The sequence below is a fragment of the Coleofasciculus sp. G2-EDA-02 genome (assembly GCF_040226375.1).
In the GTDB taxonomy this organism is placed as follows: domain Bacteria; phylum Cyanobacteriota; class Cyanobacteriia; order Cyanobacteriales; family Coleofasciculaceae; genus Coleofasciculus.
In genome coordinates this window covers 1-57671 of sequence record NZ_JAVKEW010000112.1, presented here as the reverse complement: position 1 = coordinate 57671, position 57671 = coordinate 1, and the positions used below count along the sequence as shown (strand labels likewise).

General features: G+C 46.1%; 44 protein-coding genes and 1 pseudogene (1 of these 45 running past the window's edge). 29 read left to right on the top strand and 16 right to left on the bottom strand.

Translation table 11 applies throughout. The annotated features are described in order from the left end of the window. The 5 genes from RLO19_RS12775 to RLO19_RS12755 all read right to left on the bottom strand — a co-directional run. Nucleotides 1–206 carry the 5' portion of a hypothetical protein gene (locus RLO19_RS12775; protein WP_446335614.1) on the bottom strand. 148 nt of this gene lie to the left of the window's left edge, so the window shows 206 of its 354 coding nt (coding positions 1–206); it begins with the start codon at nt 204–206; the stop codon falls past the left edge of the window. A 312-nt stretch (nt 207–518) separates the two neighbouring features. Further along, nucleotides 519–3002 carry an ATP-dependent Clp protease ATP-binding subunit gene (locus tag RLO19_RS12770; protein WP_446356889.1) on the bottom strand — a complete coding sequence of 828 codons (2484 nt, stop codon included), beginning with the start codon at nt 3000–3002 and terminating at the stop codon, nt 519–521. Nucleotides 3003–3420: 418 nt separating this feature from the next. Beyond that, entirely contained in the window at nt 3421–3942 is a 522-nt protein-coding gene (locus RLO19_RS12765) for a hypothetical protein (RefSeq protein ID WP_446356887.1), read from the bottom strand. Between the two features lie 218 nt (nt 3943–4160). After that, nucleotides 4161–5438: a precorrin-6y C5,15-methyltransferase (decarboxylating) subunit CbiE gene (gene cbiE, locus RLO19_RS12760; protein ID WP_446356886.1), complete on the bottom strand. Its 1278-nt coding sequence runs from the start codon at nt 5436–5438 to the stop codon at nt 4161–4163. Nucleotides 5439–5541: 103 nt separating this feature from the next. Next, nucleotides 5542–6162, bottom strand: coding sequence for a cobalt-precorrin-8X methylmutase (locus tag RLO19_RS12755; protein ID WP_446356884.1), 621 nt, complete (start codon nt 6160–6162; stop codon nt 5542–5544). 284 nt (nt 6163–6446) lie between these two features. Between RLO19_RS12755 and RLO19_RS12750 the strand changes: the two genes are divergently transcribed. From RLO19_RS12750 to RLO19_RS12725, 6 genes are all read left to right on the top strand, one after another. Next, nucleotides 6447–6602 (top strand): hypothetical protein, encoded by a 156-nt coding sequence (locus RLO19_RS12750; RefSeq protein WP_446356883.1) that lies wholly within the window; start codon nt 6447–6449, stop codon nt 6600–6602. A 2-nt stretch (nt 6603–6604) separates the two neighbouring features. After that, entirely contained in the window at nt 6605–7609 is a 1005-nt protein-coding gene (locus RLO19_RS12745; protein ID WP_446356881.1) for a glycerophosphodiester phosphodiesterase, read from the top strand. 765 nt (nt 7610–8374) lie between these two features. Then, the gene (locus tag RLO19_RS12740) at nt 8375–8572 is read left to right on the top strand and encodes a hypothetical protein (protein WP_446356879.1); all 198 of its coding nucleotides are present in this window, start codon (nt 8375–8377) and stop codon (nt 8570–8572) included. A 107-nt stretch (nt 8573–8679) separates the two neighbouring features. Beyond that, nucleotides 8680–11181 (top strand): two-partner secretion domain-containing protein, encoded by a 2502-nt coding sequence (locus RLO19_RS12735; RefSeq protein ID WP_446356877.1) that lies wholly within the window; start codon nt 8680–8682, stop codon nt 11179–11181. 291 nt (nt 11182–11472) lie between these two features. Continuing rightward, nucleotides 11473–13404, top strand: coding sequence for a CHASE2 domain-containing protein (locus tag RLO19_RS12730; RefSeq protein WP_446356875.1), 1932 nt, complete (start codon nt 11473–11475; stop codon nt 13402–13404). Between the two features lie 156 nt (nt 13405–13560). Further along, a complete protein-coding gene (locus RLO19_RS12725) occupies nt 13561–14415 on the top strand; it encodes a DUF928 domain-containing protein (protein ID WP_446356873.1) in 855 nt (284 codons plus the stop codon). 144 nt (nt 14416–14559) lie between these two features. Here the strand turns inward: RLO19_RS12725 and RLO19_RS12720 are convergent, their stop codons facing one another. Continuing rightward, complete coding sequence (locus tag RLO19_RS12720; protein WP_446356871.1) at nt 14560–17154, bottom strand: CHAT domain-containing protein; 2595 nt, start codon at nt 17152–17154, stop codon at nt 14560–14562. Nucleotides 17155–17487: 333 nt separating this feature from the next. On the opposite strand from RLO19_RS12720, the gene RLO19_RS12715 reads away from it, so the two are divergent. Then, nucleotides 17488–19173 carry a ShlB/FhaC/HecB family hemolysin secretion/activation protein gene (locus RLO19_RS12715; RefSeq protein WP_446356869.1) on the top strand — a complete coding sequence of 562 codons (1686 nt, stop codon included), beginning with the start codon at nt 17488–17490 and terminating at the stop codon, nt 19171–19173. 264 nt (nt 19174–19437) lie between these two features. Here RLO19_RS12715 and RLO19_RS12710 read toward each other — a convergent pair whose 3' ends face one another. After that, complete coding sequence (locus RLO19_RS12710) at nt 19438–20121, bottom strand: class I SAM-dependent methyltransferase (RefSeq protein WP_446356867.1); 684 nt, start codon at nt 20119–20121, stop codon at nt 19438–19440. A 77-nt stretch (nt 20122–20198) separates the two neighbouring features. Then, nucleotides 20199–20351, bottom strand: a pseudogene (locus RLO19_RS12705) (carbohydrate ABC transporter substrate-binding protein); the annotation flags it as partial. 81 nt (nt 20352–20432) lie between these two features. Between RLO19_RS12705 and RLO19_RS12700 the strand changes: the two are divergent. After that, nucleotides 20433–21497 carry a potassium channel family protein gene (locus RLO19_RS12700; RefSeq protein WP_446356901.1) on the top strand — a complete coding sequence of 355 codons (1065 nt, stop codon included), beginning with the start codon at nt 20433–20435 and terminating at the stop codon, nt 21495–21497. A 291-nt stretch (nt 21498–21788) separates the two neighbouring features. Here the strand turns inward: RLO19_RS12700 and dcm are convergent, their stop codons facing one another. Beyond that, nucleotides 21789–23099, bottom strand: a complete 1311-nt coding sequence (dcm, locus tag RLO19_RS12695) for a DNA (cytosine-5-)-methyltransferase (RefSeq protein ID WP_446356865.1) — start codon at nt 23097–23099, stop codon at nt 21789–21791. Nucleotides 23100–23324: 225 nt separating this feature from the next. Continuing rightward, nucleotides 23325–23876 (bottom strand): pentapeptide repeat-containing protein, encoded by a 552-nt coding sequence (locus tag RLO19_RS12690; protein WP_446356863.1) that lies wholly within the window; start codon nt 23874–23876, stop codon nt 23325–23327. 626 nt (nt 23877–24502) lie between these two features. On the opposite strand from RLO19_RS12690, the gene RLO19_RS12685 reads away from it, so the two are divergent. From RLO19_RS12685 to tkt, 7 genes are all read left to right on the top strand, one after another. Continuing rightward, on the top strand, nt 24503–26062 hold the full coding sequence (locus tag RLO19_RS12685) for a SagB/ThcOx family dehydrogenase (RefSeq protein WP_446356862.1): 1560 nt from the start codon (nt 24503–24505) through the stop codon (nt 26060–26062). Between the two features lie 45 nt (nt 26063–26107). Then, nucleotides 26108–27169 carry an adenosine deaminase gene (locus RLO19_RS12680; RefSeq protein WP_446356860.1) on the top strand — a complete coding sequence of 354 codons (1062 nt, stop codon included), beginning with the start codon at nt 26108–26110 and terminating at the stop codon, nt 27167–27169. 469 nt (nt 27170–27638) lie between these two features. After that, complete coding sequence (gene acpP, locus RLO19_RS12675) at nt 27639–27887, top strand: acyl carrier protein (protein WP_446356858.1); 249 nt, start codon at nt 27639–27641, stop codon at nt 27885–27887. A gap of 64 nt (nt 27888–27951) precedes the next feature. Continuing rightward, nucleotides 27952–29208: a beta-ketoacyl-ACP synthase II gene (fabF, locus tag RLO19_RS12670; RefSeq protein ID WP_446356856.1), complete on the top strand. Its 1257-nt coding sequence runs from the start codon at nt 27952–27954 to the stop codon at nt 29206–29208. Between the two features lie 9 nt (nt 29209–29217). Next, a complete protein-coding gene (locus tag RLO19_RS12665) occupies nt 29218–29400 on the top strand; it encodes a hypothetical protein (protein ID WP_446356854.1) in 183 nt (60 codons plus the stop codon). Nucleotides 29401–30842: 1442 nt separating this feature from the next. Beyond that, nucleotides 30843–33791 carry a beta strand repeat-containing protein gene (locus RLO19_RS12660; protein WP_446356853.1) on the top strand — a complete coding sequence of 983 codons (2949 nt, stop codon included), beginning with the start codon at nt 30843–30845 and terminating at the stop codon, nt 33789–33791. Nucleotides 33792–34060: 269 nt separating this feature from the next. Continuing rightward, on the top strand, nt 34061–36079 hold the full coding sequence (gene tkt, locus RLO19_RS12655; RefSeq protein WP_446356851.1) for a transketolase: 2019 nt from the start codon (nt 34061–34063) through the stop codon (nt 36077–36079). Nucleotides 36080–36160: 81 nt separating this feature from the next. On the opposite strand, the gene RLO19_RS12650 is transcribed toward tkt, so the two are convergent. Continuing rightward, nucleotides 36161–37942 carry an autotransporter domain-containing protein gene (locus RLO19_RS12650; RefSeq protein WP_446356849.1) on the bottom strand — a complete coding sequence of 594 codons (1782 nt, stop codon included), beginning with the start codon at nt 37940–37942 and terminating at the stop codon, nt 36161–36163. A 254-nt stretch (nt 37943–38196) separates the two neighbouring features. Between RLO19_RS12650 and RLO19_RS12645 the strand changes: the two genes are divergently transcribed. Then, the gene (locus tag RLO19_RS12645) at nt 38197–38418 is read left to right on the top strand and encodes a hypothetical protein (protein WP_446356847.1); all 222 of its coding nucleotides are present in this window, start codon (nt 38197–38199) and stop codon (nt 38416–38418) included. Between the two features lie 106 nt (nt 38419–38524). Here the strand turns inward: RLO19_RS12645 and RLO19_RS12640 are convergent, their stop codons facing one another. Both RLO19_RS12640 and RLO19_RS12635 read right to left on the bottom strand, forming a co-directional pair. Continuing rightward, the gene (locus RLO19_RS12640; RefSeq protein ID WP_446356845.1) at nt 38525–38746 is read right to left on the bottom strand and encodes a ferredoxin-thioredoxin reductase variable chain; all 222 of its coding nucleotides are present in this window, start codon (nt 38744–38746) and stop codon (nt 38525–38527) included. Nucleotides 38747–38931: 185 nt separating this feature from the next. Beyond that, nucleotides 38932–40011, bottom strand: a complete 1080-nt coding sequence (locus RLO19_RS12635) for a PIN domain-containing protein (RefSeq protein ID WP_446356843.1) — start codon at nt 40009–40011, stop codon at nt 38932–38934. A gap of 525 nt (nt 40012–40536) precedes the next feature. Between RLO19_RS12635 and hemW the strand changes: the two genes are divergently transcribed. The 6 genes from hemW (at nt 40537) to RLO19_RS12605 (ending at nt 48050) form a co-directional block, all read left to right on the top strand. Continuing rightward, nucleotides 40537–41760, top strand: coding sequence for a radical SAM family heme chaperone HemW (gene hemW, locus RLO19_RS12630; RefSeq protein ID WP_446356841.1), 1224 nt, complete (start codon nt 40537–40539; stop codon nt 41758–41760). A 61-nt stretch (nt 41761–41821) separates the two neighbouring features. Then, nucleotides 41822–42469, top strand: coding sequence for a TIGR02921 family PEP-CTERM protein (locus tag RLO19_RS12625; RefSeq protein WP_446356899.1), 648 nt, complete (start codon nt 41822–41824; stop codon nt 42467–42469). Between the two features lie 161 nt (nt 42470–42630). Beyond that, the gene (locus tag RLO19_RS12620; RefSeq protein WP_446356897.1) at nt 42631–43026 is read left to right on the top strand and encodes a hypothetical protein; all 396 of its coding nucleotides are present in this window, start codon (nt 42631–42633) and stop codon (nt 43024–43026) included. A 103-nt stretch (nt 43027–43129) separates the two neighbouring features. Further along, on the top strand, nt 43130–44086 hold the full coding sequence (locus RLO19_RS12615; protein WP_446356839.1) for a fused MFS/spermidine synthase: 957 nt from the start codon (nt 43130–43132) through the stop codon (nt 44084–44086). A 352-nt stretch (nt 44087–44438) separates the two neighbouring features. Beyond that, nucleotides 44439–46691 (top strand): CBS domain-containing protein, encoded by a 2253-nt coding sequence (locus RLO19_RS12610; protein ID WP_446356837.1) that lies wholly within the window; start codon nt 44439–44441, stop codon nt 46689–46691. Nucleotides 46692–46847: 156 nt separating this feature from the next. Then, on the top strand, nt 46848–48050 hold the full coding sequence (locus RLO19_RS12605) for an HhoA/HhoB/HtrA family serine endopeptidase (protein WP_446356835.1): 1203 nt from the start codon (nt 46848–46850) through the stop codon (nt 48048–48050). A gap of 92 nt (nt 48051–48142) precedes the next feature. Here the strand turns inward: RLO19_RS12605 and RLO19_RS12600 are convergent, their stop codons facing one another. Continuing rightward, nucleotides 48143–48718, bottom strand: a complete 576-nt coding sequence (locus tag RLO19_RS12600; RefSeq protein ID WP_446356833.1) for a hypothetical protein — start codon at nt 48716–48718, stop codon at nt 48143–48145. Nucleotides 48719–48920: 202 nt separating this feature from the next. Between RLO19_RS12600 and RLO19_RS12595 the strand changes: the two genes are divergently transcribed. From RLO19_RS12595 to atpC, 3 genes are all read left to right on the top strand, one after another. Further along, a complete protein-coding gene (locus RLO19_RS12595) occupies nt 48921–49949 on the top strand; it encodes a choice-of-anchor L domain-containing protein (protein ID WP_446356832.1) in 1029 nt (342 codons plus the stop codon). A gap of 244 nt (nt 49950–50193) precedes the next feature. Then, on the top strand, nt 50194–51642 hold the full coding sequence (gene atpD / locus RLO19_RS12590) for a F0F1 ATP synthase subunit beta (RefSeq protein WP_446356831.1): 1449 nt from the start codon (nt 50194–50196) through the stop codon (nt 51640–51642). 162 nt (nt 51643–51804) lie between these two features. After that, nucleotides 51805–52215, top strand: coding sequence for an ATP synthase F1 subunit epsilon (gene atpC, locus RLO19_RS12585; protein ID WP_446356829.1), 411 nt, complete (start codon nt 51805–51807; stop codon nt 52213–52215). Nucleotides 52216–52378: 163 nt separating this feature from the next. Here the strand turns inward: atpC and RLO19_RS12580 are convergent, their stop codons facing one another. Beyond that, complete coding sequence (locus tag RLO19_RS12580; RefSeq protein WP_446338302.1) at nt 52379–52678, bottom strand: 30S ribosomal protein PSRP-3; 300 nt, start codon at nt 52676–52678, stop codon at nt 52379–52381. 81 nt (nt 52679–52759) lie between these two features. Here RLO19_RS12580 and RLO19_RS12575 point away from each other — a divergent pair, with 81 nt between their 5' ends. The 3 genes from RLO19_RS12575 to RLO19_RS12565 all read left to right on the top strand — a co-directional run bounded on the left by RLO19_RS12575 (nt 52760) and on the right by RLO19_RS12565 (nt 55606). Next, a complete protein-coding gene (locus RLO19_RS12575; protein ID WP_446356827.1) occupies nt 52760–53575 on the top strand; it encodes a TIGR01548 family HAD-type hydrolase in 816 nt (271 codons plus the stop codon). Nucleotides 53576–54000: 425 nt separating this feature from the next. Further along, entirely contained in the window at nt 54001–54156 is a 156-nt protein-coding gene (locus RLO19_RS12570) for a hypothetical protein (RefSeq protein WP_006103253.1), read from the top strand. A gap of 256 nt (nt 54157–54412) precedes the next feature. Further along, nucleotides 54413–55606 (top strand): D-Ala-D-Ala carboxypeptidase family metallohydrolase, encoded by a 1194-nt coding sequence (locus tag RLO19_RS12565; protein WP_446356825.1) that lies wholly within the window; start codon nt 54413–54415, stop codon nt 55604–55606. A 218-nt stretch (nt 55607–55824) separates the two neighbouring features. On the opposite strand, the gene RLO19_RS12560 is transcribed toward RLO19_RS12565, so the two are convergent. Continuing rightward, a complete protein-coding gene (locus tag RLO19_RS12560) occupies nt 55825–56430 on the bottom strand; it encodes a DUF1802 family protein (RefSeq protein ID WP_446356823.1) in 606 nt (201 codons plus the stop codon). Nucleotides 56431–56498: 68 nt separating this feature from the next. On the opposite strand from RLO19_RS12560, the gene RLO19_RS12555 reads away from it, so the two are divergent. Continuing rightward, nucleotides 56499–57398, top strand: a complete 900-nt coding sequence (locus tag RLO19_RS12555) for a sugar phosphate nucleotidyltransferase (RefSeq protein WP_446356821.1) — start codon at nt 56499–56501, stop codon at nt 57396–57398. Nucleotides 57399–57671: the final 273 nt, after the last annotated feature.

The window sequence follows — 57671 nt, the reverse complement described above, 5'->3', positions numbered from 1 at the left end:
GGAATAAGGTTTTCAACAGCCCAAATAACTGAGTCTGGCTCAAACCAAATCACACGTTCAATACTGACAACCAACACAGCAGCAATATATTCAAGGGTCAGTTTGGTCGTTAAATCGGCAATCAGGGCTGCCCCAATTTGGCTGTTGCGAGTCATGATTGCTCTCGCCATCCGGTCAGCTTCTCGGTCGAATTCCAAAGAGTTCATACTTGGCTTTTGCTTTTTCTGCCTAGGATTTTCTGGTCTGGAGTCTGCACCAGAAAGTTACTGTTTTGCCAAGTATACCCAAAGATAGATGTCGGTTGGTATAAATTGTGTATCTTATTTTAAGAAAATCTTAAATATATATGGGGATGTGGGTAATGCATAGCAATCTTGGGAGAGGGGTTGGGGGGTGATATGATGTCCGCCTAAAGGAGGCAGAGCCTCCCAAAAGCATTCCCAGGCTCTGCCTGGGAACGAGACGACAGGAGGCAGAGCCTCCCTAAAAGCATTCCCAGGCTCTGCCTGGGAACGAGACTAGCCTACAGGTTGTAGCAACCGCGCTGGCGATTCACCCGGTAAAACCTTCACCTTACCATTCTCATCTACATCAACCACAGCGGTTTCTCCCTCAATGATCTGACTTGCTAACATGGCTTCGGCTAAACTATCTTCTAATAGCCGCATAATTGTCCGACGTAGCGGTCGCGCTCCATAACTGGGATCATACCCTTCTTCGACTAAACGCTCTTTGAACCGTTCCGTCACTTCTAGGTTAATTCCCTGTTCAACTAGGCGATTTGAAACTTCCACAAGTAGGAGATCGGCAATTTGCTTAATCTCGTCTCGCGTTAACTGACGGAAGACGATAATATCGTCAAGGCGATTGAGGAACTCTGGACGGAAATAGTCCTTGAGTTCATCATTCACTCGGCTGCGAATCCGGTTGTATTGAGATTCCGCCAGATTATCTGAGTCTTCAAACCCGAAACCACCGCCACCTTTTTCAATCACCCGCGAACCGATGTTCGAGGTCATGATAATCAGGGTGTTCTTGAAGTCTACGGTACGACCCTTAGCATCCGTCAAACGACCATCATCCAACAGTTGCAGGAGGCTATTGAAGACATCGGGGTGTGCTTTCTCGATTTCGTCAAACAGGAGTACCGTGTAGGGTTGACGCCGGACGGCTTCTGTGAGTTGACCGCCTTCGTCATAGCCGACAAATCCGGGAGGCGAACCGATTAGCTTGGAGACAGTGTGCCGGTCCATGTACTCGGACATATCCAAGCGAATCATCGCATCTTCTGACCCGAAGAAGTAAGCCGCCAGCGCTTTCGCCAGTTCTGTCTTACCAACTCCCGTAGGTCCTGAGAAGATAAAGCTAGCAATGGGTCGATTCGGGTCTTTTAACCCCACCCGCGCCCGTCGAATCGCTTTGGAGACGGCTGTAACGGCTTCTTCTTGACCAATTAATCGTTGGTGTAAGGTATCTTCCATGTGCAGCAGCAGGGCTGATTCGGATTCGGTCAGCTTGTTAACGGGTACACCTGTCCAGGAGGAGACAATGTGGGCAATATCTTGCTCATTCACCAGAGGCGTCTGTACGGGGGTATCTGCATCGGTTTCTTGTTGCAGAATCGCCTGTAGCTCCCCTTCTAGTTCCTGTTCGCGATCGCGCAATTGGGCGGCTTTCTCAAAGTCTTGGAGACGAACGGCTTCTTCTTTTTCTTTGGTCACCTGACGCAATTGACGCTTGATGTCTCGCGTGGCTGGGGAGGGCTGACAATGGATTAAATGCACACGACTTCCGGCTTCATCAATTAGGTCAATGGCTTTGTCCGGTAAGAAACGATCACTGATATAACGATCTGAGAGTTTCGCCGCCGCATCCAAAGCACTATCGGAGATTTCTACCCGGTGATGCTGTTCATAAGCATCCCGTAACCCCTGCAAAATTTCAATGGTTTCCTCAACCGAGGGTTCACCAACCATAATCGGTTGGAAACGGCGTTCTAGGGCGGCGTCTCGCTCAATATGCTTACGATATTCATCCAAGGTAGTCGCCCCTACACACTGGAGTTCACCCCGGGATAAAGCAGGTTTGAGGATATTTGCCGCATCTAATCCGCCTTCTATCGCCCCAGCACCGACTAAGGTATGGATTTCGTCAATCACCAGGATAATATTCCCCGCTTGACGAACTTCCGCCATTATATTCTTGATGCGTTCTTCAAAGTCACCCCGGAAACGGGTACCGGAAATCAGTGATCCGATATCCAAGCTGATGACCTGCTTATTTTCCAACAGTTCCGGCACATTTTTATCCGTAATCCGTTGTGCCAACCCTTCTGCGATCGCGGTTTTGCCAACCCCCGGTTCTCCCAATAATACGGGGTTATTCTTGGTTCGGCGTCCTAAAATCTGAATAATCCGTTCGATTTCCTTGACACGACCCACCATAGGGTCTAACTTACCTTCTGCGGCTAACTGGGTGAGATTCCTGCCAAACTCTTCCAAGGTGGCGGACTTTGATGTGCCGCCCATCATCGAAGTCCCTGGTCCTCTAGCGCTTGCAGCCGCCGCTACTTCGCCGATAGCTTGAATCAGTTTAGTGCGGGCAGTTGCTGAGTTGACGCCTAAACTTTGCAACACTTTACCCGCGACGCTGTCGCTGTCTTGCAGAATGGCGAGTAACAAATGCTCTGGACCGATATAATTATGTCCTAGTTGTCGAGCTTCTTTAAAGGAGAGCTCAAACAGGCGTTTGGCTTTGGGAGTGAAGGGAATTTCAGCCGGAACAAAGCCTGAGCCGCGACCAATAATTCGTTCTACGACTTTCCGGGTCGATTCTAGGGTGATGTCCATCTCTTTGAGGACAATTGCGGCTACACTGGTTCCTTCTCGCAGCAATCCCAAGAGGATTTGCTCTGTTCCCACGAGGTTATGTCCCAGGCGACGGGCTTCCTCTTGGGCGAGCATAATAGATTTGATAGCTCTGTCTGTAAAATGTTCAAACATGATGGGTTTCCTTTACCGAAGGGTTTATGACGTGGTGATAGTGATATACTAATCACCATTTTTGTAAATTTTTATGTACGTTACATTAACACTCTACCTCTGTATGATTTACTCCATCAGTGGGCAGAACCGTAATGGTTGGGTGTAGTTGCCGTCTACAGGGGATTTCAGGGAATTTAAATTAAGTTTTGAAGATGGCGTCCCTTTCTACCCATCTATACTTAGTTTGTTCTATTGGTCAACCGTATTGGGGATTGGGGATTAGGAATTGACGGTTGGGGGTTGGGTGAAGCATTCGCGTTGGGATTTGAGTAGAAAACCGATAAATTGGGGCGCGAATGCTTCACCCCTACGAATGAATTATCTCCCTCATCTCCCAGACGTTCCAGCGCATTTTGAAGCCTAACGGTTACTTGATTTAATCCGACTGTTTAACCACTTGCTTTAACCCTTTCTTCCAGTCGGCGGCTTTCTGGGGGTTGGGATAAGTGCCAATCAGTTCTCTTAATTCGGTTTGCTGTTTCTGTTTGAGTTCAGATTTAGTGCGATTTCCCAGGAGACAGATGGCGCGTTGTAGACTATCTTTATCACCAGGAACTTTTGGTGGTAAGTCTACCGTAAAGGTGGGATGTGGTTTTTGGGACGATGATTTGATGCTGGTTATGGCGGGGAGACTGGCGGGGAGAGGGGAGAGATCAACGGGATTAATGTAACCATAACCGCCTTTTTTGTCGGTGAAACAGAGTCGGGGAATTCCTTTTCTTTGTGTTCCATCCAGTCTGCCAATTCTACCTCTATATTTGTGTTTGTTTGAATTGGCGGGATCAACAATACACATATCACCGGGATACAAGGTATAGTTCTCCGTGGTCATTTTGCCGTTATCGGAGCTTCCGGTACAGTGTTTTCCGTGGTTGAGATAAACTGTAACTCGCTTCATGTGACTGATTACAGACGTAGCATGGCACGTCTCTACATAATCTACGACTTAGGAATCCGGGCTGGTTTTGTGGTTCAGTTGTTAGTAACCCGTTTTAACGTAATCGCGGAAGTGCTCACATAGGAGCGAAGCAAGGTGGGGTACTTCACTATACAGCCCTCACCCCCAGCTTCCCCAGCTTCCTCTGCTTCCCCTGCTCTCTACCCCCACCACAATACTTATTCAGCAACCCCTATTGTATCCGGTGGGATGGCTCTAATAATCGTCACCGGATTCAGGGGGGTAAAACGGGTGAGTTGAGCGACGGGAATGGAACGGGAAAGCTGAACCTGTAACAATCGATATGTCCAACCGCGATCGCTAAACCAATTGAGTGCCTGATTTAGATGTTCTAAGGTTGCCAAGGCTAACACGACTATTCCATTATCCACCAGTTGCGCCTGCGTCCGATCTAAAATTGCTAACAAGTTTCCTCCACTTCCGCCAATAAAAACACGCTGGGGTGTGGGTAGCTGTGACAAAATATCCGGTGCTGTACCATAGATAGAGGTAACATTCGTAACCTGTAAACGACGGCAATTTTGTTCAATTAAAGCCGTTCCCATCGCCGTTTTTTCGATAGCATAGACTTGAGACGTCGGCGATAATCGGGCAATTTCAATAGACACTGAACCTGTTCCGGCACCAATATCCCAGATAATTTGTTCGGGTTGTAGGGATAGTTCTGCTAAAATCAGGGTACGGATTTCCCGCTTGGTCATTAAACCGGGGCGATCGCGAAAACTGGCAAAGCTGTGATCCGATACCCCTAAAATGGGTAATGTGGTGACATCTATAGGGGTATCACTGGGTTCAGGCTGACGCAGGAGAATCACGACATTCAGAGGCGCGATCGCTTCTAAGTGTACCGCATCCACAGGCAAACACCTCACTCGTTCATCGGTTCCACCTAAGTTTTCACACAGCCAAAACTGGTAATCACCAGGTAAATCCAGATCAAATAACAGGTTGGCGATCGCACTCGGCGTATTTATTTTATCCGTAAGCACGGCAATTTTTTCCGTCCCCTGTTGTAGCGCTTGGGTTAACCTTTCTAAAGAACGCCCGTGACTACTAATCGTCACCGCATCCTGCCAAGGGACTTTAACCCGACTAAATGCTAATTGTACCGCACTGACATGGGGATGAAACGTGAGGTGTTCTCGTGGCAATTCGGCTAATAATAAACGTCCCAAGCCAAAAAACAATGGATCACCACTTACTAACACAATGATACAGCAATTTTGGTCATTCTTTGCCAACTGACGACGAATCTCGCGGATCACTGGAGTCAAATCGCCCAAAACCAGGCGGGGTGCGGGATGATCAGGGAAGTAACTCAGGACGCGATCGCTCCCTACTAACAGAGTCGCCCGTTCTACTAATTGTCGCACGGATTCTGTGAGTCCCGCCGCACCATCTAAACCGATTCCGACTACATGAATATCATTGGTCATTGGTTATTTGTTATTAATATTTTATGTAGTTCGTAGTAGGCACGAAGCCTGCCAAAAGCGAAGACAGCGCTTACTACAAACGCTTAATTCAACAACATTCGAGTTAAGTTTCCGAATTTTCCCAGGCTAAGACCATTAAAGCATTAAGAATCGCCGCCACGACAGGAGAACCCCCTTTGCGCCCATTAATCCGAATTTGCGGAACTAGAGTTTTTGCTAAAGCCTCTTTTGCTTCCAAGACAGAAATAAATCCTACAGGTGCGCCAATAACTAAAGCTGGTTTTACCGAAGATTGTTGTAACTCAGCACATAATGCTAAGAGTGCAGTCGGTGCATTACCAAAGACATAAATTGCTTCAGGAAACTGACGATAACAGGTTAATAAACCCGTTTCCGTGCGAGTCTTACCAGGAAGCGCCACAGATGCTTGTTCAACCGCCGCTATTACCGGATTCCTGAAGGTTTTGCCCACCATTCCAGTAATTCCCTGTTTAACCATACCCACATCAGTAATAATCGGGGTTTTATTTTGGATAGCCGTAATTCCGGATGCAATTGCCTCTGGACTAAAATGAATTAGTTTAGCAAATTCAAAATCCGCCGTACTGTGAATCATCCGCCGGACAATAGCATATTCATCAGGAGTAAACTTATGTTTGCCAATTTCTTGGTCAATGATAGCGAAACTTTGCTCTAGAATTGGATGATTTAGCGGATTCCTCATAACTGCATTTAATTAACTTGTTCAATTATCCACTCTGGCTTTGCCCTAGGGCAAGTCGTTCAGTTATTCACAGTTCTTTAAGTCAATCAATCTCTCTATTCTTAGTCAAATTAAGTAGCTTGGTAGAAACAAACTAAACTACATTAATTTCTATAAATAGAGGAGGGTCAATTGCTAAAACTATTACGGAGTGGGGCTTCATGCTTCATATAGTACATTTGCACAGGGGAAACTTCACTCCAATATCTGGCACAATAGCGTAGGGATGAAATTTATGGGTGAATATGGCGACTTATTTAGTGACAGGTGCGAACCGAGGTATCGGCTTAGAGTTTTGCCGACAGCTAACCGAACGAGGAGAAACGGCGATCGGGGTTTGTCGCCAAACGTCTGAAGCTCTGTTGAGTTGGATAATTAATATAATAACGGACATAATATAAGGATGCGATCGCGTGACAACATTTCCCGTCCTTTGGTGATTGCTCACCGAGGCGCAAGTGGCTATCGTCCCGAACATACCCTCGCTGCTTATGAATTAGCGATGCAGATGGGGGCGGATTACATTGAGCCCGATTTGGTGATGACACAGGATGGGGTATTGGTAGCGCGTCACGAGAACGAAATCTCTAGTACCACAGATGTGGCGACTCGTCCAGAATTTCGCGATCGCCAAACCACTAAAATGATTGATGGGCAAACTATCAACGGTTGGTTTACTGAAGACTTTACTCTCGCTGAACTAAAAACCCTACGAGTCAAAGAACGATTACCTCACCTGCGTTCGACAGAATTTGATGGCTTGTTTGATATTCCTACCCTGGTAGAAATTCTGGAACTCCTCCAACGCCAAAATGCTGCAACTGGACACAGGATTGGCATTTATCCGGAAACTAAGCATCCCACCTACTTTAACGCGATCGGACTCTCGCTAGAAGAACCATTGGTAAATATCCTCAACCAGTACGGTTGGTGCGATCGCAACTCTCCTGTGTTCATTCAATCCTTTGAAACGGCGAACTTGAAAGCGCTCAAGCAGATGACGGATGTATCTTTAGTCCAGTTAGTGAATGACATCGGTCAACCCTACGATTTTATCGCTCATCCTCAACAGTGTGACAATAGCAGTCGGATGTATCGAGATCTAGTAACGCCTCAGGGATTAAGGGAAATTGCTGATTATGCCGATGCGATCGGCGTTAACAAACGTCTGATTGTACCCACAGGAGCGGATGGTTACTTATTACCCCCCACCTCGTTGCTAGATGAGGCTCATGCTCAGGGTTTGCAGGTTCATGGCTGGACATTCCGCAATGAAGAGGTTTTTCTCGCCCCAGACTATCAAGGTAATCCTGAGTTGGAGTATCAGCAATTCTATCGCCTGGGAATTGACGCACTATTCAGTGACTTCCCCGACACAGCGCTTCAGGTTTCTCGATCATCGGTGTAATATCAAGTCCGCCTAAACAAGTAAAAATACTTACCGACGACCCAGCTTTTATGAAATGTGAAGCTAAAGAATGTGAATAACTCTATAGTAACTTTGATGTTACGAATTATTGCGTCACACTTCTTAACATAAGCAAATCTTACATTACAATTCTTAGCATAGACTAACTTGGTTAAAAAACTCTGACGAGAGAATAAAACTCACCCCTTCTATCATCAGGGTTTCACTGTGGCAACTCTCACACAGAGAATCAATAGCACCCACTTTGAGGGAAAGAGAAAGTCGCCCTCCGGATCAACGAATAATTTAACCTGATTCAACTGATAGCCATAACTTAAACACCACTAAACCTAGGACGTATTTCAACTGTATTTCGGTTTAACTACAGTCATAGTCGCTAGTCTACAGTTTTGTGTATTACGTTTAATGTCCTCTAATCTTGAAACTTCGGTGTATCCCTTAACCCGGAACTTCTGTGAAGAAAACTTAAAGCATAAGATGTACTTATTAAGGTGGTATGAACTCTCAATGAAGCTTTGATAAAGATCACCGATTCTGTCTTTTCTCTTGGTATAGTTTAATTATAGGGCAGTGGCAGAAAAAGATTTCTCTCAAACTTCTACTAATCGGGTGCGCCACTAACAGGGTAAATCCAAGAACTGAATAAAAAGTCTCTGATAAGAGCAATTTATCTCTCAAAATTTTAGGGCTAGGTGAAGAAACACCCAGTTCAAAGGCTCGTACATCTACTCGGAGAAAGGAAAAATGAAACTCGTTGCATCTACCGCGATCGCTCTCAGTCTAACATTTTCTACTCAAGTTGGCGCAGCTCCTGTTTCTGCTAATGCCACCATGGAGAATAGGGTCAGGCAAGACCAGCCTGTGAGTCCTCAACAGCAGATAGAGGATACGACTACCTCAGATTTTCTGCGTTGTTGGGGAACCTGGTTCTGTACGTCGTAGATGTGGATAAATTTTTTGTGGTGTTGGTGAAGATAATCAGAGATTATTGAAACCTTAGTAGGGTTTTGAGTTGTTAAACTTTTATTAGTAACCCCTAAGGTACTTGTATGAAACGATACCGCTACCCATTCTGGCTACTTCAAATTTTTCCCTATTGCTTTTTAATTGCAGTCAACTCCGTTCAAGGGCAAATTGCCCCAGATGGGACATTACCCACAAATGTTAATAGTTCTGACAATCTTCAATTCACTATTACTGGAGGTAGCCAAGCCGGAGAAAACCTTTTCCATAGCTTTGATAAGTTTTCAGTGCCGACGGGTGGAGCAGCTTTGTTTGACAACACCTCTACTGTCCAAAACATTATCAGCCGTGTGACCGGGGATTCAATCTCGAACATTGATGGTTTACTCAAAGCGCAAGGTAATGCTAATTTATTTCTCCTCAATCCCAATGGCATTATCTTTGGTGCTGAAGCTGCCCTAGATTTGGGTGGTTCTTTTATTGCCAGCACAGCCGATAGTGTAAAATTTGCCGATGGCACAGAGTTCAGTGCCACTAACCCTTCAGCCTCATCGCTGCTTACCGTCAGTGTTCCTGTAGGGCTGCAATTTGGAAACTCTCTTGGACGGATTATCAACCGCTCTCAAGCAAGTCGGGGTGATCTGCAGGAACAGATTAGTGGTAACGCAACTCCTGCGGGTTTGCGAGTGGATGCAGATAAAAGCTTAGCACTTGTAGGCGGTGAAGTTATCCTAGAAGGTGGAAATCTAACAGCACCAAGTGGGCGGATCGAAGTAGGAAGCGTGGGTAACAAGAGTACAGTTACCTTGAACCCAACGAACCAAGGTTTGACTTTAAGCTATGAGAGCGTTGAGAATTTTCAAGATATTCATCTATCTAAAACAGCTATCATTGATGTAACTGATCTGAGTCCTTTGCCTTTTTTTAATAGTGGAGATATCGGTAGTGGTGATATCCAAATACAAGGCAGACATATAACACTGACTGATGGTTCACAAATTTCTTCTTCCACGTTTGGGTCAATCCCAGCCGGAACAATAGTTGTGACTGCCTCAGAATCAGTAGAACTGAGTGGATTTTCAGATATTCTGGGGTCTACCAGCATAAACACTATCACGGGAAATGACGGCAATGCAGGAGATATAAAAGTTCATACTAGGCGGCTAATCGTCCGGGATGGAGCAGGAATATCTACAAGTTCATTTCCATTAATCAAAGGTTCTGTTAGTACAGGTCGCAGTGGTAACTTAACTATAACTGCTTCGGAGTCAATCCAAATACGCGGTAGTTCTCCAGTTGTTGGCTCAAGTGAATTACAGGTTCAAACTTCCACCAATGGAGATGCGGGAAATTTAGAGATTACTACAGCACGGCTAATTATTGAGGATGGGGGAAAACTAACAGCAGCGACATCTGATGCGGGTCAGGGAGGAACGATAACAATCAATGCCTCGGATTCTGTGGCAATTATGGGTACAGGTATTGGTATGGAAGGTCAGATCAATCCCAGTAGTTTAGAAGCTTCAAGTCAAGGAACAGGCGATGCGGGAAACTTAGCGATTACCACCAATAACTTGAGACTCCGAGATGGAGGAATTGTATCAGCTGCGACCTCCGGTGCAGGTCAGGGTGGAAGGTTGACGGTAAGCGCCTCAGATACTGTAGACGTTATTGGTAATGGTTTAGGAGAAGATGGCCAGGTTATTCCTAGCCGATTGGAAGTTTCCAGTGAAGGAACGGGTGATGCAGGAAATTTAGCTATTACTACCAATAACCTAAGACTCCGAGATGGCGGAGAAATCAGGGCAACCTCAGATCAAGCAGGAGGAGGTGACATCGACATCACGGCTGAAGATATTCATCTACGCAACGGTAGCTTAATCAGTACCAGCGTTTTTGAGAGTATCGGTGGCGGCGGCAATATTACGATTAACTCCGATGTCTTTATCGCTCTAGAAGATAGTGACATTCTGGCAAATGCCTTTGATGGCAGGGGGGGTAATATTGAGATTGTCTCTCCCGTGTTTCTGGCAGACCTTTTCTCCAGTGGTCAAGCAACAGCCGTAGGTCGCAACCCAGGTTCCTTTGAACCATTTCGTGGGAATGATCGAGTGGATATCTCAGTCGAGGCATTAGGTACGAGTTCCACGGCGACATCTGGTAGCTTATCAGTATCTTCTCTGAGCTTGGATCAAAATTCTATCTCGTCCCTGTCCACTAATTTTGTCCCTCCAGAGCAAGTAATTGCCGATAGTTGCCTTACCCACCGCAATAAGGAGCAAGGTAGCTTTATCGTGACGGGTACGGGTGGTTTACCGAATACCCCCTATGATCCACTACAGGGTCGCTATACTGTCACTCAGGTTCAGGGAATTACTGGCGATGGGGGACAACAAGCGACTGCACTAACTGTCAATTCCCCATCCTCAACCCCCAGTTTCTGGAAACCTGGTGACCCAATTCAAGAAGCTCAAGGTATGATGGTAACGTCTGATGGACGTATCATAGTGGGTACTGCTCCTGAACTGGTGGCGATGATTAACGCTGATGATTTAATCTGCTATCAGGCTGCATCACAAGAAGAATAGCGAGTCCCCTAATAGCAGTTCGCTCAGGAATAATTATTCCAAAACAGTATTTATCGAGGGCGAATTTAAAGTTTCAATAATAATTTATTCCTTAAAACCTAATTTTTCGGTTCCCATTACTTCACCCTTGAATAAGGTAAAGTGAAAGAGCTAGTGCAGCGCCGCTTCAAACATCTACCCGTTAACAAGCTTGCGAAAAAGCAGATACCCTAAACAAGTGCAGCCATCTGCCATCTGCCATCTGCCTTTTTGTACTAGCCTTCTAACCATCAAGGAGCGCACGGACATAGGATGTGGAAAGAACTGAGACAAAAAATTTGGGCAGGGCGAGGTGTCTGGACTGTTGCTCCTGGTGTAGCTGGACTCGTTATCTTATTACGGCTGCTCGGCTTTTTACAGGCTTGGGAATGGGCAACTCTTGACCAATACTTTCGCTGGCGTCCACGAGAACCTGTCGATGAACGAATCCTGATTGTGGGAATTAGTGAGACAGATCTAAAAAAGGTCGGACAGTGGCCCATTCCTGATTCTGTCCTGGCTAAACTGCTCAAAACCATAAAAGCTCAAAACCCCAGAGTGATTGGTCTTGACCTTTATCGAGATTTACCTGTTTTGCCCGGTCAGAACGAATTGATCAAAGTTTTGGAAACAACTCCAAATTTAATCGGTATAGAAAAAATTAATCAGCAAGATTCTAGCGCCAGTGTAGCTCCCCCACCGATGTTAGACCAAAAAGGACAAGTGGGGTTTAATAACGTGGTGGTCGATGCGGATGGCAAGCTGCGTCGAGGGTTGCTTTATATGGTTAAAAACGATCAACCCACTGTCTCGTTTAGCATGAGACTGGCGTTAATGTATTTAGAAGCGCAAAATATCATAGCTCAACCGTCACAAACGAATCCCCACATTTTTCATTTAGGGAAGGGAACATTTCAACCTTTTTCAGCCAATGACGGCGGTTATGTTAGCGCAGATGACGGGGGTTACCAGATTTTGCTAAACTATAGGGGTCCGGCGCGTACCTTTTCCAGGGTGTCATTGACAGAGGTACTCGAAGATCGGATACAACCAGACTTAATGCGCGATCGCCTCGTTTTAATTGGGGCAACGGCAACTAGCCTGAATGATTTCTTCTACACCCCTTATAGTGGTGATAAAATTGCCACCCAAGAGCGCACACCTGGGATAGAAGCTCAGGCTAACATAATTAGTCAATTGCTCAGTTCAGCCTTAGACGGACGTTCTGGACTCAAAACTTGGTCCGAACCTATCGAGGTGGTCTGGATTTTCCTCTGGTCTTTAACGGGTGCAACCCTGTGTTGGGTTTTGCGAGATGCTGGAGGTTTGGCTAAATTACTGCCGCGTTGGACACTAATCAGCCTTTTGTTCGCGCTGGCAGGTTTGGTGGGGAGCAGCTACTTAGCCTTTATCATCAGCAGTTGGTGGATTCCTGTAATTCCTCCCGCCTTGGCTTTATTGGGTGCCGCTACAGCAACTACGGGGTACATCGCCAACTTCGAGCGTGAAGAGCGACACACCGTTATGAATTTATTCGGTCGCCATGTAACGAAGCAAATCGCCGAAGCAATTTGGCGCGATCGCGAACAACTTCTCAAAGAAGGACGTCTACGTGGTCAGAAAATGACGGCGACGGTTCTGTTCTCAGACCTCAAAGGGTTTAGTACAGTAGCAGAAAATATGAGTTCGGAAGTGCTTATGGCTTGGCTGAACCAATATATGGATGCTATGGCTGGGACGGTGCTAGACCATGGCGGTGTTGTGGATAAGTTTATCGGAGATGCGGTGATGGCTGTGTTTGGCGTGCCGATTAAACGCACGACATCCGAGGAAATTGCTCAAGATGCTATAGCCGCCGTCAACTGTGCTTTAGCCATGGCACAGAAACTGCAAACCCTCAATCAAGAGTGGCAACGTCAAGGCTATCCCCAAACAGCGATGCGCGTGGGAATTGCTACAGGAGATGTCGTCACAGGTAGCTTGGGAAACTCTCAAAGACTCGACTATACCACCCTAGGAGATAGCGTGAATGTCGCGGCTCGATTAGAAAGTTACGATAAAACTCTAGATGGGGGAATTTGCCGGATTTTAATCAATGAAGAAACCTATCAGCATCTGCAAAATCAATTCCCCACGAAACAAATCGGTCAGGTGAGACTCAAAGGGCGCGAACAGTTAACCGCAATTTATCAAATTTTGCTGTAGTTGTTCAAAATGCCCTGTATAATGATTTAGATTTTGCCAGCAAAGAGCGCTATTGAGTCTAAAATTCTTCAGGCAAAATTTTTCAACAGCTAGAGTAGGTGCATCACATCCAAAACCTTTGTCAAAAGACCCTTATGAAACGAAGGACCTAATCTCATGAACACTACTCGGCAAAAATTAGTAACCATCATTGCCGGGACAGCTTCAATTGTTTCCCTGCAAATGTTCGGCTTTTTAGATCTACCTGAACCCCGGATTTTTCAGTCGTCAAAAAAATTAGAAGTTCTGACCTCGACCTGGAAAGATCTACCCGCCAATGCGGAGTTAAAATCAACGTCAACCAATCGTGCGTCTAAACAATATATACCACCCGTGGCAAGTAATCCACGGCGGACGATTGGGTCGGGTTCACGCGGCTGTAGCCAATCGTTAACCAACGATTTAGTGACGTTATTAATCCCATCGGAGGATTATGCTGGACAAACCACATCGGGTCATCCTACCTTTTTCTGGCACTTATCACAGCCTGTCTCTGTACCCATGCGGTTTGCTCTAGTGGAACCTGGAGTTCCTGAACCGCTATTTGAGAAACAGATTGACTCTCCCCAGATGGGAATGATGCAGTTGCAACTTCCCAAAGACCGACCTGAACTGCAAACCGGACGAACCTATAAATGGTCAGTAACTCTGATCTGTAATACCAAGCGTCCGTCAGCCAATCCCGTATTTATTAGCTGGATTGAGCGTGTACGCACACCAGGGGTTTTAGAACAACAACTGCCATCGACTCCTCCTCTCAAGAGCAATGTGCCAACACAGGTGTGGCGCGATCGCGCTTGGAGCTATGCTGAATCTGGGCTTTGGTACGATGCCTTAGCGGCAATGTCCAACGTGCCAACGGCTAATTCCCATGAGCTAGCCACCAACGATGATTTTCTGGCTCTGCTTGAGCAAGTTGGTTTGACTCAAGTGACCCAGCAAGAACGGCTTAATGTTGCCATAAGACCATAAACATTCAAATGGACAGCCCACTAGCTTCGAGTAGGTCTTATGTAACGGAAAGCGGGTAGAGCGTGAACATTAGTGCAATACCGGGAGTAGGGATAAATGGTGTATCCCTACTCCCTCTTTTGAGTTCAATTGAGCAAGCCCTAACTAATTCCAATTCCCAATCAGAATAAACGGCGACCAAACCGCAGGATGATTATAGTTGACATTAGAGATCATCTGAAGCTGCGCCTGTCTTAACGCTTCTGCCCGGGTGATGTCAGGTTGGCTCAGTTGGCGATAAAATTCGGCAATCAGCGGTACAGTCGCTTCATCATTGATATACCACAGCGTCGCTAAAGCACTCTCGACACCCGCTCGAACAGCGACACCTGCAATTCCTAACGCTGAGCGATTGTTACCCGTCGCCGTTTGGCAAGCACTCAAGGTGAGGAGTTTCACCGCTTCTTGACGACCGCGAGAACGCAATAAATTGTCGAGTTCTTCAATACTAATTTGTTGATCATAACCCAGTAGAAATGTACTCTGGGAATCGACACCAAACTTGCCATGGGTTGCCATGTGAACAACGGGAAAATTTTTGCGTCTTAGTTTTGCTTGCAAGTTCGAGAATGTAAATTCCTGATCAATTAACTCAGTCCCGCCTAATATTTCTTCGACCGCCTTTAGCTCAGCTTTTACATTCGTGAGGGCGGAAAATGGAGGTCTAGCAACCGTTAAACCCATACTCAACACACTTAAGTGATTGTGATCTAGCGGTTGACTCGTAGTCAATGACAGACTCGGGGTAATCGCAATGGGATACTTCTCAATCAAAAACTTTTGACCATCATGCAGCGCACTCATGGGTATCTGACGCAAGACGCCATCGTTGATGAAGACTAAAGTCTTGGGTTGCATGAGAGCTAAATCGGCTTCCAGAGGACGAATCAGCAGATTATAAATTTCTTTCGCTTGGAAGATATATTGCTCTGTGGTTCGCAGTTCGAGAAAGTAGCGTAGCTGCTCAATCTCGGCTTCCATATCTTCTTTACTGATGGGGATAGGATAGTTTTTCAGGGAACCATCAGGCGAGCGCAGGATCATTTCGGTGCGATCATTCAAAATGATCGAGTAGATGACAGCCGCATTAGCATCGGCTAATCCTTTCTCATTTTGGGCTTTGTCTTTCGCTACTTGCACACATTCATCGCCGAAAAAGTTTTCCAACTCTGCTAGTTTAAGCAGTTCGACGATATCGATGACTTTTTTCAGGGGTGAGGCTGCTACCGGGGAATTAGGATCGCTCAAATCGCCACTGGAAGCATTCAGGAGCAAATCAATCAATTCCCGATAAACGGGTTCAACCTGTTCCCGGAAATCCAGTTGTAACTCTTTATTGGTAACTAAATCGCCGCGAATGTTTTGCAGCGTCGCGATTGCTTGTTCATAAGCGGAAATGGCTTGAGTGGTGGCTCCTCTAGCTTTCAGCATCCGCCCTGCTTGCCATTGCCAGCGATACAAACTATCGGATGATTGAATTTGCTGGGCTCTAAATTCCGCTTGGCGAGTCAACTCCATCGCCGTGCTGTAGTCTCCGGCTGATTCATACAATTGTCCTAAGCTCCCTAGGGCGAAGGATTGAGCTTTAGCATCGCCAATCTTTTGAGCAACCATTATGGCTTGGCTCAAAAGCTGGAGCGACTCCTGTGTCGAAGCCTCTGATTCGATACGTTGAAAACTCTGTGCTAGGTTAATCAACGTATAGGCTTTCTGTCGCGAATCGGGTATTCTAACTAGGAGTTCTCTGACTCGTTGCCAATTCGTCTGGAGAAATTCTTGATCAGCACTACTCAATGGTTGGGCTGAATTGTTACCAACATTGACTAGATGACGACTAATCACCCAGCGATTTAAATTCATTAAGGCTTTAATTTCGGTCAAACTCTCTAAGGCTTGAGCCGTTTGTAGACTTTGCTCAAAGAATGTTCTTGCTTGGGTCCAATCCTGAATCGCTTCTTGGGTTAAGCGCGTTGTCTGTTCAATATCTCCTTCTAACTCAGCCACCTGCGCCTGATAACTATACCGGGTGGCTTGGCTCATGTAAACATTCCCCAAGTTATTCAAAGCTGTGGCGATAAAGCTGGTATTATTCAATTCGCGGGCAATTTTTAGGCTACGTTTGTGGGCAGAGAGCGCCTGATCATAGTTTCCCAAACTCCAGTGGGCATTGCCTAAAGCGCCCTGAGCGGCTGCTTCCGTTAAGGGATCTGGGTATTTAGTGGTGAGTTCAATGGCTGACTCTAAGAGAGTAATCGCTCGCGGATGCTGTCCCAAATCATTGTAGGTTTGGGCTTGTTCGGTTAATAGTCCCGCGATCTGTTTGCGGTTTTCTGCATCGGGGAAAGCCTGGTAAATTTGGATCGCCTTTTCCCAGTGCGCGATCGCCTGAGCTAGTTCCCCCATTTGCCGATAAGCTAAAGCTAGGTTATTGTGAACAATTGCTCTATCTTTTTCGTCGGTGATTTGAGGTAGGGCTTGTTCCCAAAAGGTAATGGCTTGGGCAAATTCTCCGATTTGATAGGATTCAATTCCCTTGGACACGAGCTGTTTTTCAGCAGTCGGTGTGAGCAATTGCTGCTGTTGAATTTCTGTTGCGGATTCGGCTTGCCCAGTAAACCAGGGATGAAAGCTGATACAAAAGACAAGGCTGGCTAAGGATAATCCAATAAATCGACGCCAAAGCTGCCAACCGTGGGACATTTTTCGGAACAACGATAACGATTAACTCTATTTTAGGAAATTTCCACCGGAACTGGGTGGTCTAAATTTGAGGAGCTCAGGGTTTCTCAACGTGCAAAAACAGGGGACAATTAGTCTCCGCAAGCTGCTACTATATTGTATTTCTTCCGGTAAGTGATGATAAAACCAGAACAAGAAATAAAAGAATATTACTTAGCATGAAGGCAATGGGGTATGAATTATTTTTTTTTGCAACTAGACGCTTTAAACAGTCCGGGGTTTCTCTGCATCCTTGTCAACCGATGACCTTTGCGCTACGGTTTCATGTTTAAACGGTTTCTTTGGGCTTTAAATATGGTTTACTTGAGCTGGAGTTGTACCGCCCTAGCTCAAGACTTGCCATGGATGAGTCAAACTAATCCGGATATTCCACCGGGTATCCTGGAACCCACTCGTCCCAATCTGCCTTCTTTACCGACGACGTCCCCATCACTTCCCCCATCACTTCCCCCACTCACACCCACTCCGGAAATTAACCCGACATCCATACCAAATTTAGATGTAAATGTCAAAATAAAACGAGTGGAGGTATTGGGGAGTACGGTTTTTTCTGGGACTCAATTACAAGCCGTTGTTGCGCCTTTTATTGGTCAAAATGCTTCCTTTGAAGAATTATTAGCGATTCGCACGGCGATTACCGGGTTATATACGGATAATGGCTACACCACCTCTGGTGCTTTTTTGCCGTCTCAGGATATTACTAATGGTGTGGTGAGTATTCAGGTGGTTGAAGGTAGTATTGAACGGATTGATATTCAAGGATTGGAACGTTTGCAGGAGGATTATGTGCGATCGCGGATTCAGTTGGCGGCTCAAACCCCGGTGAATCTTCGTCGTTTAGAAGAAGCACTGCAACTGCTGCAACTTGATCCGGTACTCGATCAAATTCAAGCGGAGTTATCGGCGGGAACGATAGCAGGTACGAGTGTCTTAACCCTACAGCTAGAAGAGGCAAAACCTTGGACGAGTGCTGTGACTATAGAAAATCGAGACTCTCCCAGTGTCGGTTCCCTAGGGGGGACAGTGAGAGTAGAGAATCAGAATCTGTTGGGATTAGGCGATCGCTTGAGTGCAGACTATAGCATAACTGAAGGTGTTGATCAGTATGGTCTTAGCTATGAAATCCCCTTAAATCCCAGGGATGGTAAGTTAAGGCTCAGCTATAACCATAGCGATAGTGAAATTGTCGAAGATCCGTTTTCAGTCTTAGACATTAACTCCCACTCGGAAACCTTTTCAGTTGGGTTTCGCCAACCGATTGTCCACAAGCCGACGAGTGACTTTGCCCTTTCCTTGTCCCTGGATTTACGCCAAAGTCAAACCTTTGTCCTTGAGGATATCCCATTTTCCTTTTCCCTCGGACCTGAAGATGGGGAATCGAAAGTAACCGTATTGCGGTTTAGCCAAGACTGGGTAAATCGTTCAACGGATCGCGTCTTAGCCGCGCGATCGCAGTTTAGTTTTGGTTTAGATGCTTTTGATGCCACAATCAATGATACGGGAATTGATGGGCGCTTTATGAGTTGGGTGGGACAGTTTCAGTGGGTGCAGGCTTTAGGCGCTGATAGTATCATTATTGCTCGTGCTGGAGCGCAATTATCGAATGATTCTCTCTTACCTCTCGAACAGTTCAGTATTGGTGGAATTGATACCGTGCGCGGCTATCGCCAAAATCAACGTGTGGCTGACAATGGGATTATCGGTTCCGTGGAAATTCGTTTACCGATTATCCGCCAACCTGAGGGGATTGGGACTGTCCAAATCGCTCCTTTTTTTGATATTGGCACGGTTTGGAACCACGAAGATGAGGTTACCAGTCCTAACACCTTAACCAGTATTGGGTTAGGACTTTTGTGGCAACGAGATCCGTCTTGGTCCGCGCAACTGTATTGGGGGATTCCCCTGAATAATGTTGAGGATGAAGGAGGTTCTCTGCAAGATCATGGGATTACCTTTTCCATTCTTTTTCAGCCTTTTTAACCGTTTATCAATGGATAATTAATAATTGATAATTGACAATTGATTAATTGGGTCTAAGATCTCTTCGTTTACGAAGAAATTAAAAAAGATTTTCCTTAATTTCAATCCTCTTCTTTTAAGGAGAGGTCATTATCCATTGTTCATTATCCATTGTCAATTTTTGAACTGATTGAAATAGTAAGTCGAATGACACTGGCTGGTATGCTGGTGGACAATGCCCACCCTACAGTATATTAAGGGTTTCGCTATTAAGTCGGCTTACCTCTACTGTCTTGATCGCCTATATTCAATCCGAAGCTGTTGTACAGAAGGGTTCTCGGCTTCAATAAAGCTATCCCGATGAACTTCCTCTAATCCTAACTCCTGAAATTGGGCAAGTTCCCTGTCAGAAAGCGCCCAAGGTGGACCATCGGGTTCAGCATCTGTCTGGCGAAATCGGGTGATTACTAATAGAGTTCCCCCTGTAGCGACTAAAGACGCGATCGCATCAATCACAGTTGCTCGTACATTTAACGGTAACGCTTGGATATTCCGACATTCTAATACCAAGTCAAACTGATGACGCCAAGCCGGATCTAAGGCGAACAAATTAGCCACAACGTAGGTAACCGGGGAGTTGGGGAATCGTTGCTGACACCATGCGATCGCAGTTGGGGAAATATCAAAGGCTGTCACGTTGAAACCTAATCTAGCCAATGCTTCTGCATCATCGCCTAATCCGCAGCCAATGACTAAAGCTGAGGGATTATTTCCTTTTGGCTTATTTTTATCTAGCCAATCTTGGAAATAGGGATGGGTTTGCAAACGCGCCCACGGTACTTGTTGGGGATCACCATTGGCTTGGGAATAAAGAATTTCAAACCATCCTGATGGATCAGATTTTTCTAGAGCTTGTGTTGCTAAAAAATCCACCTTCTGTCGTAGCTGTTTTGGTTGTTGTTCAAACATCTTTTTCTAATATAAAGACTTCTTGGATTTTCTCAGATTTATGGTGATAAGCAAACCTTATTACAGGCTTAAACGAACACCCATTGGTCATCAACCTGGGGTGCCACGGTTCGTAGCATGATATCCTCGATCCAGTCTGTCCCCACCCAACCCGTTGCATCACCACTGGCGAAACTAATACACCAAGGAACTCCCCCATCTGCCATAATTTGGTCAGATAATGCCATCATTACTCCAGGGACGCAATGTGAAAATTTTATCCTAAAGTGAAAGTAGCCGATTATGGGAATAGTTATCAATCATTCGTCTCCTTGTACTCAACCCTGGAAGAGAAATATCAACGTTTGCGGAAAGAACTGATTGGTGGTGGACTTGCCCTCTTGGGAGTCGCTCTAATTGGTACGTTATGGTACAAACTGGTGGAGGGGTGGTCATGGTCGGATGCTGCCTACATGACGATCATTACTCTGGCGACGGTTGGCTATGGAGAGACAAATCCTCTGGACGATCGCGGACGCCTGTTCACCATTTCCCTGATTTTAATGGGTCTTGTCGCCATTGGTTATATTGTCAATCGCTTTACAGAAGCCCTAATTCAAGGCTACTTTCAACAAGGAATTCGACTGAGGCAAAGACGACGCTTGATTGATACCTTAGATAACCACTACATCCTCTGCGGCTTTGGACGTACAGGGCGTCAGATTGCCCTAGAATTTAAGGCTGAGGGGATTGAGTTTGTCACGATCGACTCTCAAGTTGATCAGGTAGAGGAGGCGCGGGAGTTGGGTTATATTGTTGCCCAAGGGGATGCGACTTTAGATAGTACCCTGCAGGCGGTGGGTATCGAAAAGGCGATTTGTTTAGTCGCCGCGTTACCGTCTGATGCCGAAAATCTCTATACCATCCTCTCCGCCAAAACCCTCAACCCAAAAATTCGGGCGATCGCGCGGGCAAGTTCTGAAGAAGCCCTGAAAAAGCTTCAGCGTGCGGGTGCAGATGCTGTTGTATCCCCCTACATCACCGGGGGTAAGCGCATGGCATCGGCTGCCCTAAGACCCCAAGTAATGGACTTTGTGGATGGGATTCTCACTGGGGCTGATCGTTCATTTTACATGGAAGAGTTTCTGATTGACGCCGAAACCTGTCCCTTTATCGGAAAAACACTGCGGGAAGCCAATTTGCGATCGCAAACGGGGGCATTAGTTTTGGCAATTCGCCGCGCTGATGGCAATTTGATCGCTGGACCTAATGGTGAAACCCCGCTACTATCTGGGGATGTACTCATCTGCATGGGAACAGCCGAACAAATTCGCCTACTCAATCGCATCCTCAGTCCCCTACGTTCTCACTGGCTACGACAACCTAAGCATAGTTGATTGAATCGGGAATAAGCTGTTCGGCATTTAAACCTTAATATCAATAATGGTGAAATCCTTGTAGTGCGAGCATCTTGCTCGCTACTAATACCCAATTTAAATGCATGACAGCTTAAGGAACAGTTTTCATAACTTCAACTCCTCAAGTTGAGTTTGTCTGTCAGAAACTGTATTCGTTTTGATCCTATCTAGGCTTAGGTCGGGAATTTTATTAAATTTCAACTATCATCAAGATTAGGGTTTTAATTGTAATCTGAATGTCTGTAACTTTTAACGCGATCGCACCGATAATTACCCTCCAGATAGAGAGTTGAGCGGTATCAAACTTTTGTTGGCGCTTTCACCTGATAATGTATTCAAAATAACGTCACTGGCGACAGCTTTCACAACATTGATACTGACTGAATTACCTAACTGATAGTACGCTTTATCATCATTAAAATGCAAAATAAAATCATCGGTAAATCCTTGGAGACGTGCGGCTTCTCGCGGTGTGATTCTCCGGACTCGATGATTGTGATAAATTCCTAATCGATTGGCATCGCTAGCCACCAACGTGACTGATATTTTACGGGGATCTAAAAATTTATAAACCTCAAAAGAGAAGTTCCCCGATACAGGCTTGTATTTGCAATCAACAACTTGTAAATATTTTTTGGCTACGAGTGAGTCAAGAATCTGGTCAAGATGGAGATGCTCAAAAAAGCTGGCTATTTGCTCTCGACTAAGCAATTTACCATCTTGATGACGACCAAATACTTTATTCCGACGCTTTAAAATAAAACAGTTCATTAACTCAATTTCTTCCGGACTACATTTTCCCCGTAAACCCAGTTCCCATGAGTGCAGAGAATTTCCCCCTCTATAATCAATAAGTCGCCGACCATGCAATTGAGTTAAATTGTTGTTTAACCGGGTTTTTAGAGCTTCAACAAACTCAGATGAACAATCATATTTTGAATCAGGATTATCTTCTAATATATCAGCCACAGCAACAGGTTTACTTAATGGATTAAATAAAGATAGCTGCTGACAATTATAAGAATGGGAATCGGGCGAACCCACATCAGAAATCAACTCGAATTTTGGCGAAACCCCTAAAATACCAACCATATACAGGCGAACCCGGTTTTGTGGTAATCCAAAATTAGAACTGTTTAATAGAAATGTATCGAAGCTATATCCTCGATTTTTAATTTCATGCTTGATTGTTGCTAAAGTTTTACCCTGATCATGACTATAAAGACCGCGAACATTTTCAAAAATTAAGGCTTGAGGTTTACAGGTATCTATTAATCTCAATATTTCAAAAAACAATGTTCCTCTCGTGTCTCCAAATCCTGCCTTCTTCCCCGCGTAGGAAAAAGACTGACAAGGAAAACCTGCTAATAAAACGTCATGGGGCGGTAATTGGTTAATTGCCCGGATATCTCCTAAGACCTCATGGTTAAAATTATTTTGGTAAACCCATTGACAATCTGCACTGATTTCACTCGCTAAAACACATTCAGTTTTGCAGTTTAAGGAATCAGCAGCTTGTTCAAAGCCTAGGCGCATCCCACCTATGCCTGCAAATAAATCAATAAACCGGATTTTGATCATACTCTATCTAGATAATTGTAATCATTATTTTTGGGAAAATTGCTGATAATTTGCTTGATTAAAAAAACTACTAAAAAACAATAAAAAATAATTTTGTGATGCTTCTCCTTCTCCCTCCCCCCTTTCAAAGGGGGGCTGGGGGGGATGGAGAAGAGGTTAGGGGATGAGGGTGAAGCAGTTTTCTTCCAGAGAGGACACACCTCAAAGGTTTGCCCGTATTGATTTTCAGCTTAAGCCAGATTCCTCACAATCAAATCGATGTCCGTCTGGATAAATGGTTGAAAAATCGACATAAGCATTGGAAAAATTAACATTATGACTACGAAAAAAGTTCGTCCCCTTTAAGTTAGCTTGACTTAGGTTTGCCTTGGTTAAATTAGCCCCGCTTAAATTAGCATAATTCAAGTTGGCATCTGTTAGATCAGCATTGCCTAAATCAGCCCCTTGCAAATTGGTATACGCTAAGTTAGCGCCTCGCAAATTGGCACGACGTAATGTCGCTCTTGAGAGATTCGCTTGTTGTAAATTTGCCTGAGATAGATTGGTTTGGTATAGTTTAGTATCGCTCAACTCAGCAGATTGCAGTTGGGCTTGTTGGAGTTGGGCTTGACTGAGGTTAGAATAAGGCAGATAACTCTTTTGTAAGGAAGATCCATTCAAATTAATGCCTTGTAAATCAGCTTCAAATAAGTCGGCTTCACTGATATCAATCACACTAAAATCGCGTCTACCTCTAGCATATTGATCCAGTAACTGTTTTCCACCAATCTTCTCCATTTGTTTTGTGACTCTTGAAGCTTGTGCCTCAACCCCATTTAATCTGCCTGATCAGGTCACTATAGATTTATAGCTCAAAGTATGTATAAATATTAAATCATTGTAGCTAAAACTACATTTTTTCTAACTTTTTTTTAATAATTATCAAAATTAATATTCCCTGCTTAGGTGGATTGACAAATGAGATTGTTTGTGATAATTATGTCTTTAATGCAGGGCAAAATCAGGACTAATCAACTGGATTTCTCGGTATCCAAACGACGATATTTTTTCATCCTATAATCAAGAAAGTCAGTTTAGGGGATGACAGCGACTCTTCATCTAGCCATTAGGCATCACAGAAGACCATTTCTTCACGCTGAAGAAGATAAAATCCGGTTGTCGCCCCTAAAATTGAACAACTCAATTTTGTATTCTATCCAGGGATGTTTTATTATCTAAGTTGGAAATGATTCACCCCTATACGGCTCCAAGTCCACGCCCATCAACCCTTAACTTTTGACCCATTCCACTAGGGTAAAACTAAGAGCGATGAAGGTTGAGTGGGTTTCTGTTTTGACGAGCCGAAAGGAAACTATTAAAAACTTCTAGATAAAAGCCAGAGCAAAAACCAACCGGAAAAAACGATGTCCAACCCACAATTATCGATCGCGCAACATTATCACGAGCGTACCAAATACGATCCGGAGACGATCTCGTCCAAAAATAAGCGACTAGACTGGGACAATCAACCAATACCCTTTAAAGAGTATAAACTGGGGACGAATATTGACCTGAAGCCCTATCTCAAAGAAGATCCCCAAGGGTTCACCCAAGAACCGGGGAAACGTTGGTGGCGGTTGTCACGGTTGCTCTTGTGCAGCTATGGCTTAACCGCTAAGATGGAAACGATGATTGGACCTCCCGTTTATTTAAGGGCGGCGCCGTCGGCGGGGGGATTGTATCCGGCGGAAGTCTATTTAATTTCTCGCGGTACTTCTATCTTACCGCCAGGACTCTATAACTATCAGTGTCCGAACCATTCTCTGGTGCATTTTTGGGATAGCGAGGTTTGGTTGGCGCTACAAGATGCCTGTTTCCAGCATCCTAGCTTAGAGACAACGGAACTGGCGATAATCACCACAGCTATATTTTATCGTTCGGCTTGGCGCTATGAAGACCGCGCCTATCGCCGGATATTTCTGGATACGGGTCATTTGTTGGGTAATATTGAACTAGCTGGTGCGTTAACGGGGTATCGCCCTTATCTGATTGGTGGCTTTGTCGATCAAAAGGTGAATGATCTGCTTTATCTTAACCCTGAACAAGAGGGCGCGATCGCAGTTGTTCCCCTCGCTGATCAACTCCAGGGACAAAATAGCCTCTCTCAACCCACTGTCTTACCGTCAGCGACACAGTTTGACTATCCCAAACTTCCTGATGGGGAGTTGCTAGCTTACCTACACCAAGCAACGCAAATTGAACCGACGGATAAGGAAAAAATCGAATCGCCATCATCCGATGACTCAGAGTCGGAAAACTTAGGAGAAGACAAGTATAATTTTCCCTTCTGCACCAAAGTCTCCACCGCTACACCGCCGATTCAATGGGGAAGTATTACCAGGGAAGGATATGCGCCTCAAGCTTTAGAAAATACGATTCTTAAACGGCGATCAACTCGCGCTTATAATGGTGCAACCCTAACCTTAGATGAACTTAAATTGCTGCTTGATTTTACCTACCAACCGCAACATTACAGCCAGCAAGGATTTGAGAGTTATCCTGATTATTTTGATCTTAGCTTAATTGAAACCTTTGTGGCAATTTCTGGGGTAACAGGTTTAGAGGAAGGCTGCTATTATTATGCACCGAAAGCCCAAGAATTAAGGCAAATTCGCTTTAAGAACTTCCGCCGGGAATTACACTATTTGTGCTTGGGACAAGAGTTAGGGCGGGATGCGAGTGTGGTTCTCTTTCACACAGCCGACTTGCAGGAAGCTGTGGCGAAGTATGGCGATCGCGCTTATCGTTACCTGCATCTGGATGCGGGACACCTGGGACAACGGCTCAATTTAGCGGCGATTTATTTACAATTGGGTGTAAGTGGTATTGGTGGGTTCTTTGATGATCAAGTGAATGAAGTTTTAGGGATTCCTCCTGATGAGGCGGTTCTTTATATTACTACCCTGGGGCGTCCGAGAAGTTAATGGTTATTTGTCATTCGTCATTTGTCACATTTACTAGGAGATTGTATGCCATTATACGCTGAGTTACACCGTCATCTGGGGGGTTCAGTGGTTCCTCGGATTCTCTGGCGATATTTTCAACGCCAAAGTGATCCGTTAACCCAGAAATTTGCTGACTATGAGGAGTTTGAGGAATTTTACACGCGATCGCGCAATACGTTGGATGAGTATTTGGAACTGCACACGTTGGTGGAACATGTCCAAACAGCGCCAAGCTTACCCTATTTTATCTATCGCTTAATTCGCGGCGCGTATATCTTTGAGAATTTAGCCTATTTAGAACTTCGCTATACGCCTTATTTACGCACGCCGGAACAGTTAAGTCAATCGGAACGGATTGATCAGATGGCGCAGATTGTGGAGATTGTCGGAAAAGCCAGTCAGGTAAATGATTATCCGATGGTGACGAGTCAGATTCTCTGTATGCATTCACGGCTTCCTTATGAGGTGAATAAGGCAATTGTTGATTTAGCTGCCCAAAGGAAGGACTATGTATGTGGGGTTGATTTGGCGGGAGGAGATGCTCATTATGGTGAACGATTAGAGGAATTTGTGGGACTCTATCAGTATGCGCGATCGCTCGGTCTTAATACAACCGGTCATCTCTACGAAACCACCGACGGTTGTTATCCAGAACTCTTGCCATATTTAATGAGAATTGGTCATGGCATTCATATTCCTTTAAAATATCCAGAGTTGTTAAAAGAGGTTGCCCAGCGACAGCAATGTTTAGAAATATGTCCCACGACTTACTTAAAAACAGGTACACTCGATGATATTCATCAATTGAAAGTGGTATTTGATTCCTGTTTTGATGCGGGGGTTGATATTGCCATTTGTACCGATAACGCGGGATTAAATAATGTGCGGTTACCCTTTGAGTACGAAAACCTATTAACCCAAGATGTGATTGATTTTGAACAAATGCAAGCCTGTCAAGATGCCGCCTTTCGCCACGCCTTTGCTTGGCCCCATAAACAGCATCCCACCTCTATATTAACCGGATTGCTGGAAAATTCGAGAGATGAGGTTGTTGCCGCCAATGGTACACCCAGAACCAAAAATTAGGGGCAGAACCGATGGCATCAAACTGACCAGAATGAAAATCGTCAGAATGGGATAAGTGGAGACATTCAGGGGGACTAGGGCAATATTGCTCTCAAACTTCCGAAAAATGGAGCGTAGCCCATAAAATAAGAAGATGTAGAGCAGACAAGCTCCTAGGGAAGCTCGCGATCGCTTCCCCAGAATCAAACCAACTGTCCGTAAGGGAATGACCCTAAGCGCGGTTAACATGATCAGCTTGTTGATTGGTGATTGTTGATGGCTACATAGCTGGCTCAAAGGAGCAGAAGTATCCTATAGCTGGCTCAAAGGAGTAGGAGTACCATGAACATGATATGATGAGTAGCCCAACTGGATGCCAGTTGGAGAAGCGGCTACCGATGGGTTTGATGATCCCCCTTTCGGATAAGATGAGAAAATGCAAACGAACCAATTGATCACGTTCTAGCAACTCGGTTGAGGTATAGAGTAGATGAACCAAGCAATTTTCGATAGAGTCAAAAAAATAGTTACGGAACAATTGGAAGTTGACCCCGATGACGTAAAGCCTAACGCCAACTTTGCCAATGATCTCAACGCCGACTCCCTGGACGTGGTGGAATTGGTCATGGCTTTGGAGGAAGAGTTCGATATCGAGATTCCAGACGAAGCCGCCGAAAATATTGCCACAGTCAAAGCGGCGGTAGACTATATCAGCGAAAAAACAGAAGCGGCGGCGTAATTAGCGGTTGTCTTTTTGAAAAAAGTTCTGCGTTCTCGGGCAGTTGCCCGGTTTTATTGGCATCATGACAAACATTGAACTCAAGCGCGTTGTTGTTACAGGATTGGGCGCGATCACTCCCATCGGTAATACTGTGGCAGAGTATTGGGATGGACTCTTGAGTGGGCGTAATGGGATTAGTACAATTACCCGGTTTGACCCCTCCCGCCATGCCTGTCGTATTGCTGGCGAAGTCAAGGGATTTAATCCCCATGACTATATGGATCGCAAAGAAGCCAAGCGGATGGATCGCTTTGCCCAATTTGGAGTCGCGGCTAGCAAACAAGCGATCGCAGATGCGAAGTTTGTCATCAATGAATTGAACGCAGAACAGGTGGGTGTTGTCATTGGCACCGGGGTTGGCGGGCTCAAAGTCCTGGAAGACCAACAAGAGGTCTACTTGACTCGTGGTCCGGATCGCTGTAGCCCGTTTATGATTCCGATGATGATTGCTAATATGGCAGCCGGACTCACGGCAATTCATACCGGGGCAAAAGGACCCAATACCTCTACCGTCAGTGCCTGTGCTTCTGGCGCCCATGGGGTGGGGGATGCCTTTCGTTTGATTCAACGGGGTTATGCCCAAGCGATGATTTGTGGAGGAACAGAAGCCGCCGTGACACCTTTATCCGTGGCGGGATTTGCCTCGGCAAAAGCCCTGTCTACCCGCAATGATGACCCCGAACATGCCTGTCGTCCCTTTGATCGCGATCGCGACGGCTTTGTTATGGGTGAAGGTGCGGGTATCCTACTGTTGGAAGAATTGGAACATGCCCTCAGTCGGGGTGCCCATATTTATGCCGAAATGGTTGGCTATGGCATGACCTGTGATGCCTACCACATGACCTCACCCGTACCCGGTGGGGAAGGGGCAATCCGGGCAATGCAGTTGGCACTCAAGGATGCTGGATTGTCGCCAGAAGCCGTTAGCTATATTAATGCCCACGGGACGAGTACACCCGTTAACGATCCCACAGAAACGACGGCGATTAAAAAAGTTTTGGGCGATTATGCCTACAAGATTGCCGTGAGTTCCACCAAATCGATGACAGGTCATCTGTTAGGCGGTTCTGGGGGCATCGAATCCGTGGCATCAGTCTTAGCCGTAGCCCATGACCAAATTCCGCCGACGATTAATTTAGAAAATCCTGATCCAGACTGCGATCTAGATTATGTGCCCAATCAAAGCCGTCAGCAGGTAGTCGATGTGGCGCTATCGAATTCCTTTGGCTTTGGCGGCCATAATGTCACATTGGTGTTCAAGAAGTACAGATCAGCTTAAGGTTCTCAGTTGCGCTGTCTTCGCGATCAAGCGATCGCGATTTCAACGCCTCCATTAATTTGGACAGGTTCCGAAGGGGTACGGCACTGCCGTGCCCCTTCAGGGTTTTTACTCCCTGCCATTGCCTTTGGCACCACGACAACATCGGCAATCACCCTACGCGATCGCGCCGTTGTGCTGATTCGGGAATGAGCAACCCCCTACTCCCCCATATCCTTATCTCTCTATCTCCCTCCTATCACCGATCTTCGCCACATCCCCCTCTCCCCCATAGTTCTTCAGTTCTCGAAAAAGATATTGTGCGATCGCCTCCTTTAGATATATACTAATGTTTATCATCACAAATCTCTATCCACGGAGGTTTGTGGCACAACTGTCAAGCTCAGGGAGACGTAGATACATGGAAAACTGATGCAAGCTCATGGCTCAAAACGCGCAAGCGCTCAAAGCCATCAAAAAACCGGACACCCGTTTTTCATCTCTGTTCTTTCTGCACTGAACCTTTCTCGACCTCAGCGTGCTAGGTAATAATTTGTCTTCCTATATGTGATACCAAAACACTTGATACCGAACTGTCCATGCATCGTCTCTGCGTGAAAGACAGTCGTAATACACTATTCCCAGGCTTGTTTCCTTAGTCGTATCATTTAGGTATTATTTCCATTACTTTCCTTTCCCGGTAAAAAGATTTAGCTCGTTGGGGCTTTGCTCTATCGTCTGTAGTCAGTGGCAACGGGCAATAGAGAGAGTATCCCTATGTATAACGTGCTGATAAAACGCACAACAACTGAGTATGGCTATAGTCTTTTTATCGGCTGTAGCCAACAGAATAGTTATGGAAAATTGGCTCAATTCAAATCCGAAAAAAATTTTTCCAATCTTCACCATGTTTTCACCTTTAAGGTTCAATATGTTAGGTAAGTCAGAGAAAAACTCATGATCGCTATCGCCCGTCTAAATGATGTGTGAAAACAAGGAGGCTGAAACGCTTATCTAGAAAGGATTGCGATTTCACCACTTGTAAAACTGATTGACGACAGACTGGATTGACTGCCTTTATCGTTAGTTTCCCAGGTTATCGTCAAATCTTTAAGCATCTGAGCATAGCAAACCGAATTAAAAACTCGGAGGTAAAATCTAGGGGACACTAGAAACAATCAAATTAAAAAGATTTAATCTAAAAAAGGTTGCCAAAAAAATGGATTTGGGTTTAAGATAAATCGAGTAGGTTTAACAAAACTTTACAAATCCAGCTTATCGGGTTGTCGTCTATTGTCTTTAGCCCAAATAATGCAGTCGTAGAACGTACCAGGTTCCACGACGACAAAAGCAAAAGCAGAATATCTCAAAATTAGCCGATTCTGAGAAACTTGCTAAATATAATGCTAAAGAAATAGACACCTTTAAACCCAACATTAGTTTGTATTTACTATTAAGTACAGGTTGGCTTTTTGCCTTGACCAACCTGGATTGAGGGTCTTTGTATCTTTTCTTGAGATCTATCTTAGCACAACCCATAGATCTCAGAATGTATAAGCCTTGACCATTTTCCCAATAATCTGGCTTTCGCAAGACTCGCGAAACCAGTCAGTTCGTCACGACATTATTCACAGACTAACGGAGAAGAAGCGTCAATGGGAATCTTTACAACTCAATTCACAACACAACTTGGTGCATCGAACGAGCTCATCAATGTCACAATTGAATATGGTCAAGACTTTGATAACGATGGTTTTAACGATCTTAAAGTTACACTCAGCTTAGATCCCAGCTCCAATTCAGGTACAGAGGATCTGATTGGTGTTGCGTTTGATATCAATAGCATTTACAACGCTGATGCTTTAAACTTACAGATCTTAAACATCCAACGATCTGAGCAGAGTAATACTCAGTCTCTCAGCACCTTTGCCCCAACCTATGTTATCGGTGAAGAACAGGTAACGGATAATAACTTAGATCCTGGCTTCGTTGTTGATGGCGCAGAACCCTTTGATATTGGCATCAAGTTTAGCGACCAAGGATCGGGAGAAGGAATCGTTCAAACCGCCAGTTTCGTGATTAGCAGTTCCACTCAGGATCTTGATGAAACCCTGCTCGAAAATACGGAGTGGTATGTACGTCTCCAGTCCACAGATGGTGGTCAAGAGAGTGCCAAAACAGGCGGCGTTATTGGCGATATCACCGATAATGGAGGTCCGACAAACCCAGCGATTGACGTAGAGAAATACGTCTCCGTTGATGGCGGTGCAACCTGGGAAGATGCCGATAGTGTCACCGGACCAGAAGTCCTAGAGGGCACAAATCCCCTCTTCAAATTTGTCGTCACGAATACGGGTGACGTTGACCTAACCAACGTTAACTTAACCGATAGCGACTTTAACCTGGATGGACTCACCGGAGACTTAACCAGTGGTAATAATCAATACGACATTGGCACATTAGCCGCCGGTGCATCCACAGAAGTTATCTTCAATGGCGCCACCTGGCAATTGGGTCAGCACGCCAACACAGCAACGACTTCAGGAACTGATGGTCAAACAACCGTCAGTGACATGGATGAGGCGCACTACTTCGGTGCTAATCCCGCCATCGCCATCGATAAAGTCACCAATGGTGCAGATGGTCAAGAAATTCTAGCAGGCACAGATGTCACCTGGACATACAGCGTTAGCAATGCCGGAAATGTTGGCATCTCCAATGTCAGTGTCACGGATGACAATGGCACAGTAAATGATACATCTGACGACTTTACTCCCACCTATGTCAGTGGTGATACCGATGGAGATAATCTTCTCGATGTCGGTGAAACCTGGACTTACCAAGCCAATGGAACTGCTCAAGCTGGTGATTACAGCAACTTGGGAACAGTTACAGGAAATTACACCGATGATTTAAATAACACTGAGCAAGTCACCGCTAATGACCCCAGTAACTACTTCGGTGCTGACCCCGCCATTGCCATCGATAAAGTCACCAATGGTGCAGATGGTCAAGAAATTCTAGCAGGCACAGATGTCACCTGGACATACAGTGTTAGCAATGCCGGAAATGTTGGCATCTCCAATGTCAGTGTCACGGATGATAATGGCACAGTAAATGATACGTCTGACGACTTTACTCCCACCTATGTCAGTGGTGATACCGATGGAGATAATCTTCTTGATGTCGGTGAAACCTGGACTTACCAAGCCAATGGAACTGCTCAAGCTGGTGATTACAGCAACTTGGGAACAGTTACAGGAAATTACACCGATGATTTAGGGAACACGGAGAACGTTACGGATGATGACCCCAGTAACTACTTCGGTGCTGACCCCAGCATTGACGTAGAGAAATACGTCTCCGTTGATGGTGGTAACACCTTTGTTGATGCGGATAACCCAACCGGTCCTTTACTAACCGAAGGTAACGGTGATCCCATCTTCAAGTTCGTAGTCCAGAACACGGGTAATGTGGCTTTGACTGGAGTCACCCTATCCGATAGCGACTTTGCTCTGAATCTCGCACCCTTTGACCTCGCCGCCAATGATGGTGTTGCAGGCGGTGCTGACGAATTTGTGTACACCTTCAACGGCGCCACCTGGGAAGCTGGACAGCACACCAACACAGCGACAGTCAATGCTACCTACACCGATGATCTGGGTAACCAGGCTCCTCTAACCGACAGCGATGATGCCAACTACTACGGCGATGCTCTCCCAGAAATTAGTGTCATCAAGACGGCTAGCACGACGAGTATCCGCGAGGATGTGGGTGCTGATGTCACCTACACGGTTACAATCACCAACAACAGTGACCCCAATAGCGCTGACTACGACCCAGTTACAATTACGTCCCTACCAGACACGCTCTGGATCGATAATAACGGCGATGGTATCCAGCAAACCACTGAAATCCAAACCCTTGATCGGCTTAATGATGCCTTAGCCGACTGGCAAGCTGCAGGAAACACAGGAGATATCGTTCTCGACCCTGGTGAAGCCTTCACCTTCGACTATACGATATCCTATGGGGCAGGTGAATTAAATCCTTGGGAAGATCCCAAAAATACCATCATTGCCAACGGTACGGATGATGAAGGGAATGAAACCTCTGATGAGGACGATGCTGTAGTCGATGTTTTCCAACAGAATCAGCGCAGTATCGAGATTGATTCCCTCACCGGAATCCGTAATGGAGATATTCTCTCTGGCAACTTCCGCATGGTCAATGCTAGCGGTGATCCGGTTAATGTCAAGGTTGATTCCTTGAATATGGGTTACGAGGAACAAGTCCAAGGGAGCAAGGGTAATAAGAAGAGCTGGCTACCCACTGAATTGGGCTACAGTAACCAGTTCTGGCTAGACAATAATCAAAATGGTCTGCTGGATTCTGGTGAAACGGAGCTAACAGACCTCGATTCTAGCACCACTGATATCTTCGAGACCGCCATTGTCTTCGGTTCGCAAGTCTACATCGGCTACAAGTCTACCTTTGATAGTGCTGTCCCTGACCCAATTCGGGCGACCGCAGAAGCGACAATTGATGGACGTTTTGACCGATTTGGCGAGAAAGTTACATTCCATTACACCGAAGTATTGTAATTTGTTCTAGGTTCTCAACCCAATAAATTATCCCAGTGGGGGTGCATGGCTATGCGCCCCTAAATTTATACTGTGTAAACATATACAGAACAACTTGTCCTGCTTATTCAACCCAATCCTCAAATTTTAGTCCAGCTTATACCAGAGACTCTTGATCATCGATCCCCCTAATGGGATGATGAGAGTATCCTTGGGGAAAGAGTAACCTTTGCTTTACGGAAGTAATTTTGCGTTAAACCCTAGTTTCCTGGAGTCATTACATAACACCTATGGTCGTTGCAACCCAATCTGTCGAAGAACTTTGTATTAATTCCATCCGCTTTCTGGCGATAGACGCCGTAGAGAAAGCAAACTCCGGTCATCCCGGATTGCCAATGGGCGCAGCACCGATGGCGTTTGTGCTGTGGGATCGCCTGATGCGGTACAACCCAAAAAATCCCAACTGGTTAAACCGCGATCGCTTTGTTTTGTCTGCGGGTCATGGCTGTATGTTACAGTATGCCTTGCTCTATCTAACAGGTTACGATAGCGTCAGCCTCGATGATATCAAGCACTTCCGCCAGTTGGACTCCAAAACTCCTGGTCACCCGGAAAACTTCATGACTGAAGGGGTAGAAGTTACCACCGGACCATTAGGACAAGGGATTGCCAATGGTGTCGGTTTAGCGATGGCAGAGGCACATTTAGCCGCCAAGTTTAATAAACCCGATTGCCAAATTATCGACCACTACACCTACGTCATCTTAGGTGATGGTTGCAATATGGAGGGTGTCTCAGGAGAAGCCTGTTCTCTGGCAGGACACTTAGGACTGGGCAAACTGATTGCCCTCTACGATGATAACCATATCTCCATTGACGGTTCCACCGACCTTGCCTTTACGGAAGATGTGGGCAAGCGCTTTGAAGCCTATGGTTGGCACGTCCAGCATGTTCCCGATGGTAACACCAACTTGGACGCGATTCATAAGGCAATTGAAGCGGCTAAAGCGGTAACCGATAAACCATCTTTAATTAAAGTCACCACAACCATTGGTTTCGGCTCCCCCAATAAAGCCAATACCCATGACGTACACGGTGCAGCCTTGGGTGCTGATGAAGTACAAGCCACTCGTGAACATATGGGTTGGAACTATCCCGCCTTCGAGGTACCCGAAGACGCCCTGAAGCATTTCCGCAAAGCAGTTGATCGCGGTGCCCAATATGAAGAAGAATGGAACAAACTCTTCACCCGTTATAAAGCCGAATACGGTGAGGAAGCCGCTTTATTAGAACGGATGGTCAGTGGTAAGCTGCCCGAAGGTTGGGAGAAAGTCCTACCCTCCTATACACCTGAGGATAAGAAAGATGCCACTCGGAATCTATCTGGCACAATCCTCAACGTCATGGCTGGGGTATTACCGGAACTGATTGGCGGTTCGGCTGATTTAGCCCCTTCCAACAAAACCTTGCTCAAATCATCAAAGGATTTCCAAAAAGGTGCCTATGAAAATCGCAACCTCCGCTTTGGGGTTCGCGAACATGGCATGGGAGCAATTTGTAATGGGATTGCCCTGCATAAGTCTGGGTTGATTCCCTATGGTGCCACATTCTTAGTCTTCACCGACTACATGCGGGGAGCGATTCGCCTGTCTGCCCTATCCCATGCCGGGGTAATCTGGGTAATGACTCATGACTCTGTAGCATTAGGGGAAGATGGTCCGACGCACCAACCGATTGAGCATATTCCCACCCTGCGAGCGATCCCCGACTTAATCGTGCTTCGTCCGGCGGATGGCAATGAAACCTCTGGTGCATACAAGATAGCCATTGAGAAGGCAAAACCTGCTAATGGAATGCCAACACCGAGTCTGTTAGCATTGTCCCGGCAAGGGCTACCTAATTTAGCTGGAAGTTCAGTTGATGCTGTCGCCCAAGGTGCTTACATCCTATCTGATAGCGATGGCACACCCGACATCATCTTAATTGCCACAGGTTCAGAAGTTCACATCTGTGTTGATGCGGCGGAAAAACTCCGGGGTGAAGGAAAGAAAGTCCGCGTGGTTTCCATGCCAAGCTGGGAACTGTTTGAGGAACAGGATGAAAGCTATCGGGAATCTGTACTACCGAAAGCCGTAACCAAGCGACTAGCAGTGGAAGCTGGTTCTAGCTTTGGCTGGTGTCGCTATGTTGGCTCTGAAGGTGACACGATTAGTATTGATCGCTTTGGCGTATCGGCTCCCGGTGAGGTTGCTTTAGAGAAGTTTGGCTACACGGTAGATAATATCGTGGCTAAGGCTAAGGCGCTTTAAGGATAGCGACGGTAGGGGTTTGGTCACCAAACCCCTACTCAGATTGGCAATTATAAAACATTTGTGTTGTTTAGGTGTTGTTTAGAATTGGTAGCGCAGTTGTGCTCTAACCGTATGGTCGGTGTAGTCTTCGCGCCCGACGACACTTTCGTAATCGATCGCGCCGGAAAAATTCTGGGAAAACTGCACGTCCACTCCAGCGGCTAATCTCACGTAATCGCGATCGGGGTCGTCTGTAGTCGCCCGTATCGGGATACCGGGTTGGGTGAGGAGTTCCGTCTCGATTTCGCGGCTGTCGTTGGCGAACTGGTGTTCGTAACTTGCCCGGATATTGGGTGTCACTGTAGTGTTGCCAGCTTTGAACACATAAGCCGCCTGAACGCCCGCACTGAGAACCAGCGATTCCACTTCTTGGTCTTGGACTTTCATGTTGAGGCTAAGAGCACCTTCCTCAGTGTAATCATCAATTTCGACGCGATCATAGCCAACTCCTAGGGTTGGTCCATAAGAAAAGTTGCCCAATCTGGTATTGTAACCACCATTGACTTTGACCGATAGCTGGTTCCCGTCCGTGTCAGCAGTAGCCCTGCGGTTGTCGAATTCGATTTGGCGGGTTATCTCATAGTCATTCCAACCATAACTGACAACGGCATCCGTATAAAAGTTACCCCGAACATAGTTGCCATAGATAGAAACGGCATAACCATCAACTTCAACCTCGCCAAGGTCATCATCAAGTTCGGTGTCATTGCTGAGGTGACCGACAGCAACTCCCATCGCTAGGTCGCCCGTGACGCGATAGTCAATGCCAGCAGTAATGCCTGTCGTTGTCAAATCATAACCCGGTTCGCTATTGCTGGTATCTTTATCGCCGAAGTTGATGTCACCGTTCACGAAGGCACCGACCCGTTGTTCGGGGGGAGTTTCGCGGACACCTCGCAGGGATCGGAGCCGAGCGTCAATCGTTTGAGTCTGCCGGCGAGCAACGCTTAAGGCAATGTCGGCTTGGGGGATAACTGTTTGAGGACTAATCAGCACTGCCAAAGCCGCTTCTCCAAGCAGCTCATGAACGGCAGCAGTCGGATGAATTTCATCCCAAAAAAAATACTCGTCGGGGTTGGGACAAACCGTATCTGTTGCATCATTTAAGCAAGGTTCGGTCACGTTTGTTATGCCGTATCTGGCTGGCTCGGCGAGAACTTCATTAACCAGAGCATTGACATCGAGTGGTATGATCTGAACTTCACGGTTTTGAGCTAAAATTTGCATAGCTGCATTTAAGTTGCGGTTGTATTGATTTACTGCGGCGGTGATAGCGTCGGCAGGAAAGGCAGAGGCTAATCTTAGAGGCGTCCTTCCCAAATCTGGCAGGTTGACTACTATAATCGTTTCAGCACCGTTTGCAATCAGCGTTGTCACCGCATTAGATAGGGTGTTGACCGTGGTTGTCGTGTCTATATCTGTTGGGTTTGTGCCTGGAGCTATGTCGAGGTAGTCGTTGGCTCCGCCCCAAACGGTATAAAGACCATTGGAATCGAGTGGTTGCCTTGTTGTGGTCAACTCAATAACCTGCTCCAGCACATCCTCTGAGGTTGCACCACCAAGGGCAAAGTTATTAGCTCGATTGTGATCAATTCCTAACTCTAATCCGAGAACTTCCACCCAGACCAAACCGTTAGTAAAACGTCCCTCAAAATAGGGAGGGCTAGGAGGGAAGAGACCTTCAGAGCTTTCAAATCTGTTGCCAACGTCTGAGAGACTATCGCCAAAGATGTAAAACTCCTCAAATTTCTGTGCCGAAGCATTGAGCGGCAACAGGGTAGATAATAAAACAGATGCGATCGCTAGAGCTTGTTTTTGCATGAATATTACCCTAAGCTAAGTAGCGCTGACTTAACCACTAATGTGCTACTGAAACTTGAGTAATGAGAATGACCTGCTCCCCTAATCATCTTTGCAGTTACTCTAAGTTTTTCTAGTCTAACTTTAACTGGATTTCCATACAGATAAACAATAAATTCGCTAAATCTATCAGCATAGTGAACATATCCTGACTGAGCCTGTTACACTAAACATCCTGGTCTTTGACTTGTGCTAAACCCAATAGTCCTTAATCCATGTCAGAGGAATTCCGCCAAATTTTACCCACCCCTCCGCCTGCTGCGGATATTTTTGCCACCTACAAACTCGCTCAAGAGTTCCACCGAGAAACGCAGTATCGCCAAGAATTCCAGTCCTACTGCCAATGGTATCGCCAAACCGCCAAACGCCACCAACAAGAACTCCAAAAAATGCAAGGCGACATCAACCTGTTTGGGTGGTTCTGTCGCCGGAGCTAATGATTCAAATGAATAATAATACGCCGTTAACCGTCAACAAAAAAGCTGACGAGGATAGGTATTTTCACCGAACAACTGACTGATTTTGTTGAGAAGAACTGAACATTCACAACGCTTCTAACTCATCTTCCCGGAAGTGACCGCGAAACTTTTTATCAAATTTGACCTGAATCGGTAAGTTAGCGCTCACGGGTCGCCCTTGCCATTCCGTAACGATAGCAATGACTTCGCCTTCCATACCCTTGATATCAAACGGCTCATTGCGGTGGGCAGGATTGTGGTAAACAATAACAGATGTCTTAACTCTAACGCGATCGCCAACTTTCATACAAAAAGCTCGTTTTCTCTCCAACAGCCTACATCTTGCCAGAAATTGCTCCGGCAATACTAAACCATTCTTACACAGCAGTGTTCCTTCCTAGAGATTAGTTTGGCAACTGATCAAAAACGGTGCTGATTTTCCAGCACCGTTTCCAGAAGTATAGCCACCTCAACCGCAGCCGATTCATGGCTTCACGCCGCCACAGAAGCTTGAGGACGAGCAAAAATCATCCGTCCGGCAGAAGTCTGTAAAGCAGAGGTCACCACAACCCGCATTTCAGCGCCGAGGTGGTTACGTCCTTCTTCTACAACCACCATCGTGCCATCATCTAGGTAACCCACGCCTTGAGAGGCTTCTTTACCCTCCTTGAGGATTTTCAGTTCCAGACTATCACCCGGTAGATAAATCGGACGCATCGCGTGAGCCAAGTCATTGACATTGAGTACGGGGACTTTTTGCAAATTAGCCACTTTACTCAAATTGTAGTCATTGGTCAAAAGCGTGCCATTAATTTCCTGAGTAAAGCGCACCAATTTGGCATCCACCGTATGAATATCCTCATAATCAGCCTGGTGAATAATCAGGCGTTCCGGATAAGCCGTTTGCATTGCCTTGAGAATATCTAACCCGCGCCGTCCCCGAATCCGCTTTTGATCATTCGCTGCATCAGCTAGCTGCTGCAACTCTTGCAACACAAACTGGGGGATCAGGATTTGACCCTCGACAAACCCTGTATTCAACAGTTCCTCAATGCGACCATCAATAATACAGCTTGTGTCCAGTACCTTACTCGCCGCCGGTTTGAGCGTCCCTTCTGCCACCAATATCGTGTCCAAGCTGTTCGGATTAATCAGTCGCAAAAAAGTCCGACCGTGGGTATCTGCCAAACTGATTCCCAGAAAGGCAAACATCACACTGCCCAAAATTGCCGCTAGGGGCTTGATAAAGGCAAACTCAGAGGGAAAAGGCAGTAAGAAAATCGGTGCTAGCATTAAATTCGCTAACAGCAGCCCCAATACCAAACCGACTGCCCGGGTTAAAATTACCTCAATTGGCAGTTGGCGCACCTGCTTTTCCAAACGACGATAGGTCACCTGCACGGTTAACCCAACCGCAAAACCGATAATGGCGGTAAAACTGGCTAAAATCCAGCGCAGCGCTTCCAGATTTGTGATCTGTTCCTGCACGGAGGGCGGCAGCAATTCAACGGCGTCGAACCCTACACCGGCTCCTCCTAGGATGAATAAAAGAATAATGACAAAATCAAGCATGGTTCCAATCCAAGTGGTTTATCTGGCAAATCTTCCAATACTATTCGAGATTTATAATCATAGAGGTTAATCTCATTTATTATATCTTTCACTTCATTTTGTTTTCCTATGCCTATCGGCTTAGCTCAAATCTTCAGTTTTTCGGATAAGAGAATACGGTTCTCCCCATGCGGCAAACTCAACGTGAACGGTCAGGAGCGTCATTTTTCATTGGCAAGAATTTGAGACAAATTTACATAACGTAATAGAGTTGAGTTTATTTCTACCCACCTACTTAGCCCTGCTTTAGTTGATGGCTCAAGAATTGTGCTAAAACTATCTTGAAATAACAACTTATTCGTCATACTCGCTCATCCAGAAGTCGGCTACGTCATTTGTCAGGGCTTAAGGTGTATTTACAGAACGTGATAGAGTTGGGTTGATTTCCATTGACCTACTGACTTGTTAATCAAACTTTAAGAATTGCTCCCCGAATTCCGGAAGAATGTGTTAAATTTTTCAAACAAATCTGAGAAAGTCATAGAGATGGGAATTCCTCGTTCTGTCTACATCCATATTCCCTTCTGCCGCCGTCGCTGCTACTACTGTGACTTTCCTGTATCCGTAGTCGGCGATAAAGCCACGGGTAGCACGTCCGGCACGATTGAGGAATATGTTGAGGTATTGACTCAAGAAATCCAAACAACACCAGCCTCGACTGGTTCTCTATCAACCATTTTCTTTGGCGGTGGCACCCCCTCTCTGTTATCGACTCAACAGTTAAGCCGCATTCTGGATACCTTAGCACAGCAGTTTGGCATAGCTACCGATGCGGAGATTTCCTTGGAAATGGACCCAGGCACATTCGACCTGTCCCAGATCAAAGGATACCGGGATGCTGGCGTGAATCGAGTTAGCTTAGGAGTTCAAGCCTTTCAAGATGAACTATTGAGCATTTGTGGGCGATCGCACCAGCTTAATCATATCTTTACCGCTGTCGAGTTGCTCCGCCAAGTAGAGGTTCCCGACTGGAGTTTAGATTTGATTTCTGGATTGCCCACTCAAACCTTAGAACAGTGGCAGGAATCCTTGACAGCCGCCATTCAGCTTACCCCTACCCATATCTCATGCTATGACCTGACGATAGAACCCGTCACCGCCTTTGGACGACAGTACAGCCCTGGCATTTCTCCCTTACCGACTGACGAGACAACCGCTCAAATGTACCGCCTTGCCCAGACGCTCCTCACTGATGCCGGGTATGAACATTATGAGATATCCAACTATGCTTTACCCACTCACCAATGCCGACATAATCGGGTGTATTGGGAAAACCATCCTTTTTATGGGTTTGGTATGGGGGCTGCTAGTTATGTTCAGGGGCGGCGGTTTACTCGCCCCCGCACTCGGCGAGAGTATTATACTTGGGTGCAACAGTTCATTGAAGCGAATGGGATCTGGGAAAGTCCAGAACTCTCGGACGTGGATATTTTGTTAGAAACTCTGATGCTAGGACTACGCTTGGCAGAAGGTGTGAGTCTATCTACGCTGGTGCAGCAGTTTGGCGAGAAGACTCTCGAACAGATTGGGACAACTTTGCAGCCCTACTACCAGCAAGGTTGGGTAGACGTTGTAGAACGAGATGGAAAAGCCTGGGATTGGCACAATGCCCAGAAACTACCGATGAATGGGCGGCTGAGATTAAGTGATCCAGACGGGTTTTTGTTTTCTAATCAGATTCTGGCTGATTTGTTTAGTCGCTGTAGTTGAGTGGTTTTCCTTTGGTCTGAAAGAGCATACTTGAGCCAACAAGCTCACTCCTCAAGCTTAAATTTCCGATAGACCAAAGGCAGTACAACGCGCCTTGCAATCCACGGCAATTGTAGACGAGGCAAAGGCAGGTGTCTTGAATATTAACCAGAAAAAGGTATGGCTGCGATCGCAACAAGTCAGCGTTACCGAACACGGGGATTGGGCGGATGTGGAACTCTACGAGGTGTATGAAAACCGAACCAATGATGTAGAGGAAATACTCTACTACTTTTCTTTACCCGAAAGCGCCACAATTACAGGTTTGTGGCTGGGGGACACCGATAAGCGATCGCAAAGTTTCCCTTTTAAAGTTTCACCACGGGGGGCGGCGCAAAAAGTTTACAATTCTCAGGTGAGGCGATCGCGACCCGTTGATCCAGCGTTACTCGAACAGGTGGGACCCCGCCTTTATCGCCTCAGAGCCTTCCCAGTTCCGCCCAAATTGTCATTTCGGGAACAAAGAAATTCAACCGAACGACCCACGCAAATGCATCTGTGGTTAACTTATAACGTGATGCGACAAGCACAGGGATGGCCGCTGCCTCGATTAGCACAGAAACGGAATATCTTCTGGACAAAGGACACCCAACGCTTGGGAAATGGAGACGCGATCGCGCTGATCCTATTCCTCAAACGTCGGCAAGGATTGAATCAGAGGGCATCGTAAAGGTTCAACATCAATCACTTGATAGGTGGCGGCAAATTTCCTCTCTCCACCTAGAAATCCGGAGTCATTGGCGATATGGGCGTATCCAGTATATAGTTTTAGCGATCAGCTTACCTTCATGGGGATATACCAGGAAGCTGAGACCCAAATTCGTGACGCAGATGGATCAAGATGAAATTAAACGATTAGGGGCTTCCCTCAGACAGATCGATCCAGGGATATTAAGCCCAGCGAAAGAGGGAATTACCAAAGTTTGGTATCAAGGAGGTGAGCCTTATTTCGACGTAGTGGTTGAACTTCGCCACGACCAAATTGAGTGGTTTCAATTTACCTTGCGGGGTAAATCCATCTCCTGGAGACCGAGGTTTTCGGGTTTACAAACGGGAAGTACTAATGAATTAGAAGCTGATGATCTGACGTTTCATCCAGCCAGTAAATTGATTGAGTATAACAACCAACGAGATCATAAGTTTATCGAAGTAGCTCGCGCCATTTTACAAACTCGCGCTCATGAACCTCTATTTAAGCAAATTCTCACCTTGTTCGATTCAGCTTAGATCATCGGCTACGATGTCAAACTGGGATGTTCCCGTTACCTGTTGTCTGTTGGCTATTTCTGCAATAATGACGATCGGTGTAACTTAGGAAGGAGGGGGCTATATGGCTGGCAGTCATGTTAGTGCTGATTTGTGGATAAGCGAGTACATCACACCTTGGGATATGTATGTTCATGGGATTACCAAGGTTTTGGCTTACAAAAAAACCGCCTATCAGGAGATGTATATTGTTGAAACAGGAGCTTATGGCAAAGGCTTAGTTTTAGACGGCAAATGGCAGTCCTGTACGGGCGATGAGTTTATTTACCATGAATCCTTGGTTCAGCCTGTGATGATCACTCACCCTAATCCACGCCATGTTCTTGTCTTGGGAGGGGGTGAAGGAGCAACGGTGCGCGAAATCCTGCGCTGGAAAACAGTTGAGCGGGTGATGATGGTGGATATTGATGGTGAGGTTGTGGATGCTTGCCGACAACACCTGCCGGAAATGCACCAAAATGCCTTTGATGATCCTCGGACTCAATTGGTGATTGGCGATGCTCTAGAGGTGTTAGACAACATGGAGCAACAGTGGGATATTATCATATCCGATCTGTCTGATCCGATTGAAGAAGGACCATCCTATAAACTTTTTACCAAAGAGTTTTTTGAGAAAGTCCAGCGAGTTTTAACACCTGATGGGTTTTTAGTCCTACAAGCCGGACCAGTTGGACCTGTCTCCGTCAAAGCCCATGGTCGTCTAGTGCACACCCTAAACACCGTTTTTCCCAATGTACATTCCTATTGTTGCTACACCCCCACCTACGGTGAGCCATGGGGATTTGTGATCGCCTCTCTCCAAGCCATTGATACTCAACCCCTACCTGCCACTGTTGACCAACGTCTGCAAGAAAACACAACCGGGGGCTTGCGCCTAATCGACGGCGTAGGGTTATTAGGAGTGTTACAAACCCCTGTCTATATCCGTCAGGCGATCGCTTCTGCCACTCAGGTATACACCTTAAATGAACCACCGAAATTCTTTGGCAAGGGAACATTGGGTCAATCGTCTCAATCTTGATTGATCCAATATCTGTTGAGAATCCCTGGTATTTATACCAGGGAGAGTTCAGTGTGAATGTAATGATTTATTACAACCTTAAAAAAAACAGGCAGAAACAGGTCAAGCCACAGCGTAAAATTGCCTATAAAACCGAGTGATTGAAGTTCTACAGATTTCCAGCGTGCAACTCTCATATTTCTATAGTTCCCAATTTAAGCTCCTCCTTGGCAGGCGAATAGCTGCCATAGCTATAAAACAGCATCTACCATAACCAAATCAAATTGTCAAGCTCTGTCTAATCCTTAGTGTTCACTTCCCATCCCCGTAACTCTATCCAGCTACGCCAATCATCACCCCAGAGACATTGCTCATGCAGCCGAGTGGTCTGCCTTTTCATTCCTTAGCGCTAGAACCAGCAATTGATGCTCATTTTTTGACCGTCACACCAGATACCCCTCTGGGGGATGTCTTGGCGCTCATGAGTCGATTTCGCAGTTGCCGGTTACCCACCCAGGCGTTAGCAACTGACATTAGTCAAAGCCTAGGAAATCTGCCAAAAATTTCATGTTTATCTCAGGAAGAAGATACAGCTTTTGGTATCGCTGATACGGCGGCGGGTTGTGTATTGGTGATGGAGGGAGGGCGACTGGTGGGAATATTCACTGAGCGCGATATCGTTAAGTTAGCCGCTGCGGGTCTTCCCTTAAGCCGAGTCAATATTGCCCAAACCATGACTCAACCCGCGATTATGCTGCAACCGTCACCGTCTCACGATATCTTTACCGCATTGGGACTCTTACGCCAGCATCGGATTCGTCACCTGCCGATTGTCAATGAGCAAGGGCAACCTATCGGAATTGTGACTCATGAGAGTATTCGCAAAGCGCTGCAACCGGTGAATCTACTGACGCGATTACGCTGTGTGCAAGATGTCATGACCACAGCGGTGATTCATGTACCCGTGACCACATCGGTGCTACAGTTAGCACAGCTAATGACAAAGCATCAGGTTAGTTGCGTGGTGATTACTCAACTCAGAGTTCCAGAAATTCAGTATCAGGAACAAGCCACCCTCAGCCAAACCGGACGTTCTGCTCCTTTGACTCAAGTTTGTCCATGCCCAATGCTTCATTCTCAGTCCCTAATTCCTGTGGGAATTGTCACTGAACGCGATATTGTCCAGTTTCAGGCACTAGAACTGGATTTATCGCGCCTGAAGGCTCAAGAAGTGATGAGTACGCCGCTATTTTGTCTGTGTCCCTCGGATTCCTTGTGGCTAGCCCACGAAAAAATGCAGCAGCATCGGGTGCGACGGTTGGTGGTTCGCTCAAATCAGGGAGAATTAGTGGGAATCGTTTCCCAAACCAGCCTGCTGCAAGTGCTTAACCCGGTGGAAATGTATGGAGTAATCGAACTACTGCAACAGGCGGTGGAGGAAAGAACCTCTGAATTAGCCCAGACGAATGAACGACTGCGCCATGAAATTGGGGAGCGCCAGCGAGCGGAGTTAGCCCTGCAAAAGTCCCATGATCAATTGAAAATTCAAGTTGAACAGCGCACAGCACAGCTCACTCAAGCTAATGTCCAGCTTCAGCAGGATATTCTCGAACGCCAGCGGGTAGAAACAGCTCTGCGGCAAAGTGAAGCCCAATTAAAAAAACAAACCCGCGAACTCAGGCGGATGATCCAGCAACTGCATTCTTATCAAAGTCAGTTGATTCAGACTGAAAAAATGTCGTCTTTAGGACAACTGGTTGCTGGTGTGGCTCACGAAATTAATAATCCGATTAATTTTATTTACGGCAATATCGCTTACGCTTCTCAGTACGTTCAGGATGTGATGGGGCTGCTGGAACTCTATGAGCAGCACTATCCCCAGCCTGTACCCGAAATTCAAGAAACCACCCAAGACATTGACTTGGAGTTTGTCAAAACTGACCTGCCTAAACTAATAAACTCCATGAAACTAGGTGCCGATCGCATTCGCAACTTGGTGCTGTCGTTACGGAATTTCTCCCGCTTGGATCAAGCCGAGATGAAATCGGTGGATTTGCACGAGGGACTGGATAATACGTTGTTGATTCTACAAAATCAGCTCAAAGCGACACCCGGTTTGGTTGAAGTGCAATTGGTGAAGGAATACGGGGATTTACCCTTGGTGGAATGTTATCCGGGACAACTCAACCAAGTCTTTATGAATCTGCTGAGTAATGCCATTGATGCCCTTGAAGAGTTGAGACGCTTAAATGCTCAAGCCCAGTTGTCTGATGGACAATCCTCTAGTCCTTATCCCACTATTGTTATTCATACGGCGATTAAACAAGTCAGGCGTCCAAAATCTCAAGCACAATCGTCGTCAGTGAATCCATGGGTGGTGATCCGCATTGCTGATAATGGGTCTGGGATGAGTGAGGTTGTGCGTCAGCGTCTATTTGATCCGTTTTTCACCACCAAACCTGTAGGCAAAGGCACGGGTTTGGGTTTGTCGATTAGCTATCAGATTATCGTGGAAAAACATGGGGGATGTCTTCAATGTAATTCTGAACCGGGGCAAGGCAGTGAGTTTGTGATTGAAATTCCCCTGCGACAGCATCATCATTCATTGATGCTCTCTCCCCAGTAGAAAATTAGGAAGCAGGGGAAGCAGGGGAAGCAGGGGAAGCAGAAGGCACTCTTAAAAGGAAGGTTGTACAATTAAAGGCAGCAACAAGAGCGCCATTGGCGAGTTGCGATCGCGCTTGTCAACCCCTGCAAAAACTATCCCATAGTTTTCAAGACCATGAGTTTATCTTTAAAGCAGCTAACCGTTTATCTGACCTTGCTAGGCTTAGGCGGTGGAGCAGGGGTTTTGGGCAGTCGCTACCTCATAGCTCAGCCTCAAGGAGTCAATCCTCCAGAAGCGATGCCTGCGGTATTGGAACCATTAGCCCCAACTCGACGCACTAATCGTTCGGCTCCTGCCAATCTCAATTTTATTGCCCAAGCCGTCGAGCAAGTCGGACCTGCGGTGGTGAGAATTGATGCGGCGCGTCAGGTCAGCCAAGACGTTCCCGAAGCCTTTAGCAATCCCTTCTTCCGCCGCTTTTTTGGCAATGAGATGCCTGTTCCTGAACCTCGCGTAGAACGGGGAACGGGATCGGGTTTTATTCTGGAGTCGGATGGGCGAATTATTACCAATGCTCATGTTATCGACGGGGCGGATATCGTCAAGGTTACGCTCAAGGATGGGCGGACCTTAGAGGGTCGGGTGTTGGGTGCAGACCCGGTGACCGATGTGGCGATTATTAAAATTGAGGCAGAGAATTTGCCAACCGTCCGCTTGGGTAAAGCCGAACAGTTGATTCCCGGCGAGTGGGCAATTGCGATCGGTAATCCTCTGGGTTTAGATAATACCGTAACCGTAGGCATTATTAGCGCTTTGGGGCGATCGAGTTCTCAGGTTGGTGTTCCGGAAAAACGAGTTAGCTTTATCCAAACTGATGCCGCAATTAATCCAGGGAATTCTGGAGGACCGCTATTAAATGCCAGTGGTGAAGTTATTGGCATTAATACTGCCATTCGCGCCAATGCTCAAGGATTGGGCTTTGCCATTCCCATTGAAACCGCTCAACGCATTGCTGAACAGCTTTTTGAAAAAGGTCGGGTTGACCATCCTTATCTGGGAATTCAGATGGTAACATTAACCCCCGAGCTACGCAAAGAAATTAATCAGGATCAAGATGCAGGTTTAAAGGTGACTCAAGATCAAGGCGTCTTAATCGTCCGCGTCGTTCCCAGTTCCCCAGCTCAACAAGCGGGTCTTGAACCGGGCGATATTATTCAAAAAGTTGGTGGAAAACCGATTAAAACGGCTTCGGATGTACAAGAGGAAGTAGAAGCGAGTGAGGTGGGGGCGAATCTCGATATTGAAGTGAATCGTCAGGGGAAAACGAAAATGATCGTCGTTAAACCTGGATCATTTCCGGTGAATGAGTTACAATAGAAAACTCCTTGATTCTTATTGGAGGCGCCTAAGGCAGCGTCAGCCATTCTATTACCCATCAACTCTGGCGTTGATGGCTATAATGGTACAGATTATCGATCCGAAAAAGGCTGATCCTGCACGAGTTGCACCACAAACTCAGCCGCCGTTATATAACGTCGCCATTCTCCCCCATTTCTAACTCGCAGCACCCTCCACCCTAGACAATTATCTGGCTTTTCCCATAACTTTAGATGCTCTACGGCGGGGTCAGCATAAAAACGACTCTCGCCACTCCCCAATAAGGCGGAACTCCAGTGGGTAAAATAATCGTGACTCAGCCGATAAATGGGAAAGGTTCCATAGAGTGGCACACCCCACCCATCCAACGCCACCAAAGCTTTCACGGTTCCCCCAAGCATCTGCCATCCCCATGCTGCACCAATCGCCCCCACCACTCCGGCACTAAAACTGATAAAAGTAAGGGAGGTGTTCCCTGGGGTAATATGACGCTGCAAATAGTTCAAAATATGAATAGCTGAATAAGCCGGATACTCTTGGCTATTAAATATTAATAATTGCTGAACACGCCATGCATTTCCAGAGTCACAGCGTTGCAATCCCGCTAAAAACTCTTGTGTTAACTGTGGATTGTGAATACCGGGACAAATGATAACGGCTTTTTGCATCAGAAGGGAATTTTGCTCAGTGTTAGAGCCGATCAATCAATTACTTGTATTACAGAGTAAAATGGAGAATACAAGAAAATTATTTTAATCCCTATTTTTAACAAAAGTTTACATTAATGTGTTATTTCTGTGAAGACAAGCCGAAGAGCTTGAAATCCGTGAGAACACTATGCGACTATTTTCCTTTAAGGAGGGAAAAACAATGGGGCTTCTACCAATCAAGACAACAACGACCACTATTGCAACAACCGCTCTTCTGAGCTTGTGGGGACTGCCAACAATGGCATTTACAATCACACCCAATAGCAACGCCCAAGATTTACTTAATGCTTTGCTAGGGGATACAACTGGACTGAGTAATTTCGGTTTGACGGTTTACGATGATCTAGGGAGAGTGAATGATCAAGCCTTTGGTCTTTTCAGCGACGATCCCTTTGGTTTGGGTGAGGGCATCGTTTTGAGTACGGGTAAAGTCATAGACTTACCCGGACAAAACACGGAAGATGGAGGAAGAGTTGCTAACTATCAAAATCCTCAGGCGGACTTAAGCACAGACTTTGCTCCGCAAGGACCGATGGCTGAGACAGGATATGCTGGATATGAGGGAGACTCAATCACACTTGAATTGAGCTTTGATGCTGATAGCACAGTAGATAAGGTATTCTTTAAATACGTCTTTGGCTCGGAAGAATTTGTCGAGTTTGGCGGGACACAATTCAACGACTCGTTTAAAATGTTGCTGAATGGGGAGTCCTTGGCTCTGTTAAGCGATGATAAGGCTGTCACAATAAACAACTTAGTTCCTGAACCCAACGACGAGACCTCGTATCATCCTGACTTTATTTATAATCCTGTAGGGTCTGGTATCAATACGAAGCTGGATGGGTTTACCAAAAATTTGACCTTTGAGGGTCAGCTCATAAAAAATAGCAGAAATACGATCAAGATTAATGCAGCCGATTGGGGTGATGGCATATTAGACTCGGCTGTCTTCATCAAAGGTAAGTCTTTTGGGACAAAACCGCCACAAATAAAACCTCAACCCACTCAAGAGCCGCCTAATGAACCTCAATTTCCCTCAGATAACCCTGGAACTTCATTTCCCCCGGATGAGCCGGAACCCAAGAGTGTGCCAGAACCATCGGGGGTACTCGGATTGCTGGGAGTGGCAACCGTAGGCTTTCTGACACGGCTTAGACGCAAACAGCAAGCTCAATCCCAGGAATACTGAATGGGAGCAGCTAATCCGTTGCATACCCGATCGCCTATAAGTGGTAATCTAGAGAACGGTATTGTTAAGTGCTGAAGCTCTAAAGAAGGGTACGGGAATTTCTTGTCAACGACTCCCGCCTACTAGCCTTCGGCTCACTTGGCTAACGTTGAGGCGGGAACTCGCAAGAGCCAGCTTTGATTGAATAGCTCACGACAGATCAAGTCTCTTTGTAAAGAAACATCAATAACTTATAGACGCAAGCATGGTAGCCACCACAGAAAAGACAAACACAGGCGTTATTACTCAAATCATCGGACCTGTTGTCGATGTTGAGTTTCCTGGCGGCAAAATGCCCCGGATTTACAATGCTTTGAAAATTGAAGGTAAGAATGCAGCAGGACAGGATGTTGCGGTAACCTGTGAAGTGCAGCAGTTACTCGGTGATAACCAAGTCCGAGCCGTTGCCATGAGTGGTACGGACGGCTTAGTTCGAGGGATGGAAGCCGTAGACACGGGTGCCGCCATTTGTGTTCCCGTCGGCGGTGCTACCCTGGGACGAATTTTCAATGTATTAGGTGAGCCTGTCGATGAATTAGGTCCGGTCAATACCGAAGAGCGATCGCCAATTCACCGTTCGGCTCCTAAATTCACCGACCTGGAAACCAAACCGTCGATTTTTGAAACGGGGATTAAGGTTGTAGACTTGCTGGCGCCCTACCGTCGCGGAGGTAAAGTTGGGTTGTTTGGTGGCGCGGGTGTTGGTAAAACCGTGATCATTCAAGAACTGATCAACAATATTGCCAAAGCTCACGGTGGTGTCTCAGTTTTTGGTGGTGTGGGCGAACGCACCCGCGAAGGAAATGACCTTTACAATGAATTTAAAGAGTCAAAGGTTATCAACGAAGAAGACCTCAGCCAATCCAAAGTAGCGCTGGTCTACGGTCAGATGAACGAACCCCCCGGTGCCCGGATGCGTGTCGGTCTAGCGGCGCTGACGATGGCGGAACATTTCCGTGATGTCAACAAGCAAGACGTGCTACTGTTCATCGACAATATCTTCCGGTTTGTGCAAGCGGGTTCAGAAGTATCCGCCCTCCTCGGTCGGATGCCTTCGGCTGTGGGATATCAGCCCACATTGGCTACAGAAATGGGTGAACTGCAAGAGCGGATTACTTCAACCAAAGAAGGATCAATTACCTCGATTCAAGCGGTCTATGTCCCAGCCGACGACTTAACCGACCCAGCACCAGCAACCACCTTCGCTCACCTAGATGCGACAACGGTATTATCTCGTGCTTTAGCATCTAAGGGAATCTACCCAGCCGTAGACCCCCTTGATTCAACGTCAACGATGCTCCAACCCAATATTGTGGGTGAAGAGCATTACCAAACGGCGCGTGCTGTCCAGTCAACCCTACAGCGCTACAAGGAACTCCAGGATATTATTGCGATTCTGGGTTTAGATGAATTGTCGGAAGATGATCGTCTCACAGTTGCTCGGGCGCGGAAGATTGAGCGCTTCTTATCTCAGCCCTTCTTTGTGGCAGAAGTATTTACCGGTTTGGCCGGTCAGTACGTTTCTCTTGAAAAAACGATTAAGGGATTCCAAATGATTCTGAATGGAGAATTGGATGACCTGCCCGAACAGGCATTCTACCTGGTCGGTGATATTGATCAAGTGATCGCTAAAGCTGAGAAGATGAAAGGTTAATCTCTTCTTTCGTTTTGAGTCATTAGTCATGTTTGCTCCTCCAAGCTGCTGACTAATGACTAATGACCGGAAATTTGGGTTCAGGCTCCCCGTCCTTCAAGGACGGATGTCAAGTAGCTTGATTAACGCAGCGCGAGTATGACAAAGGACGACTAACAGATTATGAGCTTAACGGTTCGAGTTATTGCTCCGGACAAAACTGTCTGGGATTCTGAGGCTGAAGAAGTAATTTTGCCCAGCACGACGGGTCAACTGGGTATCTTGATGGGTCACGCCCCGCTGTTATCTGCACTGGACATTGGGGTGATGCGAGTTCGTCCAGGCAAAGAGTGGATACCCATCGCACTTATGGGTGGATTTGCCGAAGTTGAAAATAATGAAGTAACTATTCTCGTCAATGGGGCGGAACGGGGAGAGACGATTGATAAGGAAGCAGCACGGGAAGCTTTCTCTCAAGCCCAAGAGCGTCTTGAGCAAGTCCAAAACAGCGAGAATCGGCAAGAGAAAATTCAAGCCACGCAAGCTTTAAAGAGGGCAAGAGCTCGCTTTCAAGCGGCGGGTGGTATGGTTTGATGCTATGTAGAGACGTAGCATGCTACGTCTCTACAATTAGTCAGTGTAATCGAAATCGATGCCGGAATTTCTCAACAACTGTAACACAAGCGACAAAATTATCCCTGTTGTAGAGACGTTCCGCCGGAACGTCTCTACTCACGCTTATGGCTGAACCGACGCTCTAGGCGCTGCCTGTAAAGGTGATTTCGGGGAATTTTGCCTGAGCTTCATTCATGGGACGATTTTTACCTTCTTCTTGCCAGTAGTTAATTACTTCAGTGGCTGTGTTGAGCAACTCAATGCGATCTGCTTCGCTAATCCAATGTTTAGCTTCCAGTTCGTTTTTGATTTGTTCCCAAGCATCGTTACGGGGCCAGAAAAAGTAGGATGTCAGTGGGCTAGTTCCTTTACCCACGACTTGATCGACGGCGAGTGCTACATTCTCTTCTAACCAGAGAACTTTTAAGATAAATTTAGACAAACAAACCTCCAAGAATAGATCAAGAATAGATCAAGAATAGATCAAGTATCTTATAATTAATGTACGATCAATAATTTCACATTGACAAATTTAGAATCAAGGATAAAATCAGGGTCTGGACGAGCGATTGTGGTTTTCGATATCGATGGTGTCGTTCGGGATGTGAGTGGATCTTACCGGAGAGCGATCGCAGATACAGTTGAGCATTTTACCGCCGGAGTGTATCGCCCGTCTTCAGCCGAGATTGATCACCTCAAATCCGAAGGGTTATGGAACAACGATTGGGATGCCTCACGAGAACTCATCTATCGCCACTTTGAGCAGCGAGGTCAGGCGCGATCGCAGGTTACCCTAGATTATGATAGCCTGATTGCCTTTTTTAATGCTCGCTACCGAGGCAGTGATCCAAATCATTGGACAGGATACATCTGTCATGAACCATTACTCCTCCAACCCAACTATCTTGAACATCTAACCTCAGCCGGTATTTTATGGGGCTTTTTCAGTGGAGCGACGCGAAATGAAGCACTTTATGCTCTTTCAAAACGTCTCGGTTTGCCAGCCCCCGTACTCGTGGCGATGGAAGATGCACCTGGTAAACCTGATCCGACAGGACTATTGGCGGTAATTAACCAGCTTCAGCAGCAGCACCAGATTGAGCAACCATTACCCACCATTTATGTAGGAGATACCGTGGCTGATATGTACACGGTTAAGGCAGCTAAAACTCTTCATCCAGAAAGAACTTGGGTTGGTGTTGGTGTTCTCCCGCCACACGTTCAGGAAACAACCGAACGCCTTTGTGCATACCAGCAAACTTTACAAAAAGCAGGTGCGGCTCAAGTTTTTAGCAATGTTGAGCAGATTACCCCTGAACAAATTCAGCAATTGCTTTAACCGCTAAGAACTCAAGGATACTGTTGGTCAATTAACTCCCTCCCCTCCCAAACCCCTCACAGAACCCTACAAGGAAAGGGGTAGGAATATAGTTATTTTCCTACCCCTTCCGTCCCCCTTTAGATCCCCCTTCCGTCCCCCTTTAGATCCCCCTATAGATCCCCCTTCCGTCCCCCTATAGATTCCCCTTCCGTCCCCCTATAGATCCCCCTTCCGTCCCCCTATAGATCCCCCTTCCGTCCCCCTTCAAAAGGGGGAGACCAGAGGATGCGGGAGCTTTTTTTGCACGGGGGAGCCAGAGGATGCGGGAGCCTTGGAGCTTTTTTATCCTCGTTTTATAGAAAATAGCAAGCTATATTAGTATTGCTACATTAGTCTTAGCGATTTAAATGCCCAAAATAGCATTGTGAATCCATATAAAAGCAATGAATTTAGACTATGATACTGCCGTGATCATGCTAGCCATCACGTTCCCTTTAGTGATGACTTGGTTGTTAGTGAGTGGCGAGTTAGAACTTTGGGCTTATTTAGGGATATATGGTATCTGTTTGTGGGGACTAGGAGCTTTAAAAAAAGAGTAGTGATAGTGTTATCGTTTTTAATCCTGCAACGAATCCACCCCTCCAGGCTATCGCCGTTCCCCCTGAGCAAGGGGAGACTACAGTTCGGTAGAATAGGGCGCAACATCATAGAGAATTGGTATAAATTTATCACCCCTTAAAAACGCTGAAACTCTGATAAAAAGAGACGTTTAACCCCAGAAGCCGTACCAAACTCGATTCGAGCAGAGTAAAATATTAGCTAGAGTAAATTGTGCCAAAAGGGCTAAACACAACTATGGACTTTCGCCTCAAGACACTCTTGCCTAACTACGAAAAAGCCTTCCTGACCTGTAACTTACAAAAAGAAAAAGAATCCGAAGTTCAGCAAATTGTCGAGCGAATGAAAGATTTGCGACAACACTACGAAACCGTTGAACAAGCGACAGGTATTCCGTGGTGGTTTGCGGCGGTTATCCACTACAGCGAGTGGAATCTCCGCGAACCGGACTTATTTGTAAAGAAAGTGACAGAACTTTTACTGGCTAAGGAGTTCCACAAAGCCCGAACGCGCACCCTCGGAGCCTATCTGTGGGGGTTTGACTTGTGGAATGGATTCAGACATGGAGCCGGAGATGAATCCGAGTGGGTTTGGGGGGGTACCACTGTTCTGAAGCATCCCTCCACCAGTATTGGCGCTGCGGCTATTATTTACTATCTCCAGTCCCAAAAAATCATTGATATCCCTAAACCGGGAACCGGCATTAAAATCAAGATCTTATCCGATACAGTATTTAAAGCGCGACCAGATCAATCATTTCGGCTCAAACCCGAAGAGAAAATCACAGTAAAAGGGGGTACTCGCCTGGAAATTATCGAGGATGAACCCTCTGATGGAGGACACGTCAAAGTCCTTTTACCGGATGGGGTTTTGTTAGGACAGAATAATCAGACTGATTGGTACGTTTTCAAAGAACATATTGAAATTCAAGGAACTGAACCGAATAACCGCCCCAGCGATAAAGCAGAAGCACCAGAAACTACAATTGCTTCACCCAATAAAGGACGTCCCATCACCGTACCAAAATTAGGAACAGTCTATCTGGGGAATCCAATTCTTGAAGGTGGACATTTTAGTTGGGCGGAAGCAACCATGAATGGTTCAAGGATTCCTGTTAATAATGAGGTGGTTGAGGGGATTTTGAGAGTGGCTCATGTGATGGAAGAAGTCAGAGAATATTTGGGCGCTCGTCCGATTAGCATCAATTCCTGGTATCGTGACCCTGTCTCAAATCGTAAAGCAGGAGGGGCAACAAAATCTAGACATTTAGTTGGTGATGCGGTGGATTTTGTGGTTCAAGGGATCTCCCCACCCCAAGTCAATCAGCGCCTAGAATCCTGGTGGGGAAGTCGGGGTGGACTCGCCAGTGCAAGCTGTTTTACTCATATTGATGTAAGAGGGTATCGCGCTCGGTGGAGCTACGGATTTTGATCCAATTTTGTCACTTGTTGATGGTTCAGTGTTGATTGAATTTAGCTGAAAAAACTCAACCCAAGCTGTCTGGGCTTGGGTTGGTTCACTTATTTATATGCCAGCCATATTATCTATTGGGGGCGGCTAGCGGTATTAAAATTTTTATCCTTATATTACCAATCTACTACATAAAAACGATAAAAATTGCATAATTTGATACATTTTTTTATTCTTGTTCACAATTTACTGGGGCTGGGTGGAGTAGAATTATCTATCGACTCCAGAATCTGACGGATTTGTGCCGTTTGCTGGCTATAGTCTGCGTCATCGACAACAGGTACAGCACCTTCTAGAGAGATGGGTTCAGCTAAATCAATCCAGGAACGACAGCCGCCGTATTCACCACGATAGGGTATCTGTTGAACCGAGGGGAGCTTGTAGGTTCGCAGTAGGAGAACATAGAGGGGTTGACGCGGCTTCCATTTAAAACGCGCACTGGCAAATTGTTCATTCCAAATGTGGTAGGGTAGCAGGGCGTCTACTGCTGCTTGAGTGCTGACTTGAAAAATATCGGTAATGTTTGCCCAACTGCTAATCTGTACTTTTTGCGGATGCGAACCCGAGGCGACAGGTGTTACCTGAGAGGTATAGTCGGGTTTGAGTAAATGAGGCTGTTGATGTTCGTAGGTAGGATAAAGTAAAACCGGATTGTAAGTGACTTGGAAGCGATTGTTTTCTTCCCGAATGCCGCCTTTACGAAGTAACATAATAGTCTTGCCCTGTTCTAAGGCATTAACGGCAACAGCCCATTCTTTGAGTGTGGTTGTGGTTGTCAATGGCATCGTCAACGATTAAAACTAATTTTTTACATAGATTGTCTGATCTTGATTCATAATTCATACTTTAGATCATGTCCAGCCAGATTGTTCGTAAAGCCGTAATTCCCGCCGCCGGATTTGGCACTCGTCTATTTCCAGCCACAAAGGTTGTGAAAAAAGAACTGTTTCCTATTATCGATCGCGATGGACGAACTAAGCCAGTGATTTTGGCGATTGTGGAGGAAGCAAGGCGTGGCGGTATCGAAGAAATCGGGATTGTGGTGCAACCGAGCGATCGCGCCATTTTTGAGGCGTTCTTTAAAACTCCTCCTAAACAAGAACTCTGGGACAAACTCTCTGATGAAAATCAGGAGTATTGTCAGTATTTGCAAGAGTTGGGAGAGCGTATTACTATTTTGACCCAAGCGGAGCAAGAAGGCTACGGTCATGCGGTATTCTGTGCCAAAGATTGGGTGAATCAAGAGCCTTTTTTACTGTTACTCGGCGATCATCTGTATGTCTCGGATACAGAGATTCCTTGTACTCGTCAGGTGCTAGAGATTTATGAAAAAATGGGTCAAAGTGTAATTGGTTTGACAGAAATGTCTGCCGAGATTATTCATAAAGCGGGTTGTGTGGCGGGAGTTTGGCAGGAGGTTAATTCAGTTTTAGCGGTGACACAAGTCTGTGAAAAACCCGATCTGGATTACGCGCGATCGCATCTGCGTGTGGAAGGGATGGCGGAGGATAAGTTTTTGGGGATTTTTGGCATGTATGTACTCAAGCCGAAACTCTTTGATATTCTCGCTGATAGTATTAACCAGAATCGGCGCTATAAGGGTGAATTTCAGTTAACCACTTGTTTGGATACCTTACGCCAATACGAGGAATTGATCGGATATTGGGTCAAAGGGCGATATTTTGATACCGGAATGCCAGAATTTTATCGAGAAACCCTGATTAATTTTGGTCAGGATTATCACTGTTCGTAGTTTGTAGTAAGGGATGCGATCCCTTCATTCTTTATTAACCTAATTTTAAGGCACTTTAGTGCCTACTACAAACAGTGCGATCGCATAACCCAAGCAAGCACGAATATCCTCAATTTCCAAGTCTTGATAGTAGCATGTTGATACAAAGGGCGCATCGACATGCGCCCCTACAGCGAATGCGTGCAGGTACAATAAACAATAGAAAAGTTCCCCTTCTTTTACCCCCCTTTCTTCCCCCCCTTATCTTCCCCCCCTTTCTTCCCCCCCTTTCTT

Bases quoted from the DNA above. Each gene is read 5' to 3' on its own strand.
- RLO19_RS12770 (WP_446356889.1), bottom strand. From the start codon at position 3,002: ATGTTTGAACATTTTACAGACAGAGCTATCAAATCTATTATGCTCGCC.
- RLO19_RS12765 (WP_446356887.1), bottom strand. From the start codon at position 3,942: ATGAAGCGAGTTACAGTTTATCTCAACCACGGAAAACACTGTACCGGA.
- cbiE (WP_446356886.1), bottom strand. From the start codon at position 5,438: ATGACCAATGATATTCATGTAGTCGGAATCGGTTTAGATGGTGCGGCG.
- RLO19_RS12755 (WP_446356884.1), bottom strand. From the start codon at position 6,162: ATGAGGAATCCGCTAAATCATCCAATTCTAGAGCAAAGTTTCGCTATC.
- RLO19_RS12750 (WP_446356883.1), top strand. From the start codon at position 6,447: ATGGCGACTTATTTAGTGACAGGTGCGAACCGAGGTATCGGCTTAGAG.
- RLO19_RS12745 (WP_446356881.1), top strand. From the start codon at position 6,605: ATGCGATCGCGTGACAACATTTCCCGTCCTTTGGTGATTGCTCACCGA.
- RLO19_RS12740 (WP_446356879.1), top strand. From the start codon at position 8,375: ATGAAACTCGTTGCATCTACCGCGATCGCTCTCAGTCTAACATTTTCT.
- RLO19_RS12735 (WP_446356877.1), top strand. From the start codon at position 8,680: ATGAAACGATACCGCTACCCATTCTGGCTACTTCAAATTTTTCCCTAT.
- RLO19_RS12730 (WP_446356875.1), top strand. From the start codon at position 11,473: ATGTGGAAAGAACTGAGACAAAAAATTTGGGCAGGGCGAGGTGTCTGG.
- RLO19_RS12725 (WP_446356873.1), top strand. From the start codon at position 13,561: ATGAACACTACTCGGCAAAAATTAGTAACCATCATTGCCGGGACAGCT.
- RLO19_RS12720 (WP_446356871.1), bottom strand. From the start codon at position 17,154: ATGTCCCACGGTTGGCAGCTTTGGCGTCGATTTATTGGATTATCCTTA.
- RLO19_RS12715 (WP_446356869.1), top strand. From the start codon at position 17,488: ATGGTTTACTTGAGCTGGAGTTGTACCGCCCTAGCTCAAGACTTGCCA.
- RLO19_RS12710 (WP_446356867.1), bottom strand. From the start codon at position 20,121: ATGTTTGAACAACAACCAAAACAGCTACGACAGAAGGTGGATTTTTTA.
- dcm (WP_446356865.1), bottom strand. From the start codon at position 23,099: ATGATCAAAATCCGGTTTATTGATTTATTTGCAGGCATAGGTGGGATG.
- RLO19_RS12690 (WP_446356863.1), bottom strand. From the start codon at position 23,876: ATGGAGAAGATTGGTGGAAAACAGTTACTGGATCAATATGCTAGAGGT.
- RLO19_RS12685 (WP_446356862.1), top strand. From the start codon at position 24,503: ATGTCCAACCCACAATTATCGATCGCGCAACATTATCACGAGCGTACC.
- RLO19_RS12680 (WP_446356860.1), top strand. From the start codon at position 26,108: ATGCCATTATACGCTGAGTTACACCGTCATCTGGGGGGTTCAGTGGTT.
- acpP (WP_446356858.1), top strand. From the start codon at position 27,639: ATGAACCAAGCAATTTTCGATAGAGTCAAAAAAATAGTTACGGAACAA.
- fabF (WP_446356856.1), top strand. From the start codon at position 27,952: ATGACAAACATTGAACTCAAGCGCGTTGTTGTTACAGGATTGGGCGCG.
- RLO19_RS12660 (WP_446356853.1), top strand. From the start codon at position 30,843: ATGGGAATCTTTACAACTCAATTCACAACACAACTTGGTGCATCGAAC.
- tkt (WP_446356851.1), top strand. From the start codon at position 34,061: ATGGTCGTTGCAACCCAATCTGTCGAAGAACTTTGTATTAATTCCATC.
- RLO19_RS12650 (WP_446356849.1), bottom strand. From the start codon at position 37,942: ATGCAAAAACAAGCTCTAGCGATCGCATCTGTTTTATTATCTACCCTG.
- RLO19_RS12645 (WP_446356847.1), top strand. From the start codon at position 38,197: ATGTCAGAGGAATTCCGCCAAATTTTACCCACCCCTCCGCCTGCTGCG.
- RLO19_RS12640 (WP_446356845.1), bottom strand. From the start codon at position 38,746: ATGAAAGTTGGCGATCGCGTTAGAGTTAAGACATCTGTTATTGTTTAC.
- RLO19_RS12635 (WP_446356843.1), bottom strand. From the start codon at position 40,011: ATGCTTGATTTTGTCATTATTCTTTTATTCATCCTAGGAGGAGCCGGT.
- hemW (WP_446356841.1), top strand. From the start codon at position 40,537: ATGGGAATTCCTCGTTCTGTCTACATCCATATTCCCTTCTGCCGCCGT.
- RLO19_RS12620 (WP_446356897.1), top strand. From the start codon at position 42,631: ATGGATCAAGATGAAATTAAACGATTAGGGGCTTCCCTCAGACAGATC.
- RLO19_RS12615 (WP_446356839.1), top strand. From the start codon at position 43,130: ATGGCTGGCAGTCATGTTAGTGCTGATTTGTGGATAAGCGAGTACATC.
- RLO19_RS12610 (WP_446356837.1), top strand. From the start codon at position 44,439: ATGCAGCCGAGTGGTCTGCCTTTTCATTCCTTAGCGCTAGAACCAGCA.
- RLO19_RS12605 (WP_446356835.1), top strand. From the start codon at position 46,848: ATGAGTTTATCTTTAAAGCAGCTAACCGTTTATCTGACCTTGCTAGGC.
- RLO19_RS12600 (WP_446356833.1), bottom strand. From the start codon at position 48,718: ATGCAAAAAGCCGTTATCATTTGTCCCGGTATTCACAATCCACAGTTA.
- RLO19_RS12595 (WP_446356832.1), top strand. From the start codon at position 48,921: ATGGGGCTTCTACCAATCAAGACAACAACGACCACTATTGCAACAACC.
- atpD (WP_446356831.1), top strand. From the start codon at position 50,194: ATGGTAGCCACCACAGAAAAGACAAACACAGGCGTTATTACTCAAATC.
- atpC (WP_446356829.1), top strand. From the start codon at position 51,805: ATGAGCTTAACGGTTCGAGTTATTGCTCCGGACAAAACTGTCTGGGAT.
- RLO19_RS12570 (WP_006103253.1), top strand. From the start codon at position 54,001: ATGAATTTAGACTATGATACTGCCGTGATCATGCTAGCCATCACGTTC.
- RLO19_RS12565 (WP_446356825.1), top strand. From the start codon at position 54,413: ATGGACTTTCGCCTCAAGACACTCTTGCCTAACTACGAAAAAGCCTTC.
- RLO19_RS12560 (WP_446356823.1), bottom strand. From the start codon at position 56,430: ATGCCATTGACAACCACAACCACACTCAAAGAATGGGCTGTTGCCGTT.
- RLO19_RS12555 (WP_446356821.1), top strand. From the start codon at position 56,499: ATGTCCAGCCAGATTGTTCGTAAAGCCGTAATTCCCGCCGCCGGATTT.